Source organism: Speluncibacter jeojiensis (genome assembly GCF_029589495.1).
Lineage (GTDB): Bacteria > Actinomycetota > Actinomycetes > Mycobacteriales > Mycobacteriaceae > Speluncibacter > Speluncibacter jeojiensis.
The window spans coordinates 225964-283634 of the sequence record NZ_JAAIVF010000002.1 but is presented as its reverse complement, the minus strand read 5'-3'; the positions used below and the strand labels follow the sequence as shown (position 1 = coordinate 283634).

The window sequence follows — 57671 nt, the reverse complement described above, 5'->3', positions numbered from 1 at the left end:
ACCGGATCGAGGTGCAGTGGCCCGCCGGGGATCTGGACCGCACCACGATCATCGACACGCCCGGCACGTCGTCGCTGTCGAAGGACGTCTCCGACCGCACCCTCGGCTTCCTCACCCCCGACGAGGGCGGGTCCGGCGCGGACGCGGTCGTGTACCTGCTGCGCACGCTCGCCGCGACCGACATCGCGTTCCTGGAACGGATCGGCAACCGAGTCGGCGGCGAGTCCGGGCCGCTCGGCGTGGTCGGGGTGGTGTCGCGGGCCGACGAGATCGGCGCGGGCCGGCTCGACGCGATGCTCTCCGCCCGCGACGTCGCCGCGCGCTTCGCCGGAGAACTGGAGAACACAGGGCTGTGCCAGTCGGTGGTGCCGGTCGCCGGGCTGCTCGCCTTGGGCGCACGCACGTTGCGGCAGGACGAGTTCCACGCGCTGCGCGTGCTGGCTGCGGTCTCGGCCGAGGACTTCCAGCTGGCGATGCTCTCGGCGGACCGCTTCGCCGCCTCGGGCATCATCCCCGGCGCCGACCCCGAGGCGCACCGGCGGCTGGTGCGCCGCCTCGGGCTGTACGGCATCCGGATGGCGGTCACGTTGCTGCGAATGGGCACCACCGATGCGCCGAGCCTGTGCCGGGGGCTGCTCGAACGCAGCGGACTCGACGAACTGCGCGACGTGCTCGAGACACAGTTCGGGCAGCGCGCGGGCGACCTCAAGGCGCACTCGGCGCTGCTGGCGCTCAAGCGCGTGCTGATCGCGCACCCCGGCGCCGACTCCGCCGCGCTGATCCGGTCGGCGGACCGGTTGCTCTCGGACACTCACGGATTCGAGGAGATGCGGATGCTCGGCCGGCTGCGCTCGACGGCAACGGGTTTCGGTGCCGACGAGTCGGTGGACCTGCAGCGGCTGCTCGGCGGCGTCGGTGTCGATGCGCGGGTCCGGCTGGGTCTGGGCCCGCACGCCTCGGCCGCCGAGCAGCGGGCGGCGGCGGTGGCGCAGGTGCAGCGGTGGCGGGCGCGGTCCGCGCACCCGCTCAACGATGCGTTCACCACCCGGTGCGCGCGCACCGCCGCACGCAGCGCGGAGGGCATCGTGGCGCGGTTGCAGTGAGCGCGGTTGCAGTGAGCGCGGTTGCGGTGAGCCTTGGCCAGGGGCCCGGTAAAGTCGTATAACCGCATGTCAGGCGGTATTTGGCGATCGTTCGGCCGTGGCGCAGCGCCAGGAGCGAGTTGTCCCGTTCCTCGGCTTCGACCCCGAGATCAGGTGTGTAGCAACACAACGCGACAGCGTCGATCAACGTCAGGCACCGGCGGGGCAGTGCGGCCCGAGGCGCTCTCCACAGACCAGAACCAACCCGTCGACGCGACCGCACCCGACGTCCGGAGCAGGTAGCAGGGCGCCGCCTGGAAAGGGCAATTCCGTCGTTGCTGTTCGGTGGCGCAAGCAGCGTCTATATCCGGAGGTTAGTCCGAGCGTGCTCATGTGGATGACGCGGCCATTTGTCGCTGCAGTGCCACCTTGGGGGGAATAGGTCTATGGCGGTGCGGCGTACTGTTTCGGCCAGTAGTTGTGCGATGTGTTCGACTGATGCCCGGCGCGCCCCCGGGCGCGATTGCGGATGCAGCGTGATGGCCGCGACCGGGCCGTGCGGTCCGCGGATGGCGAGGGCGACGCAGGTGAAGCTCGTGCCCGCGCCTTTAGTACCGGTGGGGTCGATCGACAGGCCCCTGCGGTGCCGGATCCAGTGGAGTTCCTGGCGCAGCACGGGCGGCGTCCAGTTGCTTCCGCTGGCCTTTCCATGTCGCTCGTCCTGTATCAGCGCGTCAGCGCGTTCGGGTTCGAGCCATGCGAGCAGTGCGCGGCCACCGGCGGTGAGGTAGGCAGGGTAACGTGCGCCGACTGTCGACACTGGCGTGCCAGCGGACTGGCGGCCGAGTCTGTCGATAATGACCTCCTTGGAGCCATCGAGGACAGCCAGGTCCACCACCATGCCGGTACGCACGTGAAGTTCATGCATGTGCGGTGCGGCAGCTCGACGGATCTCTCCGTGAATTCCGTCGGTGCAGTGGCGGAGTGCACGTCGGCCCAGGCGGTAACCTTCCCTGCCGTGGTCGAGCCAGTGCAGCTGCGCGAGTTGGTCGAGGATCCTGTGCACCGTCGACCGCGGCAGTCCGGTGCGGCTGGTCACCTCCTCGAAGTTCAACAGGGTTGACGGTTGCTCGAACGCATCGAGAATCAACGTCACCCGCTCCAACATCGACGACGGCAAATCCCGGCGTGTACCCACATGTGCGCCGGCCATCCTTGGCTCCTCTCCGATCTCCATAGTCAGACCGCCACATTCAGACACGCACCGAACGAGTTCGACACTCGTCCACGTAAGGTCGTTCGGGCACAGACATCGGGGGAGATCATGTGATCGTGATCCCGCCGTCGACGGCGATGGTCTGCCCGGTGACATAGCCCGCCGCATCCGAGGCCAGCCAGACCACGGTCGCCGCGAGTTCGGCGGGATCCCCAATCCGGCCGAGTACCAACCGGGGCGCCATGCTGTCGAGGTACCCGTCGTGATACTGGTCGGTCATCTCGGACTCGAAGAACCCGGGCGCGATCGCGTTGACCCGGATGCCTTTGCGGGTGCCCCACTGCTGGGCGAGGTCTCGAGTCAGTCCGATCAGTCCGGCCTTGCTGGCGCTATAGGCGGCTTGGGGCAGTGCCGCTGTGGTCAGGCCGATGATGCTGGAAATGTTGACGATCGCGGACCCGGGGCGCATGACCCGCCCGCAGGCCTGTGCGGCCCAGTAGGCACCGTTGAGGTTGACGTCGATGACCTCGCGGAATTGTTCCGGGGTTTCCCGAGTGGCGGGGTGTGCGGTGCCGATGCCGGCGTTGTTGATCAGGACGTCGACGTGGCCGAACGTGTCCATGGCGGCGTCGACCAGCTGCTGGGCCTGCTCGGGGTCGGCTACGTCGGTCGGCACGCACAACGCTTGCCTTCCGGCGCGTCGGACCAGCTCTGCCGTCTGGTTCATCTTGTCCAGTCTTCGCGCGGCGAGGACGATGTGGGCTCCGGACTCGGCGAGTGCCTCGGCGAAGGCGACGCCGAGCCCCGAGGAGGCGCCGGTGACGACGGCAACCCGGTCGTCGAGCCGGAATCGGTCGAGGATGTTCATCGTGATACTCCTTCATGGAAACGGGTGACGACTTCGGCGACACACACAGGCTTGGGTACGCCCTCGCATTCGACGGTCACCACGGTTGTGGTCTGGATCCCTCCGGGGATCTCCGTGACCTGATCCAGCCGCCCGTGGCCGCGGATGCGGGATCCGGCGGGAACCGGGGCAGGGAAGCGGACCTTGTTGAGCCCGTAGTTGACAGCCACCGTGACTCCGTCGATGACCAGGAGGTCCCCAAGGAACGCCGAGAGCAGCGAGAGCGTGAGGTAGCCGTGCGCGATCGGTACGCCGAACGGTCCGGAAGCAGCCGCGATCGGATCTGTGTGGATCCACTGCCGGTCCTCGGTGACCTCGGCGAACGTGTCGATCCGGTTCTGGGGCAATTCGATCCAGGAACTGACGCCCAGCTCGGTGCCCGCAGAAACGCGCACGGCCTGCAGCCCCGCGAAGGTCGTCATATCGAGATCCCCCCGTCCACGGGGACCACCACGCCGGTGATGTAGCCGGCGTCGGCGGAGGCGAGGAACGCGACGGCGGCAGCCATCTCACGTGGATCGGCGAAGCGGCCCAAGGGTATCTGCGCGGTCAGCTCCGCGCGCTTGTCGTCGGGTATGGAGGCGATCATGCGTGTCTCTGCGTTCGGTGAGATCGCGTTCACGGTGACGCCGAAGCGTGCCAGTTCCTTGGCGGCAGTCTTCGTGAAGCCGATGACGCCGGCCTTGGCCATCGCGTAGTTCGCCTGGCCGGGGTTCCCGTGCAGCCCCGTGTACGAGGTGACATTGACGACGCGCCCGTACCCGCGCTCGCGGAAGTGCGGAACACACGCCCGGGTGAACCGGAAGGTGCCGCCCGCGTGTACGGCCATCACTTGCTCGTAGTCCTCGTCGGTGAGTTTCCACAGCATCCGGTCGCGCAGGATCCCGGCATTGTTGACCAGCACGTCGATCCGGTCGGTCTCTGCGATGGCCCTGTCGATGACGGCCCGCACCGATCTGGTGTCGCTGACGTCGGCGACAGCGCCGCGGCAGCCGACCTCAGCGGTCGCCGTGTCGAGGGCGTCGGCGTCGAAGTCGACCAGGTACACGGTCGCGCCGGACCGACAGAAGAACCGGCCAAGTTCGAGGCCGATGCCGCGGGCAGCGCCGGTGACGATCACCGTCTGGCCGTTGAAGTCGAAGGTGACATTTGACGTGGTTGTCGCCGCGTCGGTTTCGATGCTGGTCATATCAGGTGAGCCTTTCGAAGATGGCAGCCATGCCTTGGCCACCGCCGATGCACTCCCTTGCCGGCCCGGCCGATCGGCGAGCCGGTGGTGGAGACGATGACGGCTTCTGTCACGGAACGTCTGCTTTCAGTTCGTCGATGGTGGATCAGAGTGCGAGGTCGCGGCCGATGATTTCCTTCATGATTTCGTTGGAGCCGGCCCAGATCTTGGTCACGCGGGCGTCCATCCAGGCGCGGGCGGCACGGTATTCGCGCATATATCCGTAGCCGCCGTGCAGTTGCACGCAGTGGTCGAGCACCTCGTTCTGCACCTGCGCCGACCACCACTTGGCTTTCGCGGCGTCGACCGCGCTGAGCCCGGCCCCGGCGTGCTCGACCACGGCGGCGTCGACGTAGGCCTGGGCAACCTCGATTTTGGTGACCAGCTCGGCCAACAGGAACTTGTTGTGCTGGAAGGATCCGATCGAGTTCCCGAAAGCCTTGCGCTCCTTGGCATATTCGATCGTCTCGTGCAGGATCTGCTTCGCGTGCGCGATGTTCGCGACCGCCGCACCGACCCGCTCCTGCGGGAGGCGCTCCATCATCGCCACGAATCCCATGCCGGGCTCGCCGAGTAGCGCGTCGGCAGGAAGCCGCACATCGTCGAAGAACAGCTCGGCGGTGTCGGCCTCCGGCTGGCCGACCTTGTCGAGCTTGCGTCCTCGTTCGAAGCCGGGCAGCGAGGAGTCGACGAGGAAGAGACTGATGCCCTTCGACCGCTTCTCCGGGTCGGTGCGAGCGGCCACGACCACGATGTCGGCGGTGTAGCCGTTCGTGATGAATGTCTTGGCGCCGTTCAGGATCCAGTCCGACCCGTCTCGTACAGCGGTCGACTTGAGATTCGCCAGGTCCGAACCACCGGACGGTTCGGTCATGGCGATGGCGGCGACCGCCTCACCGGCCGCCATCCGGGGCAGCCACTGCTGCTTTTGGCTCTCGGCGGCGAGGTCGACGACATACGGTGTCGCGATGTCGAAGTGAATTCCGAATGCGGAGGCCAAAGCCGCGTTCACGGCGGCGAGTTCTTCGGTCGCGACCGCATTGAATCGGTAGTCGCCCGCCTCGCCGCCGCCGTACCCCTCCGGGATCTCGAGCCCGAGCACGCCCTGCTCACCCGCTGCACGCCACACGTCACGGGCGATGAGCTTGTGTTCGGCGAACTCCTCGACTCGCGGCGCCACCTGCCGCTCGAGGAAGTCGTGTACCGACTTGCGGAACTGCTCGTGATCGTCGGTGTACACGGACCTGTCCACTTGGTGCCCTCTCATTCGCCTCGATTAAGCGTTCGCTTAGTGTGTGGTCGTGATGTGAGAAAGTCAATATGTGCAACGAGATGAGCAGCCTCGAGGTGAGACGATGTCGGATCCGGTCGCGGCCGAGGCGCCGGCCGGTACGCGGGCGCCGAGGGGTGGCCACGGCAGCGGCGCGGAGCAGCGCTTACTCGATGCGGCACGTGACGCCTTTGCGGCAAAGGGCTACTTCGGCACCAGTACACGCGAGATTGCAGCGGGGGCCGGGATGAGTCCCGCGGCCATGTACATCCACTTCCGTTCCAAGCAAGACGTGTTGCTTCGGCTGAGCATCACGGGCCACACATCAGCACTCGCCTCGCTCGAAACGGGCGCAGCCACCACGGGGTCGGCGACAAAACGCCTGCGTGCAGCGGTGTATGCCTTTGCTGAATGGCATGGCGAGCACCACACCACCGGACGAATCGTGCAATACGAGTTGCAGGCGCTGACCAGCGAGAATCTCGCGCGGGTGGTTCCGCTGAGACGCCAGGTTGTGCGCGTGCTGCGCGGGATCATCGCCGACGGAGTCCGCGGCGGCGAGTTCGCCGTCGACAACGTCGACGCCACCGCACTCGCGATCCTCTCGCTCTGCATCGACACCGTTCGCTGGTTTCCCTCGCGCGAACTGCCCACGCCTCAGGCGGTGGGCGCGGCCTACGCAAGTCTCGCCGAGCGGATGGTCAAGTCAGTCGAACGGTGATCGAGCGAGAGTTCTGCGCACCGGTCGAACGCGCATAGCTAAGCGATCGCTCATGATCGGCGGCTGCTGGTCGGCGATGTCGACGTACGTTGGGTGATCTCCAGGCTTGTTCCTCGGGCCACACTGCTGACCGCTTGTGCATGTTCTGTCCGCCCCGGACGCAGCCCAGAAGAGTTGCTCTCTTGTGCCGAGGCGCCCGGCGCACGACTTCCGACCTCACAAGATGGGTTTGTGAGTCGACAAAGAGTGCACCCCTACTCCCGGGCCCGCAGTCCGTGAATCATTGCAACCGGTGGTCGGAAGTCACGCTTTTCGTTCGATCGACCTGACCTCAACGGCGTCACCGCCGGCCCTCGGAAAGGAAGAAAATGACTCAGTACGCCTGGACCGTGATTGGAGCGGGGCCTGCTGGCATTGCCGCAGTCGGCAGGTTGCTCGACCGCGGCATCGCCGCAGAAGAAATCGCCTGGATCGACCCCGAGTTCTCGGTGGGTGATTTCGGTACGAAATGGTGTGCTGTACCGAGCAACACCAAGGTTGAACTTTTTCTCGACTACTTGACAGCATCTCCGTCCTTTCGGTTCGGTGAAGCATCTCAATTCGATATAAACAACATCGACCCCCAGCAGACCTGCCCGCTCGGCGTGGTCGCGGAACCTCTTGAGTGGATCTCGAAACATCTCGGTGAGCGGGTACGAACGTTTCGAACGACGGCAACGGAGCTTTCGCTGCGAAACAGGCAGTGGGCTGTGCAGACAGAACACGATCCGGTCACCTCGAAGAACGTTGTCCTTGCCATCGGATCGGTTCCCAAGACGCTTCCGTACTCCAATCTGGAAGAGGTGTCGGTCGAGGCTGCACTTGACCCCTGCAAGCTGGCACAGTTGCCTCTGGAAGGCGCTACGGTTGCCGTATTCGGCTCTTCTCACTCGACTATGATCGCGTTGCCGAATCTCCTGGAAAGCCCGGCCAAGAAAGTGATCAACTTCTATCGCAGCCCACTCAAATATGCCGTCCACCTCGATGGTTGGACGTTACACGACGACACTGGCCTGAAAGGTCAAGCCGCTCGTTGGGCGCGAGAGAACATCGATGGAACCTACCCGGAACGCCTCGAGAGGTGCTGGGTAGGCGATCCGGAATTCGACGTCAGGCTTCAGGAGTGTGATCACGTTGTCTACACCGTCGGATTCGAACGCAGGCAACTCCGGGTGACCCCTGGGTGGGGGACGCTGGAACATAATGCCGCCAACGGGATTCTTGCAGCAGGGCTCTTCGGGATAGGGATCGCGTTTCCCGAGTATAAGATCGATCCGATGGGATGCGGCCAGTATCGTGTTGGAATGCAGAAGTTCATGCAGCGGCTGGATGATGTTCTTCCGCTGTGGCTGCAATACAGCGCATAGCCGGATCGGTCTTACGTGCGACGGTGTTGCCCGATGTGACTGAGCAGGTCACGTGCCGGGCCGGCGGGCGGCGTGCGCCCGCCTTGCCAGACAGCCCGCAGTTCGCGGCTGAGATTCAGCTCTGGCACCGCGACGACACAGAGCCTTCCGACCGCGAGATCGTCTGTCACCGCCAACTTACTCATCACCGCAGGCCCGGCGTCGGCGAGGACCGCGCCGCGTACGGCCGCCGCCGAGGACAATTCCAGCACCGGGTTTGCTTGTTCCATCGCCTCGCCGAGACGGCTGCGCAGAGCTGCGGTCAGTGAATCGCGGGTTCCGGATCCCCGCTCACGTGCGACAAGTGGGGTCTGGCTGAGTTCGGAAGCGCTCACGCCCTTCGACCGGCGAGCCCACTTGTGGTCGGGCGAGACGATCAGCACGAGTTCGTCATGGGCGACAACGCGGCTGTGCAGAGCCCTGGGTATGACAGGGCTTTCGATGAACCCGAGGTCCGCAACGCCGTTGCAGATGTCCAGTAATGCGTGTTCGCTGTTCTCGGCCGTGAGGATCACCTCAGGGGCATTGTGGCCGAGACGTGTTGCTGCAGCTTGCCAGGACACCAGCCATCGAGGCATGAGCTGTTCGGCTATGGTCAGGCTGGCCACCACCTTCACCCGTTTGCGGCTTTCGGTTCGAAGCGACGCAAGTCCGGCGTCCACGTGCTCGGCGACTTCCAGTAGTTGGGCTGCCCACTGCGCAACGACGGCCCCTGAGGGAGTGAGGGTCGAGCCGCGCACGGTGCGGACCACAAGCTGGACGCCGGTCTGGGCTTCGATCGAGTTCAGTCGCGCCGACACCGCCTGCTGTGTCAGTCCCAGTTCCCGGCCCGCGGCGCCGAGGCTGCCGGTTCTGGCGACCGCAAGAAGAACTTCGAACGCGGCAATCCCTGGCATGTGAGAACTCAGCGGCATGATTCATCCCATCCAAGAGCGCCGTGCCGGATTTTCCCAACTGTGTGATCTCACCGACGGCCGCGATGAGGGGCCGCCGCAAATCGGGGAAGGTCACGATGTCGCGTACCCGTGCAGCAGTCTCAGGGACCGCTCGATATCACCTGGGTCCGGTGCCGCTGCTGTCGCGCGTTTCGCCAAACTTGGGGGCTGCATCCGAATTGCGCGCGAAACCATCGCGAGAAGTTGCTGGGCGCCGAGAAGGACAACAGGTCGGCGATCTCGGTCAGTGAGTATCTTCGATTTTCCACCATCCGCCGGGCGAGGTCGACGCGGGTGTCGTTGAGGATCGAGGAGTAGGACTCGGCCGAGTCGGTCAGCCGTCGGTGGATGGTTCTGCGGTCGACGCCGAGGCTCCGGGCGACTTGTTCGATCGAGCACCGTCCGGTGGGCAGCAGCAGTTCGATCACTTCGCGGACCCGATCTGCCGTGGTCGCATCTTTCGGTGGCTCGAGGGAATCGAGTACCTGCTGGGTGTAGGGCCGCAGCAGCGGATCGGACATCTTGTTCGGGGCATCGAGATCGTTTGCCGGGAAGGTGATCCCGGTGAACTGATGATCGAAGATCAGTGCCGATCCGAAGGCCTTCCGATGGGTGGCCGGGTCTGCCGGCGGCCGGTGCGCAAAGCAGACGGCCATCGGCTTCCACCTTGGTCCGAGAAAGCCGCACAGGAGGCGGTGCACTACGGCCACGGCCAACTCCTCGGACTGTCGGACGTCCACTTGCTCCCCGAGTTCCAGGACTACCCGGATGGTCGCCGTTCCGTCAGCTTCGGACAGCCGTGTCCGCAGGGCCTCGTTGTATGTGTGTTCGTACCGGCCAAGCACTCGCAGTGCGCTGCGCACATCGGGCTCTTCCCGGATGACCAGGCTCAACGGCCCGAGGTTGGAGAGGCGACGAAATTCCGCCAGCCGCAGTCCGAAGTCCTCGTGCCCCGAAATTGCCGCCGACCTCTCGAGCAGTCGCGCGACCGCTGCGGCGGGAATCCAGCGATCCTGCACGCTCAGACCCGCGGGGTCCAATCCCATTTGCCTCATCAGCGGGCCCGGATCGAGCCCGAGCGACCGGCTCAGGTCGACGTAGCCGTTCAGCGCCGCATAGCGGGCCAGAGGTTTCATGGCGTCTCTCCTGTGTCCCGAAATGACATCTGAGGTGTCCCGTAAGGATAAGCATACGTGGTCCGCGTCACTTACTGTTGCCTGCATCACATCCCGAGAGTCCTACAGGGCGAGGGAGCGAAGAGCGTCCGGCCGATCGGCGCCGCCACCCGCACGGTGGCAAAGCAACACGACAGCAACGGAATTCACCCAGGTGCGTGCCACGCGGTGCCGCACCTGTTCAGAACACGAGGAGATCACAGTGGCACACGCCATCCGCTTCTATGAACCCGGCGGTCCGGAGGTCATGCGCTGGGAGTCCGTCGAGGTCGGCGCCCCCGGCCCGGGCGAGGTCAGGGTCCGTCACGAGGCGGTCGGCCTGAACTTTGCGGACACCTACTTCCGCACCGGAATGTATCCGGCCCCGTTGCCGGCCGGCATGGGCGTCGAGGGCGCCGGGATCGTCGAGGCGGTCGGACCGGGGGTCTCAGAGTTCGCGGAGGGCGACCGGGTCACCTACACCGGCAGCCCCCTGGGCGCCTACAGCACCGAGCGCGTGATGCCCATCGAGTCGTTGATCAAGCTGCCGGAGAACATCCCCTTCGACACCGCCGCGGCGATGACGATGCGCGGGCTGACCACCTCCTATCTGCTGCGACGCATCCATCCGCTGAGGGCCGGCGACACCGTGCTGCTGCACGCCGCGGCCGGTGGCGTGGGACTGATCTTCTGCCAGTGGGCAAAGCTGTTGGGTGTCAAGGTGATCGGCACGGTCTCGACCGAGCAGAAGGCCGAGACCGCTCGCGCATACGGTTGCGACGAGGTCATCCTGTACCGCCACGAGGATGTGGCCGCCCGCGTCCGTGAGCTGACGGACGGCGAGGGCGTCCCCGTCGTGTACGACAGCATCGGGGCGACGACCTATGAGACCTCACTGGACTGCCTCTCGCGACGCGGGCTGCTCGTGTGCTTCGGAACCGCGTCCGGACCGATCCCGCCGATCAACGCCATGCAGCTCGCCGTGAAGGGCTCGCTGTTCGTCACCCGACCGGCCCTGGCTGATTACATCGCCGACCCAGCCGAGCGTGCAGAACTGTCCGGCGAGCTGTTCGATCACGTGGGATCCGGGCGCATCCGCATCCAGATCAACCAGCGGTACGAGCTCGCGGACTCGGTGCAGGCCCATCGTGACCTGGAATCCGGCCGCAGTGTCGGCTCCTCGGTCTTCTCGGTTTGAAGTTCGGAAATCTTGTCACGATAGGGGAGCGCAATGAGTACGACCACTTACACCGCCTCGGATCGGCCCTCCACGTTTCGATCGCCGATGAGGGCGCAACCACTGACCTGCAACATCGGTGCGGAACTGTTCGGCGTTGACCTCGGTGAGGTTTCGCGTGACGATGCGCTGTTCGCGGAGCTGAAGTCGCTGTTGCTGAAGTACAAGGTCCTCTTCCTGCGGGATCAGGACATGAGCCAGGCCCAACACGTGGCCCTCGCCGAGCGGTTCGGGCCGCTGGAGGATCACCCGAGGCTCGGCAGTGATCCCGAGTATCCGGGGCTGGTGCGGATCTACAAAGATCTCGATAGTGCGCCGGAGCACTTCGAGAACGCCTTCCACTGCGACGGCACCTGGCGCGAGACCCCGCCGATGGGCGCGATACTGCGTTGCGTCGAGGCACCGCCGATCGGTGGCGACACGATCTGGGTGAACATGGCGGCTGCGTACGCGAATCTCCCTCAGAAGGTCAAGGACCAGATCGACGGTCTGCGGGCCCGGCACAGCATCGAGGCCACCTTCGGTGCCCGGCTGCCGATCCAAGATCGCCACGCGCTCAAGGAGACCTATCCCGACGCCGAGCACCCGGTGGTGCGCACTCACCCTGAGACCGGCGAGAAGGTTCTGTTCGTCAACTCCTTCACCACGCATTTCGTCAACTACCACACTGATGAGAACGTGCGCCATGGAATCGACTTCGCGCCCGGCGCCTCGAACCTGCTGAACCATCTGATCAGTCAGGCCTCGATTCCCGACTATCAGGTGCGCTGGCGCTGGTCGGAGAACAGTGTGGCGATCTGGGACAACCGCTCCACGCAGCACTACGCGGTCCAGGACTACTGGCCGGCGGTCCGAAAGATGGAACGGGCCGGCATCATCGGCGACCGCCCATTCTGAGCCCTTCCTTGTTCATCCAACACCTCACCTCAGAAGTGGAGTAAGACAATGCATTTCCATGACGACGCGCTCTTCCCCGAGACCCAGGACAAGCTGGTCATCACCTGTGCGCCCTACGGCCCCGAGTGGGAGCCGGACGACTTCCGCGAGGACCTGCCGCTGACGATGGAGCAGCACGTGCAGCAGGCGGTCGACTGCTACGAGGCTGGCGCGACCGTGCTGCACATCCACGTCCGCGAGCTCGACGGCAAGGGCAGCAAGCGCCTGTCGAAGTTCAACGAGCTCCTCGCCGGGTTGCGGGAAGCCGTCCCGGACATGATCTTGCAGGTCGGTGGTTCGATCTCGTTTGCACCGGAAGGTGAAGGCGCGGATGCCAAATGGCTCTCCGATGACACCCGGCACATGCTCGCCGAGCTCGACCCGAAGCCCGACCAGGTCACCATCGCGATCAACACCAGCCAGATGAACATCATGGAGCTGATGACCGCCGACGACATCGCCGGCACGTCGATGGAACGGCCGGAACTTGCGGCGGCATATCGGGAGATGACCGTGCCCGCGGGTCCGGAGTGGGTCGCCGAGCACCTGCGCAGGCTGCAGGCCGCGGGAATCCAGCCGCACTTCCAGCTTTCGTCGATCCCGCAGCTCGAGACCGTCGAGCGACTCATCCGCCGCGGCGTCTACACAGGCCCGCTGAATCTGACCTGGGTCGGCATCGGCGGCGGCTTCGACGGACCGAACCCGTACAACATCATGAACTTCATCCAGCGTGTTCCTGACGGCGCGTGCCTGACCCTCGAGACGCTCATGCGCAGCGTGCTCCCCGTCAACGCGATGGCCATCGCGATGGGTCTGCACACCCGCTGCGGCAACGAGGACACCATCTGGGGCCGTAAGGGCCAGAAGTTCACCTCGGTTCAGCAGATTCAGCAGCTCGTGCGGATCGCCGGCGAACTCGGCCGCGAGGTCGCGACCGGCAAGGAGGCCCGCGACATCTATCGGATCGGCACCACCTATGCCGACGCCGACGAGACGTTGGCCAAGCTCGGCTACGCGCCGAACCGTAAGCCCGGCCAGGTCGGCTTCACCCAGCACGCCTGATCGTCTCCCTACCCGGGCCGGGACGCGACCCCATCGCGCGTCCCGGCCCGCCCCATCCCGCCGGCCCATCGGGTCGATCGTCGTCAGTCCGCCACCTACGAGGAGACACCGTGGCAATGCACGTTACCGTGGACGCAAACCGCATGCCGTCCACCCGATCACGGAAGTCCAGGCTCTATCCCTGGCTCGTGTTCGCACTGACCTTCGCGTTGTTGCTGTCGGACTACATGTCTCGGCAGGTGCTCAGCGCCGTGTTCCCAATTCTCAAATCCGAATGGTCGTTGTCAGACTCGCATCTCGCGTCCCTGAACAGCATCGTGGCGTTGATGGTCGGCCTGCTCACCCTGCCGCTGTCGCTGGTCGCGGACCGGTGGGGTCGCGTGCGAAGCCTGACCCTGATGGCGGTGTTGTGGAGCCTGGCGACTCTGGCCTGCGCCGTGGCCGCAAGTTTCGACCAGATGTTGTGGGCGCGGTTCCTTGTCGGTGTCGGTGAGGCTGCATACGGTAGCGTCGGCATCGCGGTGGTCTTGAGTGTTTTCGCACCCCGCGTGCATGCCGCCATGGGCGCCTCCTTCATGGCCGGCGGATCATTCGGCTCGGTGGTCGGCGTCGCTCTCGGCGGGCTGCTCGCCGTGCACCTCGGCTGGCGGTGGTCGTTCGCGGCCATGGCGGTCTTCGGCCTGATCCTCGTCGCACTGTTCCGCGCAGTTGTCAACGAGCGCAGGCTGGCCCGGTATGCAGTCGACCAGAATCAGCCCTCCGCCGCTTGCGTCGACGCCCCCCGCAGGCTCCGAGCACCCCTGTCAAGTCTGTACACAAACCCCTCGGTCCTGTGTGCCTACATCGGCGGCGGTCTGCAGATGTTCACCGCGGCCGTGCTGCTCGCCTGGATGCCGAGCTACTTCAACCGCTACCACCACCTCGGTACGGCGAAGGCGGCCGGCGTCGCCGCAATCTTCGTCTTGCTCGTAGGCAGTGGCATGGTGGTCTGCGGCATCATCACCGACCGCATCGGTCGGGCCGACATGTCGCGAAAGTGGACCACGGCGGTGGTGTTCTGCGCGATCTCGCTGGTTTGCCTGCCCGTCGGCTTCTGGCTGGCATCCGGGGCGCTCTCGATGGTGCTCATCGGGTTGGGCGCGTTCTTCTCCGCCGGCTCATCCGGGCCCACCGCCGCGATGGTCGCCAATCTCACCCACACCACGGTGCGAGCTTCCGCGATGGGGACTCTCACGGTGGCCAACAATCTGCTCGGGCTGGCGCTCGGCCCCTTCGTCGTCGGAATCCTCGCCGACCACTTCGGGCTGCTGAGGGCATTGGAGCTCGCCCCGCTGACGTACGTGGCCGCGATCGTCGCGCTCGTCATCGGCAAGCGCCTCTATCCCGCCGGCGTGCGCCGATTCAACGCCCTCAACGAGTCCGCGGCGTACAGCCTTCGATGAACAACCTTCGATCAAAAGCAAGGAATTGAGAATGACCACCGCTTCGACTTCGCCGACCGTGGTGATCGTGCCCGGACTGCGCGATCACGTCGCCGAACACTGGCAGACCCTGCTCGCCGACCGCCTCGACAACGTGCGGACGGTACCTCCGCTCGAGCGTGACCGGCTCAGTCGCGCCGCACGAGTCGCTGCGCTCGACGAGGTCATCACCTCGATCGACGGACCGATCGTGTTGGTCGCGCACAGCGCCGGCGTGATCACCACCGTCCACTGGGCGCAGCGGCCGACCCGGCAGGTGCGCGGTGCGCTGCTGGCGACTCCGCCCGACATGGAACTTCCGCTGCCAGAGGGACACCCGAGCTTCGACGAGATCGAAGCGGGCGCGTGGAACCCCATTCCCCGGCGCCGCCTACCGTTCCCGAGCATCGTGGCGGCCAGCACCAACGATCCACTCGCCGGCTTCCGGCGCGTGACGGGAATGGCCGAGGCGTGGGGCAGCCGTCTGGTCGATCTCGGTGAGGTCGGGCATCTCAATCCGGCCTCCGGCTACGGGTACTGGCCACAGGCCGAAGAGCTCGTTGCGGAGCTGGTCGGTGCACGCGGGGAGATCGCGTCGTGACCAAGGTGTGTGGCTTCGCAGACGAGGCCGTGGCAGACATCGCATCGGGCGCCTCACTTGCGGTGGGCGGGTTCGGGCTGTGCGGAATCCCCGATGTGTTGATCGCGGCAATCGCCGATGGGGATGCCACCGACCTCGAGGTGTTCTCCAACAACTGCGGAACCGACGGGCACGGGCTCGGAATCCTGTTGGCCAAGAGAAGGATACGACGGGTGACGGCGTCGTACGTGGGGGAGAACGCAGAGTTCGCCCGTCAGTACCTGTCCGGAGAGCTCGAGGTGGAGTTGACGCCGCAGGGCACCCTCGCTGAGAAGCTGCGCGCCGGGGGCGCCGGCATCCCGGCGTTCTTCACGCCCACGGGGGTCGGCACCCTCATCTCCGAGGGCGGGCTCCCGTGGCGCTACGGCAGTGACGGAACGGTCGCTGTGGCGTCGCCGCGAAAGGAGGTCCGCGAGTTCGACGGAGTGTGGGCAGACCGTCGTTACGTGCTCGAACGCGCAATCACCGCCGACTTCGCGCTGGTCCACGCCCACGCCGGCGACACCGAGGGCAACCTGGTGTTCAACAAGGCCGCGATGAACTTCAACCCGTTGGCCGCGATGGCCGGCCGGATCTGCATCGCGCAGGTCGAGAACTTGGTGGAGCCGGGCGAACTGGATCCCGCCCAGGTCCACCTGCCCGGGATATTCGTCGATCGCATCGTGCACACCGGGAAGCAGAAAAAACAGATCGAAAGGCGTACGACCGCGACGGCGAAGGAGACGGCCGCATGACCACGACCATTGTCGAGACTGTCGGCTGGACACGGCAGCAGATGGCTGCGAGGGCCGCCGCCGAACTCTGTCCGGGACAGTACGTCAACCTGGGTATCGGGCTGCCGACGCTGATCCCCAACCATCTGGCCGACGATGTGGCGGTCACGCTGCACAGCGAGAACGGGATCCTCGGAACCGGTCCCTACCCGATCGAGGACCTCGTCGACGCGGATCTCATCAACGCCGGCAAGGAGACCGTCACCGTCAACCCGGGCGCCTCGTTCTTCGACTCGAGTACCAGCTTCGGAATGATCCGAGGCGGACACATCGACGTCGCTGTCCTCGGTGGCATGCAGGTCTCCGAGGCCGGAGACCTGGCCAACTGGATGGTTCCCGGGGCGATGGTCAAGGGTATGGGCGGGGCGATGGACCTCGTCCACGGCGCCCGCCGCGTCATCGTCCTCATGGAGCACACCGACCGGTCCGGCGGCTCGAAGATTCTTCGGGAATGCACGTTGCCGCTCACCGGGCAGCAGGTGGTGAACCGGATCATCACCAACCTCGGCGTCATCGACGTCACCGAGTCCGGACTGGTTCTGCGCGAATGCGCACCGGGCGTGGACGCCGCGCAGGTCCGGTCCGCAACCGACGCGTCGCTGGCATAGCCACTCGCGATCACACGACGAAAGACGAGTTCAACGTGCTCAACCTGTCAGTGCTGCTGGAAGATTCCGTCCGCAGGTATCCCGATCAGATCGCCGTGGTGCACGGTGAGCGACGGCTGACCTATGCGCAACTCGACGCGCGGTCGAACCAGGTCGCGAACCTCCTCGCCTCGCGGGGCGTCGAACCTGGCGACAAGGTCGCGCTCTCCTGCCCGAATCTTCCGGAATTCCCCATCATCTACTACGGAATCCTCAAGGCCGGCGCCGTCGTCGTGCCGCTCAACATCCTGCTCAAGGCGCGCGAAATCGCCTACCACCTGAAGGATTCGGAAGCCAAGGCCTACTTCTGCTTCGAGGGCACCGAGGACCTCCCGATCGGCGAGTACGGGCGAGATGCGTATGAACAAGCCACCGGGTGCCGTGAGTTCTTTCTCCTCCCGGCCGATTCCGCCGTCTCAACGGCCGCCCGGGCACAGGATCTCGCCGCAGCGCTCGAGGACCTTCCCGACCGCTTCGAGTCCGCGGTGCGCGGCCCCGACGAAGTCGCTGTCATCCTCTACACGAGCGGCACCACCGGATATCCCAAGGGTGCGGAACTCACCCACGCGAACATGGTGCTCAATGCGCTGACAGCCAATCGGCTCTTCGACAGCAACCCTGTCCGCCACGACACCTACCTGCTCACCCTGCCGCTGTTCCACTCCTTCGGCCAGACAGTGACCATGAACGCCGGGCTGTCCGTTGGAGCGACTCTGGTGATGATGGCTCGCTTCGATGCGAAGTCGGCGCTACGGCTGATGATCGACGAGAGCATTACGGTGTTCGCGGGTGTGCCGACGATGTACTGGGCGCTGCTGGGTGCCGTCGACGACGTCGTCGAGGCAGAGTGGATCGCCCGCACGCTGCGGCGAGCCATTTCCGGAGGGGCCGCACTTCCGGTGGAGATCCACACTCGGTTCGCAGAGAGGTTCGGCGTCCAGATCCTCGAAGGATACGGGCTCTCCGAAACCTCGCCGCTGGCCGTCTTCAGCGACCCAGAGCGGCCCTCACGCCCTGGCTCCATCGGTATCCCGGTCTGGGGCATCGATGCCAAACTCGTTGACAAGCAGGGCAATACAATCGACCTGGTGGGCCAGGTCGGGGAGCTCGTACTACGCGGCCACAACGTGATGAAGGGCTATCACAACCGTCCCGATGCCACCGCGGAGGTGCTGCGCGACGGGTGGCTTCGCACCGGAGACCTCGCCCGAGTCGACGAGGACGGCTTCTACTACATCGTGGACCGGGCCAAGGACATGATCGTCCGTGGCGGATTCAACGTCTATCCGCGCGAAGTCGAGGAAGTGTTGCTGACTCACGAAGCCGTCTCGCTCGTCGCTGTGGTCGGTGTGCCCGACGAAAGTCATGGCGAGGAGATCAAGGCTTTTGTCATTCTCCGGCAGAACGCACAGCTCACCGAGGACGAGCTGATCGACTGGTGCCGTAAGCAGATGGCGGGCTACAAGTACCCGCGCACGATCGAGTTCACCACGACCCTTCCGATGACCGCGACAGGGAAGATTCTGAAGCGCGAATTGGCAAGGGAGACAGCATAAGACTGGGTTTGTAAGGAGTGGGACGATGACTGGAACCGGTGACAACCACCGCGACACGCTGGTGGACACGATGCGTGCTGCAGGTTCATGGAACTCGCTGTGGGACGGGCTCGCGGAGATGGATCCGGAGTGGACCGAGCAGTACCTGGCGACGGCAACCCAATCGTGGCGCAGCGGTGTCCTCTCGCCGAAGACCATCGAATTGCTGTGCATCGCGGTCGACGCCTCCTGTACCCACATGTACGCACCGGGTGTGCGTCGGCACATCCGGGCGGCACTCGAGCTGGGCGTCACCGCGGAGGAAATCCTCGAGGTGCTCAAGCTGGCCACCGTCGTCGGAATCCATTCCTGCAACATCGGCGTTCCGATTCTCGTCGAGGAACTCGCCGCGCAGCGCCAGGGGTAGCCGCACATGTCGATCACAACCGGTCGGACCCGAGCGCCGCCAGCGCGTCTCGCGCCCGACACAACGCATGCAATCGCATGCACAACAACATCTATCAATCAGGAGTGAAACATGGGATCCACCGCCGCCGAGCTCGGTAGCTACCAGAAGTACATCGCCCTCGGCGCAGGCCTGCTCAGTGGAACGGCCGCCATCGTCGGTCTCGCGGCACTGTCTGCCTGACACATGCTCGACTCAGCTCCGGTCTGTACGGACCGGAGCTGAGTCGCGTTCCAGCATCTGCACTCGGCAGTCGACGACACGAGAAGGAGGCGTGAAGACGTGAAGAACACTTCGCCGCTGGGCGAGTACGGTGTCTGGCGCCACGCAGAGGGGCTTTTCCCAGATCTGGCAGCGGCGATCGAGAGACTCGGCTACGGCACACTCTGGGTCGGTGTATCGCCGCCGGCAGATCTAGAACTGGCGGAACGCCTGCTCGACGCGACGGAGCGCATAATCGTCGCGACCGGCGTCGTCAACATCTGGGCAGCCGACGCCGAGGCGATTGCGGCGTCCTACCGGAGACTCGAGGAGCGGTATCCCGGACGCTTCCTTCTGGGCGTGGGAGTCGGCCATCCCGAGATGGCCGGGGACAGGTACCGAAGGCCCTACAGCGCTCTGGTCGAGTATCTCGACGTGCTCGACCGCGAGGGCGTCCCGGTGAACCGACGCGTGCTGGCGGCGCTGGGACCGAAGGTGCTCACACTGTCAGCGGCTCGGGCCGCCGGCGCGCACCCGTACCTGACGACTCCGGAGCACACACGGTCGGCGCGGGAGACTCTCGGCTCGGACGCGTTGCTCGCCCCCCAACAGAAGGTCGTGCTCTCCACCGATGTCGATGCGGCGCGCGCGATCGCCCGCGCGACGGTCGCCAACCCGTACCTCAAGCGGCGCAACTACCGAGCGAACCTGGAGCGGACCGGTTTCGCCGCGGAAGAACTGGATAGTGACGGCACGGATCGGGTCGTCGACGCCCTCGTCGCCCACGGCGACGCCGACCACCTCGCGGGGCGACTCCGGGACCATCGTGCGGCTGGAGCCGATCACGTTGCAGTTCAAGCACTTCCGGTTCAGGATGACCCACTGCCGACTCTGGGGGCGCTGGCCGCCGCACTGGGTCTCTGCTGAGGCAGGGTCAGGGCGAGGCCAGGCTTCAGCTGACTCCGGCGTCGGGCTCACACCTACGCGAGGCCCGTCCACGATGTGGTCGGGCCTCGCAGGGCCAGGATGTCCGGGTGTGTTACAGCATCCCGGAGACGGCCTGGAGGCCGAGGGAGGTGAGCGTGACGATCACCCATAGGGCGGCGCCGAGGATGAGCGGGCGGTGTCCGGTGCGACGCAGCCCGGGCAGGTCGGTGGACAGACCGATGGCGGACAGGGCGACGGTGATCAGGAAGACCGACGCCTCGGCCAGGCCGCGGTGGGTCGAGGCAGGGACGAGTCCGACGGTGTTGGCGGCGGCAAGGATCAGAAACCCGATGAGGAACCAGGGCACCAGGCGGTGGATTTGAACCCGGGACTTCGCCGGCTGCTCTGTTGCGGTGGCGTCGGTGCGCGCTTTGCGCCCGGTGATCGCGGCGAGCCCCAGGCAGATCGGGATGATCAACAGGGTTCGGGTCAGTTTGACCACGACGGCGTAGTTGGCGGCGGCGGAGCCGTACGTCGTCGAGGCCGCGACGACCGACGACATGTCGTTGACCGCGGTGCCGGCGAACAGGCCGAAACTGTGCTGGCCCATCCCGAGTGCGTGTCCGATCATCGGGAACGCGAGCACCGCTGCAATGTTGAACAGGAAGATGGTCGAGATGGCATAGGTCACCGCCACCTCGGCGGCGCCGATCACCGGGGTCACGGCGGCGATCGCCGATGCGCCGCAGATGCCGGTACCCACCCCGATGAGCGTGCGCAGGTCACCGACGATCCCCAGCCATCTGCCGATGAGATAGGTGGCCACCAAGCATACGAGCAACGTGCCGAGCATCACCGGCAGCGAGCTGACGCCGACACGGATCACCTGGAGCAGTGAGAGTTGGGTTCCGAGAATCACTACCGACACCTGCAGGATGAACTTGCCGGCCGTCTTGATGCCTGGTTGGAACCGGGGTCCTGGCTTGACCAGCGCCGCGATCACAACACCGGCGACGATGCCTGTCACCGGCCCGCCAACCAGTGGAAATGCCTTTCCGACGAGGGTCGCGCCCACAGCGATCACGACTGCAACCGTCACACCCGGCAGGTGCGCGGTCAGCTTCGCGAGTGCGGACATCGGGGTTGGGGCTGTTGCGGGGGGCCGCCTTGCCGCTGCTGAATGTCGCGAAGGTGTGATGTTCGGGTGCATGATTTCCACCCTCGATCGGAATTACGGCTTGCGGTAGCCACATATCGATTGCAGGCCCATAACCAACTGTTATGACAATAGACAGGTATCAGGTGCCCATGATGAGGGAAGACTTCCGTCCGGAAATTGATCTCGGCGCGTTGCGACTGCTGGTGTTGGTAGCCGATCGCGGCAGCATTTCTGCTGCCGCGCGAGCGGAACGGATCAGCCAGCCCGCGGCAAGCAGACGGATCAAGGTCCTCGAAGGCCAACTGCGTTTGGAATTGCTGGACCGTCTCAGCCACGGGGCGAAATTGACAGTGCACGGCAGGATGGTGACCGACTGGTCCAGGGGCGTCGTCGATGCCGCCGACGCGTTGTTGGTCGGCGCCAGGGCGCTGACGGCGCACGCTGCTGACAACGTGACCATCGGGGCAAGTCAAACTGTGGCGGAGTACCTCGTTCCGGCGTGGATTTCCACGTTCAGGCGTTGCGGGGAAGGTCAGCCCCAGGTGCACCTGCGGGTGGCCAACTCGCGTGAGGTGGTTGCGGCACTCCGCGCGCGGGAGATCGACCTCGGCTTCATCGAATCACCCACCGTGCCCAGCGATTTACGCAGCCGGCAAGTGGCCCAGGATCGGCTCGTGCTTGTGGTTGCGCCATCGCACCGCCTGGCACGGCGTCGCAGACCTGTGTCACGTCAGGAACTGGCCACGCTGCCGCTGGCATCCAGAGAGGGTGGGTCCGGAACGCGCGAGACGCTGCAGCAGGCTGTCGGCGAATCTCTGGTCGAACCGGCGATCGAGCTGTATTCGAATACCGCAGTGAAGGTGACGGTGAGTGCGGGCGAGTGCGCAGCCGTGCTCAGCGAGCTGACCGTCCGCCAGGAGCTGCACGACGGCAGACTGGTCGAGGTGCCCCTGGCCGAGATCGATCTGACACGGGTTCTGCATGCGGTGTGGCGGCGGGGTACCCGCTGGCGGGGACCTGCGGGCGACATCCTGGCCATAGCGACACGCACCATCTGCCGAACGCCTCCGGGTCCGGGCGGCAACGAACCCTCGGGATCGGGATACTCCCTCGTGCGGTAGTTTGTCTGCCGCCGATCAGGCTCGACACGTCGCGCTTACCAATTCGGTCCGGGTGATCGCGGTGCACCGCGGGCGTAGGCTTGGCTTCGCCGGTGAATCGCAGGTGACCAGATGGTCGAGTGTGACCCTTTCAAGACACAATGTGATGTGGGGTCGGTGCTTGCTGCGGAATTGGACACCGCCGGGTTCGAGGACGCCGAGGAGATCGGTCAGGGTGGTTTCGGTACCGTCTACCGCTGCGCCCAGCCCGAGTTGGACCGCATCGTCGCGGTGAAGGTGCTCACCGCCGAACTCGACGAACCCAACCGGGCACGGTTTCTGCGCGAGCAACGCGCGATGGGCCGGCTGACCGGCCGGCCCGGCATCGTCACTGTTCTGCAGATCGGGGAAACCCGATCTGGCCGACCCTATCTGGTAATGCCGTACCACTCTCGCGGAAGCCTGGCGGCACGTATCCACCACGACGGGCCACTTCCCATCAGCCAGGTACTCGATCTCGGGGTCACGATGGCCGGAGCCCTCGAGGTGGTACACGGCCTCGGCATCGTGCATCGCGACCTCAAACCCGCCAACATCCTGTACACCGACTACGACGAACCCGCCCTGACGGACTTCGGCATCGCGCACATCGCCGGCGGCTACATGACGGCCACCGGCACCGTCACCGGATCCCCTGCCTTCACCGCCCCCGAGGTCCTCGGCGGCGACCCGCCGACCCCCGCCTCCGACATCTATGGACTCGGCGCCACCCTGTTCAGTGCCCTGACCGGGCATGCCGCCTACGAACGACGCAGCGGCGAGCAGGTCATCGCACAGTTCCTGCGCATCACCACCGCGCCGGTGCCCGACCTGCGCGAACGCGGTATTCCCGACCAGGTGTCGACAATCATCGAACACGCCATGGCCCGCGACCCACGCGAACGGCCCTCGGCTGCAGCATTGAGCGAGCAGCTCAAGAGAGTTCGAGGAGGATTCGCCGAGACCGTGGCAAGACCAGACCTACAGGAGGCTTTCGCCGGCCACGGAAAGCTCCCGGCGGAGCTGACCAGCTTCGTCGGCCGCCGCGCCGAACTCACCGAGATCTGCAACGCACTGTCCACCTCTCGCCTGGTGACCCTGGTGGGCCTCGGCGGGGTAGGCAAGACGCGACTCGCGCTGCGCGCGGCGGCCTCGGTGCAACGCACGTATGCGGACGGCGTCTGGCTGGTCGAACTCGGCGAAGTCCGCGATCCGGCGTTGGTGGTCGACCAGGTGGCCGCGGCTGTCGGGGTGCGTGACTACGCGGGCGGGCCCCTGCGCGACTTGCTGGTAGAGGTGATGTCCACGCGCTCGGCTCTGTTGGTGATCGACAACTGCGAGCAGGTGATCGATGCGGTCGCCGAACTGGTACAGGTGTTGCTGGAGCGGTGCCTGGATCTGCGGATTCTGGCCACCAGTCGGGAACCGTTCGGACTCGGCGGCGAGGTGCTCGTGCAGGTGGCACCGTTGACCACGCCACGGCTGGGCACCGCAGCCTCGCTGCGCGTACTCTCCCGAATCGACTCGATCGCGTTGTTCGTCCAGCGTGCCGCCACGGCGGTACAGGGCTTCGAACTGACCGAGCGCAACATGGTCACGGTCGCCGCGATCTGCCGGCGGCTCGACGGACTGCCGTTGGCGATCGAACTGGCCACGGCGAGGTTGCGTGCGCTCTCGCCCGAGCAGATCCTCGAGCGGCTCACCGACCGCTACGCACTGCTCACCCGAGGCGGCCGCGGCGTCCCGATCCGGCAGCAAACCCTGCGCTGGTCGATCGGGTGGAGCTACGACCTCTGCACACCCGAGGAGCAGCAGCTCTGGGGCCGATTGTCCTTGTTCGTCGGCAGTTTCGATATCGACGACGTCGAAAATGTGTGCGGAGCAGAAATTCCCGACGTGATCGACACTGTCTCGGCGCTGGTGGACAAGTCGATCCTGATCCGCGACGAGGTGGACGGATGGGTCCGCTTCCGGCTCCTCGACACGGTGCGGGACTATGGCCGCGAGAAGGTCGAGCACACCGATGAGTATGCGGATCTTCGTCGGCGACAACGTGACTGGTACCAACGGTTGGCCCTGGAGGCCGAGGCCGGGTGGATCGGTCCCCTCCAGCTCGACTGGATCGCCCGGCTGAGGAGGGAGCTGCCGAACCTGCGCGATGCGCTCGAGTTCAGCCTTGCTGAACCCGGAGACAATGCAACGAGAATCGCCGTCGCCCTGTACCCATTTTGGGTATCCCGCGGATTGTTCGGCGAGGGCCTTCGGTGGCTCAACCGCGCACTCGACCGACCCGGTGACCAATCGGCACGGCAACTCGCCAAGGCGCTGTACGCCGCCTGCGTACTGGGCGGACTCCAGGGGGACCTGGAGGCGGCAACCGCTCGCCTCGACCGGGCGCGCGCTCTCGACACGGGCTCGACCGACCCGACGACGTATGCCTTCGTCGCGGCTGCGGACGGGTTTGTCGCGTTGTGCAGCGGAGATCCGGTCAGGGCGCGGGCACGTTTGACGGATGCGGTTGATGCGCCGTGCGCATCGACCGAGCGCGCGTTGCAGCTCACCGCACTACGGTTCCTCGGATGGGCACATATGAGTGACGACCCGACGCGCGCGCTCGCGTATCACGAGAAGGCTCTTGCTCTCTCGGAATCCTACGGCGAATTCCTCCATCGCGGATATGCGCTGTGGGCCATCGGGATCGATGCATTTCGTGCCGGAGATCACGACCGGGTCGTGCAGCGTCTGGAGGCCGGCCTACGGCTGACTCGGCGCACCGATGACCAGTTCCTGATCTTTCAATGTCTGTTGGCGTTGTCCTGGATCGCCGCGGAACGACACGAGCCCCGTCGTGCCGCCGTATTGATGGGTGCGGCCGAGGCGCGTCGACGACTGATCGGCAGCAATTCGGTCCTCTATCCCGCCTTGCTTGTCCATCAACAGCGATCCGAGGAGATCGTGCGCCAGGAGCTGGGACCTTCGAAGTTCGAGGCATCGCAACGCGAGGGGGGAGCGTTGAGCGACGACGCGGCGATCGCCTTTGCGCTCGGCGAACAGGCGCCGGGACACGCTGCGGTGGAATCCAAATCGGCTCACCTGACCAAGCGTGAACGTCAGATCGCAAGTCTCGTCGCCGAAGGCCTGACCAACAAGGCCATCGCCTCCCGACTCGTCATTTCCAGGCGCACCGCAGAAGGGCATGTCGAACACATACTGACGAAGCTGGGATTCACTTCCCGAGCGCAGATCGCAGCCTGGGCCACCGAGCAGGGTGCACGGTGACGACAACATGCAGAGTGAGTTCTAAGTTCGAGCCATGGACCTACGACAGATGGAGTACTTTCTCGCCGTAGTTGATTGCGGCGGGGTGACCCGGGCCGCCGCGCAGTTGCACGTTGCGCAGCCGTCCCTTTCACAGACGATCCGCAAGCTCGAGAACGACCTTGGAACCGAGCTTTTTCATCGCGTCGGGAGGGGACTGGTCCTCGCTCCGGCCGGCGAGGCATTGGTCGGTCCTGCGCGAATGATCTTGCGGGAGGTCGAGTCCGCACGGAGCGCGGTGCATGATGTCGGAGCGGTGCGCAGCGGGCGGATCGATATCGCATCGCTCTCGGACTTGTCTTCCGATCCGCTGTCAGTTTGGGTGGCAAAGTTCCGTGTGTCGCATCCGCAGGTCCGGTTCCGCGTCGAGGAACGTGACGAAGCCGCCGACGTGGTAGGTCTCGTCGTCTCGGGGGCCTGTGAGCTCGGCATCCTCTCACTGCCGATGCCTACGGAGAACCTGGTCGGTGAGGAACTCATCGACCAACATCTGGTGCTCGTGTGTCCACCCGGCACCGAAGCGCAATGGCCGGATCCGGTCCCGATCAGCCAGTTGTCCGCTGTGTCATTCGTGATGAGTGAAAGAGGCACGGCGACAAGGGAGTTCATCGAGAACGCGCTGCGCAGTCACGGCGTCGAACCTGATGTCGCGGTCGAGGTCCGCCATCGCGGTGCGGTGCTGCCGATAGTCCTCGCCGGGGGCGGAGTCGCCATCATGCCGCTGCGCAGCGGGCTCGACGCCCTGGTGCGTGGCGGTGTCGTACGACAACTCACGCCACCCTTGACGCGAAAGATGGGGGTGGTCCACCGACCCGGGCGGATCACGGATGCGGCGAGTCAGTTCGTAGCGTCGTCTCGCGAGTCGCTCACCAAATTTGCCAAAGAGGTCAACGGCCTTATGGCAGAAGGAAACTCACTTGTCGATGCTGCCGCCCGGGCCCGCCAGGCGGGAGACAGGCGGATGCGCGAGACCAACCGCGCCGCTCGAAGCGGCAATTCATAGGCAATCGCAATATTTTTGCTACCTTTTGCGTCTTTGACGCAATCGGTGAGTTCGCCTTCAATTGTGTGTATCAGCTCACACGGGCTGGCGCAGGCCACAAGCAACTTGCCAGCGGTCGTTCGGAACGGTCGGGATGGTCGCGCCGTCACGCGTGTGACCACCCTCAGTGGCGCCTTCCGAAGGGGACCCCCATGACTCAAACGCTGTCCACGCCTACGCCGGCCAGGTTGCCGAGGCCCAAGATCATGAGACGAGCCTGGCTGGTCACCGGACTGCTTGTTGTGTTCATGCTCGTCAACAATGCAGACAAGACCGTCATCGCCTTCGGTGGCGTCCAGATCCAAAAGGATCTCGGCCTCTCGCCGCAGGAGTTCGGCGTGATCCAGAGCGGCTTCTTCTGGCTGTTCGCTGCCGGTGCGCTGATCTTCGGCGCCCTTTCCTCACGCGTGAGCAGCCGGTGGCTACTGGGCGGACTGATGCTGACCTGGGTGGCCACCATGGTGCCTCTGCTGGGCACTGTCGGATTCGGCGCCTTGTTGACGTGCCGGGTGATTCTCGGATTCGCTGAGGGGCCGGCATTTGCGCTGGCCAACCACGCAGTGCATTCCTGGTTTCCGGCTGAGAAGCGGGCGTTGGCCGGCGGAGTCGTCTCCGCGGGCGCTTCGATAGGAACCCTGATCGCTGCGCCCGTCATCACCTGGATCATCGTGACCTGGACCTGGCACGCTGCCTTCTACGCGTTGATCGCATTGGGTCTCGCGTGGACCGTCGCCTGGTTCGTTCTGGGCAAGGGCGCACCGGACGAGACTGCACAGGCAGCGCCGGTCGAAGCTCTGCAGACGATCGATGCGCCGTACCGGACGATCCTGAAAACCGGAACCGTCATCGGGATCGGGCTGCTGCTGTTCTGTTCGTACTGGTCGACAGCGTTGAAGGTGGCATGGCTGCCGGTCTATCTGACGGATGGCCTCCACTACAGCACCATCACGACCGGCCGGCTGGTCATGCTCCCTTACGGGCTCGCCGCGGTGGGTGCCATCGCTGCCGGTTGGGCGTCGAACCGGATGCTTGCGCGGGGAATCTCGCGCCGGATCGCCCGCGGTTACCTGTCAACGGCGCTCGTTGCCGCCGCCGGGGTCTGCATGGCGGCGTTCACCGCACTGCACGGAGGTGCGCTGCAGATCATCTTGATCTCGCTGGCCTTCTCACTGAACACGGCCGCCTATGGCGTCGCTCTGTCTGCCGTCGCCGATGTCGTCCAGTCACGTAAGCGAGGAATGATCCTCAGCGGTCTCGGCGCCGTGGCAAGCGTGGCCGGGATGGTCGCCCCGCTGCTGCTCGGGTTCTGCGTGGGTGACGCCGCGCACGGTGCCACGGGTTACGGCACCGGCTTCGTCATCAGCGGCGTCCTGATGGTGGTCGGCAGTGCGATCGCGTTGTTACTGATCAACCCCGAGCGTGACATCACACTCATCCGCCGTCGAGTCGAGGAGACAGCATGATCGACAAGCCCCTGGACGGCGTCCGCGTCGTCGACTTCGGACAGTTCATCGCGGCCCCCGCCGCCACCCAGGTCCTCGTGGATCTCGGCGCCGACGTGATCAAGATCGAACCGGTGCACGGAGAGTCGGCCCGCGGGATCGGCCCGCACGGCGAGGCCATGGTCCAGAACTACAACCGCGGCAAGCGCGCCATCGCGCTGGACCTCAAGGATCCGCGCGGACAGGAGATCGCCCGCCAGCTGATCGCCGACGCCGACATCGTCGTGCAGAACCTGCGCCCCGGCGTGATGGACTCGCTCGGCCTCGGCGCCGCGGCCATGCGGACCGCACACCCGCGTCTGGTCTACGCCACCGTCAGCGGATTCGGCCTGCACGGGCCGTCCCGCAACCGGGCCGGCCTCGACATCGCCGCACAGGCGGAGAGCGGCCTGATGTGGGTGACCGGAGAGCGGGACGGGGAGCCGCAGAAGGTCGGCGCCCAGATCGTGGACGCCGCAACCGGTTACGTCTGCGCCCAGGCCATTCTCGCTGCCTACATCCGGCGCCTGCGCACCGGGGAGGGCGACACCGTCGAGGTCTCGCTGCTCGAGGTTGCGCTGCACCTGCAGACGCCCAACTGGGGTGCGTACCTCGTCACCGGGGTCGAGCCGAAGCGGATGGGCAACGGGCAGCCGACGGTGGCGCCTGCGGCCGACATCATGCCGACCCGCGACGGCAACGTGGTGGTCTCCGCCTACTCCGAGGTTCACTTCAGCCGGCTGTGCCGGTTGCTGGGCAGGCCCGAGCTCGCCGAGGACCCGCGCTTCGCCGACAACGCGTCCCGGGTTCGCAACAAGCCCGCCCTGCTCGTCGAGTTGCACTCCGCATTCGCGACTATGACCAGCGACGAGGCGATGAGCATGCTGACCGGCAACGGCGTCGTCGCCGGTCGCATCAACACCTATCCCGAGGTGCTGCGCAGCCCCGACGTCGAGGCCGCCGGACTCTTCATCGAGGTCAGCCGCCCCGACGGCATGCCCGCGACCGCCCTGGGCGCGCCGTGGCACCTCGAGAGCATCCCGAAGCTGCCCACGGTGGGTGCGCCCGACCTGGGTCAGCACACCGCCGAACTGCTCAACGAGCTCGGCTACCCCGGCGAGGCGATCGACGCCCTCGCCGCCGACGGTGTCGTCGTTCAGCGCTAGGGCACGCCCCGTCACCTCACCACCCGCACCACCATCTTTGAAGGAATCATCATGCAGCGCACCATTTTCACCGAGGACCACGAAGCCTTCCGCGACTCCGTCCGGCAGTTCGTCGCCAAGGAGATCACCCCGAACATGCCCGAGTGGGAGGACGCCGGCTGCATCCCCCGCGACTTCTACTACAAGACCGCGGAGATCGGCATCAACGGCCTGCAGGTGCCCGAGCAGTATGGCGGCGGCGGCATCGACAGCTTCCTGTTCAATACCGTGGTCTACGAGGAGATCGGTTACGCGGCAGCGTCTCTCGGCGGATTCCAGGTGCACCTGAACACGGTGCTGCCGTACTTCCTGGAGTACGCCAACGAGGAGCAGCGCGAGCGCTGGTTCCCCGGCTTCGCCGACGGCTCCCTGGTGAGCTCGATCGCGATGACCGAACCCGGCATCGGCTCCGACCTCGCGGGCGTCGCCACCACCGCGGTCCGTGACGGCGACGACTACATCCTCAACGGCAACAAGACGTTCATCACCGGCGGCATCAACGCCGACCTGGTGATCGTGGTCGCGCGCACCTCCAAGGACGCCGAGAACCGCCGCAACGGCCTGTCGCTGCTGGTCGTCGAGGGCGACATGCCCGGCTTCATCCGCGGCCGGAACCTGCACAAGATCGGGATCAAGTCGTCCGACACCGCGGAGCTGACGTTCGACAACGTCCGCGTGCCGGCGCAGAACCTGCTCGGCGAGGAGGGCAAGGCGTTCGGCATGCTCGGCCACAACCTGCCGCAGGAACGGCTGTCGATCGCGATCACCGGCCTGGCCACGGCGACCGCCGCCGTGAACCTGGCCGTCGAGTACACGCAGGAACGTCTGGTGTTCGGAAAGCCACTGGCCAGCTTCCAGAACACCAAGTTCGTGCTCGCCGAGTGTGCGACGGAGCTACAGGCCGCGCAGTCTATGGTCGACCAGGCGCTGATCGCTCTCGACAACGGCACCCTCACCGCGGCCGACGCCGCGAAGGTGAAGCTGTTCTGCACCGAGATGCAGGCCCGGGTCATCGACAAGTGCCTGCAGCTGCACGGCGGCTACGGCTACATGACCGAGTACCCGATCGCCCGCCTCTACGCCGACGCCCGCGTCACCCGAATCTACGGCGGCACCAGCGAGGTCATGAAGAGCGTCATCTCGAAGTCGCTCGGAATCTAGACCCGTACTCGAAAAACACCGAAGGACGAATCACCATGCAGATCAAGGACTTGGGCGCCGTCGTCACCGGAGGCGCCTCCGGCCTCGGCCTGGCCACCGCCACCCGACTGGTCGAGTCCGGCGCCACCGTCACCCTGCTCGACCTGCCCGGCTCCCCCGGCGCCGAGCAGGCCGAGGCGCTGGGCCCGGCCGCCACCTTCGTACCCACCGACGTGACCGACTCCGAGGCGGTCGCCGCCGCGTTCGCCGCCGCCGCCGAGCGCGGCCCGGTGCGTGCAGTCGTGCACTGCGCCGGACGCGGCAAGCCGATGCGCATCCTCGACAAGGCCGGCAAGGCCACCGACCTCGAACCGTTCGAGTCGGTGATCCGGCTCAACGTGATCGGCACGTTCAACGTGCTGCGCTACGCGGCCCAGACGATGGCCGTCAACGAGATTCTCGACGGCGACCGCGGCGCGATCGTGCTCACCGCCTCCGTGGCCGCCTACGAGGGGCAGATCGGGCAGATCAACTACGCCACCTCCAAGGCCGGCGTCGTCGGCATGACGCTTCCCGCCGCGCGCGACCTCGCCAGCGTCGGGATCCGGGTCAACACGATCGCGCCGGGCGTGTTCGCCACGCCGCTGCTGCTCAATGCCCGCGACGACATCCGCGACGCGCTGGCCGCGGCGGTCCCGCACCCGCAGCGACTCGGCGAGCCGTCCGAGTTCGCCGCGCTGGCCGAGCACATCGTCTCCAACGGCATGCTCAACGGCGAGACCATCCGTCTCGACGGCGCGATCCGGATGGCGCCCCGATGACCGACGAGGCCACGACTCCGGTCGTCCTGACGGAGCGGCGCGGCCGCGTGCTGGTGGTGACGCTGAACCGTCCGCAGGCCCGCAACGCGGTCAACGGCGCGGTCGCCGCCGCGATCGCCGCGGCGATGGACCTGCTCGACGGCGATCCCGAGCTCAGCGTGGGTGTGCTCGCCGGTTCCGGTGGGTTCTTCTGCGCCGGAATGGATCTCAAGGCCTTTCTGCGGGGTGAGAGCCCTCGCGTCGAGGGTCGCGGGTTCGCCGGGTTGGTCGAGACGACACCGGCCAAGCCTCTGATCGCCGCCGTCGACGGCCCCGCCCTCGCCGGCGGGTTCGAGATCGTCCTGGCGGCCGACCTCGTCGTCGCCGCCAGGACGGCCACATTCGGGCTGCCGGAGGTGCGGCGTGGCCTGGTCGCCGCCGCGGGCGGGTTGTTCCGGCTGCCGGCGCGACTACCGCGCGCGATCGCGCTGGAGATGATCCTCACCGGCGCATCGAAGACGGCCGAGCAGTTGCACCCACACGGCCTGGTGAACCGGCTTGCACCCGAAGGCGAGGTACTCGCCGCCGCCCTCGACCTCGCCGAGGAGATCGCCGCCAACGGCCCGCTCGCGGTGCGGGCCAGCAAGAAGGTCGTCGACGAATCCCCCGGCTGGGCGGCCGACGAGACCTTCGACCGGACCCGGGAGATCGTGATGCCGGTGTTCGGCTCGAACGATGCCCGTGAGGGTGCGGCCGCGTTCACCGAGCGCCGCACCCCGGTCTGGACCGCGACGTGAGCACCGAGAACGACAGAACAGGAACACACCATGCGTGATGCAGTCATCGTCGACGCCGTCCGGAGCCCGGTCGGGCGCCGCAAGGGCGGTCTGGCGGAGGTTCACCCCGTCGACCTGTCCGCCACCGTCCTGATGGCACTGCTCGACCGGACGGGCATCGACGCAGGCCTGGTCGACGACGTTGTATGGGGTTGCGTCGGCCAGGTCGGCGAGCAGGCCGGCAACATCGCCCGCAATGCCGTCCTCGCCGCGGGTTGGCCGGAGTCTGTGCCCGGCACGACGGTCGAGCGTCAGTGCGGATCAAGCCAGCAGGCATTGCACTTCGCAGCCGCGGGCGTGATCTCCGGCCAGTACGAGATCGCGGTCGCCGGCGGCGTCGAGTCGATGACCCGGATCCCGATGGGATCGGCGCGGCGTGTCGGCCTCGGCGACGCGTACAGCGATGCGATCAAGCAGCGTTACGACGGCATCGAGTTCAACCAGATTCGCGGTGCCGAATCCCTCGCCACCAAGTACGAGCTGAACCGCACCTGGCTCGACGAGTACGCCCTGCGCTCGCACCAGCGAGCCGCCCAGGCGGTCGACGAGGGCCGATTCACCGGCGAGGTCGTCCCCGTCACGCTGCCCGACGGGACGAAGTTGGAGGCAGACGAGGGCGTTCGCCGCTCCTCGACCTTCGAGAAGCTCGGCCAGTTGGACCCGGTTTTCCCGGGCGGCCGCATCACCGCGGGCAACGCGTCGCAGATCTCCGACGGTGCTGCTGCGCTGCTGGTGATGTCGGGGGAGCGGGCCCGGCAGCTGGGGCTGACACCGCTCGCGCGGGTGCACACCGCGACAGTGGTCGGATCCGATCCTGTTGAAATGCTCGGCGGCCCCATTCCCGCGACCGAGCGGGTGCTCGAGCGTGCCGGCCTGACTCTCGAGGACATCGGCGCGTTCGAGGTCAACGAGGCGTTCGCGAGCGTGGTGGGGGCCTGGCTGAGGACGACCGGCGTCGACGAGCAACGGGTGAACCCCCTCGGTGGCGCGATCGCGCTCGGCCATCCGCTCGGTGGATCGGGCGCACGACTGGCCGCCACACTTGTCCACCACCTGCGTGCGGAAGGCATCCGATACGGGCTGCAAACCATGTGTGAGGGCGGGGGCATGGCCAATGCCACGGTGTTCGAAAATCTTGCTCCGAATGCATAAGCGCAATCACCAGCGCGTTCCAATGCACAGGAACCCTCAGGTATGGAGAGCACAGTGATATCCAGAATCCTTGTCAAGCCGATTGGTTGGGCGATGGCCGTGGTGGTCACGGTGATTGAGACCTTCACCGCCCGAGGCCCACTGGAACTCGAGGGAGAAGCCGTGCCGCTGTCGAGCGATGCTGGAGATCTCTGCAGACGAGATGACAGATAGCTGACGCCGCGGTGTCGCAGCTGAGCCGAAGCCCGCCACCCCAGGGACTCTCCCCGGCCTGCCTCGACGCGGGTACGCTGCGCAAGCGTCTATTTGGCATGCGGAGGGTGACAGTGCAGGACTGGCGAGACTTCTCGTGCGACGATCTCGCGGCACCGCTGCGCGCCGCCCGGGAACTTTTCGCCATTCACGGCTACCACGGCACATCCATTCGGGCCATCGCGGACAGTGCCGGCCTGTCGGTACCGGGGCTCTATCACCACTATCCCTCCAAACAGGTCATCCTCGACGCGCTGGTTACCCACGCGATGAATCAGATGCTCACGCACACCCGCGCCGCCGATGCCGCCTCCGATGGCAGCCCCGACGGCCGATTCGGCAACGTCGTCGAAGCTCTGCTGCGCTTTCACATGGAGCGGCGCGACGACGCGTTCGTCGCGTCGACCGAAATGCGAAGCATGGACGAGCCGGTCCTGAAAGCTCATGTAGCACAGCGTGATATGCAGCAGAGGCTGGTTCGAGAGATCATCGAACAGGGTGCGGCGACAGGGGCTTTCGCTTGCCGACACCCCACCGAGGCGGCGCGCGCGGTGGCGTCCCTCTGCGTTTCGGTGGCCGACTGGTATCGGCCCGACGGTCCGCTCTCCGCAGAACAGATCGTCGATCGCTACGGAGAGTTCGCGCGCCGGATCATCGGCGCCGATGTCGACGGCATCGCTCCACGGCCCGAGTAGCACCGCAACACGGCTGGACTACACAGCCCGCAACCAGACGAGTCCCGGCGGTTGACACCACGGCGACCTTCTGACATCTTCAGACCGACCGAGCGATCGCTCGGTCGGTCTGGAGATGGAGCCTATGCCGATCGATTTCACGCCCACCCCCGGTGCCGCGCGGCTGGCCGAGCGCACGCGAGAGTTCATCCGAGGCGCGATCCTGCAATTGGAGGACGCCCACGGAGGCGACATCAACGCTGCCGGCGGCGATGTGTTCCGTGAACGCATCCAGCAGCAGGCACGCGAAGCCGGTGTGTTCGCTCCCCATGCGCCGACCGAGTTCGGCGGCCACGGGCTCGACATGCGCGACCGCGCCGCTGTTTTCGAGGAAGCCGGGTATTCGGTGTTCGGGCCCACGGCGCTGAACATCGCCGCACCCGACGAGGGCAACATGCACATGCTCGCGCACATCGCGTCGCCGGAGCAGAAGGAGCGCTACCTCGCACCGCTGTGCCGCGGCGAGATCCGATCGGCCTTCGCGATGACGGAACCCGCCCCCGGCGCCGGCGCCGACCCCGCGGCACTGTCGACCACCGCGACCCGCTCCGGCGGGAACTGGCGTATCGACGGCCGAAAGGTCTTCATCACCGGCGCCGACGGCGCGGGTTTCTTCATCATCATGACGCGGACCTCCGGTTCGCCTGGCGATCGAGGTGGGGCCACGATGTTCCTCGCCCCGGCCGGTACGCCGGGCATCGAGGTGCGGCGCCACATCCGCACCAGCGATCGGTCGATGGTCGGTGGACACTGCGAGGTCGTCTTCGACGGGGTGACGCTGCCGGACGCCGCGGTCCTCGGCGAGGTCGACGGGGGCTACCGGTACGCGCAGGTACGGCTCGGACCGGCGCGGATGACCCACGTCATGCGCTGGCTCGGGTCGGCGCGTCGAGCTCAGGACATCACCCTTGCGCGGGCCGCAGAGCGCCACCTGTTCGGTGAGCGCCTGGGCGACCTCGGCATGGCACAGCAGATGATCGCCGACAACGAGATCGACCTGGCGGCCACCCGCGCCCTGCTGCTCAAGGCCTGCGCCGACCTCGACGCGGGCGACCTCGGCACCGACGCCACCTCGATCGCCAAGGCGTTCGGCGCGGAGGCCATCTTCCGGGTCATCGACCGGAGCATCCAGTTGTGTGGCGGCCTGGGCGTGTCTGAGGATCTGCCGTTGAGCCGTCTGCTCGCCGAGGTGCGCCCGTTCCGGATCTACGACGGGCCCACCGAGGTGCATCGGTGGTCCATCGCCAAACGCGCGGTTCGCCGCGCGGTCACCGAGGCACGGGAGCAGCAGCGATGACCGGCGCTGACTCCGTTCCCGGCGTCGACGCCGCTGTTGATCTGGAGGCTCTGGGCGGATACCTGCGCGAGCAGGGAGTGGTGTTCGACGGAAACCTGCATGCCACTCGATTGTCGGGCGGAAAGTCCAACCTGACCTTCCGCCTCACCGACGACGGCGACGGCGCCTGGGTCCTCCGGCGGCCGCCGCTGGCCGGTCTGACGCCTTCTGCCCATGACATGGCGCGCGAGTACCGCGTGACCCACGCGCTGCAGGGCACCGAGGTGCCGGTCGCACCCACCGTCGCGCTGTGCGACGACGACTCCGTCCTCGGTGCACCGTTCACCGTGATGGGGTTCGTCGACGGCACCGTGATCCGCGCGGTCGACGACGTGGCCGCGTTGTCCGACACGGATGTCGCCGCGTGCACCGAGGAGATGATCGGGGTACTGGCGGCGCTTCACCGCGTGGACTACCGCGCCGTCGGGCTGGGCGAGTTCGGCCGTCCGGAAGGCTATCTCGAACGGCAGGCCACGCGCTGGCTGCGCCAGTGGGATCACGTGGCAACCGAAGAGCTCCCCGATGTCGAACGACTCGGCACCAAACTGCTTGCAGCAGTGCCGCACTCGTCTGGCGCATCGCTCGTGCACGGCGACTACCGCATCGACAACGTCATGCTCGACCCTGTCGATCCCGGTCGCATCCTGGCCGTCGTGGACTGGGAGCTGTCCACCTTGGGAGATCCGCTCGCGGATGTGGCGATGATGTGCGCGTACCGGGCACCCGAGCTCAGTCGCGTGCTGGGATTCCCGGCAGCCTGGACAGACCCCGCCATCCCCGACACCGACGACCTCGCACACCGGTACAGTCTCGCATCCGGATCGACACTCGCGCACTGGGATTTCCACCTCGCGCTGGCCTACTTCAAGATCGGGGTCGTCGCCGCCGGTATCGCCCACCGCACCCGCTCGGGGGCAGCCGCGGGCGCGGACGACGCGGCTGGAGCGGTGCCCGAGTACATGCGCCTGGGGCTGAGGGCGTTGGAAGGGAAGGAGAAGTGAGCTTCAAGCCGGTGCGCGCGCACCGCCGCACGCAGCGCGGAAGGCATCGTGGCGCGGTTGCGGTGAGCGGGCCGGCTCAGCGCAGCTGAACGGTCCACCCCCGGTGGTCGCGGCGCAGATACAGGGCGGACAGCGGCCGCGCCTCGATCCGCCAGAACCGGTCGGCCGGAAGGTCGAGCGCACGCACGGCGACCGCGCGGGTCACCGCGGGGTGGGTCACCGCGACCGTGCGGCCCTCGCCGACGTCGCCGAGCCACCGGCCGACCCGCCCGAGCAACGCGTCGACCGACTCGCCGCCCGGCGGCGCGAAACCGGGGTCGCCCAGCCAGGTGCCGAGCTCGGTCGGGTCCAGGTCGGCGGGGACCTTACCGGCCCATGCTCCCGGATCCTGCTCCCGCAGAGCCTGTTCGACGTGTGAATCGACGCCGAACAGCGCGGCGGTCTCGCGGGCGCGGGCCTCCGGTGCGGTGAGGACGCAGTCGGCTCGGGCGAACGCCGTGCCGAGCGGCGCGGGCAGTGCCCGCCCCGCCCGGAACGGTTCGAGGGATTCGTCCCCGGGAAACCGCGCCGCGCGGAGCGCCTCGGTCATCGCATGGACGACGACGACGAGTTCGCTCACGCCGCGAGGACCGGCTCCCGGGTGCCCCGGCGGGCCGTGAGCCGCTGCAGCAGTTCCCCGCCGAGCAGCCCGATCACCAGCCACAGGATCAGCTGTGCGCCGATCGAGAACAGCCGGAACTGGTACAGGTCGTCCGCGTTGAATCCGGGGAACACGATGTTGCCGGCGGCGTCCAGCAGGGGCCGCGGGGTTTCCGTGGCAGATCCCGGCGGGTTGCCCGCCAGGTGCCCGGACGGGGGCAGCACGGCCATCGCGAGGGCCGAGCCGGCCAGCACGACCGCCGCGCCGCTCAGCATCGCGTACCAGCTGCCCAGCTTCGGCGTGACTGCATGCGCGACAAGCCAACCCGCGAGTACCAGCGCGACGGAGATCGCGACCATCAGCAGGTACAGCCCGCTGCGGTCCCCGATCGTGTCGCCGTTGCCGACCGCCGGCGGATTCGCCGGGTACTTCAGCGCCGGGAGCAGGTAGATGCCGAGGAACATCGACATCGCGACCGCCAGCGACAGCCCGCGCGGGGTCATGGTCTGCAACCGCGGCGCGGCGAAGCAGTACACGACCGCGAACAGTGCACCCAGCGCGCACCCGAGGGCGATGATGCCCACGCCGATGCCGACATTCGCCTGGACCGCGCGGCTGAAGAGCTCCGGGCCCTCGTGCATTCCGCCGTGGCCGATCGTCTCCTTGGCGGCGTCGCGCGCGGCCTCGTAGTCGATCGCCCGCCCGATGATGGGCTCGGCGAAGATCCGGGCGAACAGGAATGCGAACAGGCCTCCGACGGCCCCGGCGAGGACGCCGCGGCCGATCACTAGTTTCTCCATGTCAGTGGCAGGGGAAGCCGAGGAAGTGACGCGCGTCGTGCACGAACTCGTGCACGTGCGTGTCCTCGCCGAACACCGAGACCGCACCCTGGTCGATGCCGACAAAGTAGTAGACGGCGAGGGCGAGCAGCAGGGTGGAGGCCAGCCAGACGGCGCGGCTGGAGATCGAGAGCGAGAGGTCGCCGGCAAGCGGGCCCCGCGCAGAGTTCTGCATGGCCATGAAACGTGGCTCCTTCTCCGAGGTTTCGCGCCTCGGGCGAACGACAGTTGCGTGCAGTTCCGCCGGCGGGTCTGGCTTGACAGTGGCGCGACCGCTCCCCGAAGGGATTCCGCAGACGGAGCTGTGCGGCGATCGTAGCCTGTCGATCGATCGCTCGCGCAACCCGGCGGTCAGCTCCGCACAGCCGCCGGGTACTCCGGCAGGTCGATGTCGTACGCGTGGGAGAAGAACGCGCGCTTGGCCAGCGGACGCCCGACCCGGCTCACCATCGCCCGCGTGATCAGCCGGCCCAGCCGGATCCACAGCCCGCTTTTCGGCGCGTACATCCGCATTCCCCCGCCCGGAAGCTCCTGTCCGCGTTCGACATAGGGGCGCAGCACCTCCTCGTAGCGGACGAATGCCCGGTGAAGGTCGCCGTCGGCCCGGTCCAGCTCGCCTGCCAGGACGTAGGCGCCGACCAGCGCCAGGCTGGTACCCATGCCGGTCAACGGGCACGGGCAGTACCCGGCGTCGCCCACGAGCACGATCCGTCCGCGCGACCACCGGTCCATCTGCACCTGCACGATCGCGTCGAAGTAGAAGTCCTCGGCGAGTTGCGCCGCGTCGATCAGCGCGGGCGCCTGCCAGCCCACCCCGGCGAAGCGGTCGGCGATCAGCCTGCGCTGTTCGTCGACGTCGCGGCGGTCGTAGTCCAGCGGCTCCGATGCGAACGAGAACGAGGCCTTGGCGCCGCCGGGGGTGCTGTCGGGCCGCATCGAGACGGCCAGTCCGCCGGGCGCGTTGTGCATCTCGTACCAGCCGTCCAACCCGACGTGGTCGGGTGCGGTGAACCATGCGGTGTACCCGCCGACCGGACGCACGAACTGCTCCTCGGGTCCGAAGGCCATGCGCCGCACCGTCGAATGCGGGCCGTCGGCGCCGACCACCAGGTCGACGGTGCGGACACTGCCGTCCGAGAGCGTCACCGTCACCGCGTCGGGCGTCTCGTCGAGCGCGGTGATGCGGGTGCCGAACAGGTACTCGACGCGGTCGCGCGTCGCGTCGTGCAGCAGGCCGGCGAGGTCGCCGCGCAGGATCTCGATCTCGCTGACGATGCCGTCGCCGTCGAACACGTCGACCGGCATCTCGGCGCGGTGCCGACCGCTCTCGTCCACCCAGGCGATGCCGCGCTGCTCCATGCTCAGCTCGCGCGCGGTCGGCATCAGGCCCATCCTCTCGACGACCTCGCGGCCGGCGCCGCGCAGGTCGACGGTCTGCCCGCCCGGCCGCACGCCCGGCGCGGTCTCGACGACGGTCACGGACCAGCCGCGGGCTTCGAGCCAGTAGGCGAGCGCGGGACCCGCGATGCCGGCTCCACTGATCAGGATGGTGCGCTGGTCGGTCATGTCGACTCCTCTTGCCGTTACCGGCTTCTCGTTGGTTCCCGTGTTCGGGTGACCATCAGAACGTACGATGTACGCAGGTGCATCACCAACACATTTCAGCGAAAGTTCTGCCCGTCGCCGGATTGGTGCACTAGTACGGTCGACGACGACGCAGACGGCGTACGTTCCGCACTAGTACGGTGCGGGGGAGGAGACCAGATGAGCGCGCCCTACCTGCAGATCGCCGAGGCGCTGCGCGAGCGCATCGTGTCCGGATCGCTGCGTCCGGGGCAGCGGGTGCCCTCGACACGGAAGATCGTCGCCGAATGGGGCGTGGCGATGGCCACCGCGACCAAGGCGCTCGCCGAACTGCGCAGTCAGGGCCTGGTCGAGGTCGTTCCCGGAGTCGGCAGCGTGGTGTCCGGGCCGGTCGGCGGGAGCTACGAAAAGGCCGCGGACGGCCCGGACGGTGTCCACCCGTCCGGGCTCGGGCGTGCCTCGATCGTGCGGTGCGCCATGCGGATTGCCGACGCAGAGGGCCTCGATGCGGTCTCGATGCGGCGCATCGCCGGCGAACTCGACGCCGCCCCGATGTCGCTGTACCGCCATGTGCCGGGCAAGGAGGAACTGCTGCTGCTCATGCGCGAGGCCGCGTTCGGTGACGTGGCCCTGCCCGCAGCGGTGCCGACGTCGTGGCGGGAGGAACTCGAGGTGTCGGCGGCCGCGTTGTGGTCCGTGTACCGACTGCATCCGTGGCTGGCGCGGACGTCCTCGCTGACCCGGCCGTATCCGGGGCCGAACCAGCTGCGGTATTCGGAGTGGAACCTGCGGGCGCTGTCGGGGCTCGGCCTGGGCAACAAGACGGTGCTGCTGCTGCATCTCACGCTGTTCAACCTGGTGCACGGGTTCGGCGCGAGCCTCGAGACCGAGTCGACGGAGCTGGCGGACAGCGGCATCGGCCCGGATCGCTGGATGGCGCGCCACGACGAGCGCGCCACGACGCTGATCGGGTCCGGCTCCTACCCGTACTCGGCGCGGGTCTTCATGGACCCGGCGACGGTGCCCGATCAGGACGGGGCACTCGACCTGGACGAGTTGTTCGGCGCGGCGCTCGCGACCGTGCTCGACGGCATCGCGGCGCGGCTGCAGGGTCTGTAGGGCGCCTTGGTACCGTCACCGGCGAGGTCAGACGGGGAGACCTCGTGAATTCGTGAGGGGAGTGCACGATTTCACCACGCCGCAGGTGGTGCGCTCGGTCGATACGGCGATGGATCAATGGCAGGGCAATGGTGCGCAGGCCGCGCAGGGACGTGCCGAGATGGAACATCAGTCCGCATGCGTCAGCTGTCGAGGACAGGACCCTCGAGTGGTGCGAGCGGGGTCCACAGTGTCGGCAACAGCACCGTCACTCCGTCACGCTTGCCCTGCTCAAGGGCGAAGTCGATCGACGGGACGACGTCCTCCATGAGATAGGGCTGCGGCAAAAGGGGACCATCGAGCAGCGGCGTCATGAAATCGTCCCAGTGGACGGGGATGACGCTGCGTGCCTTCGTATTCCGGACGAGGTGCTGCCAGTACAGCTCACGGAACGTTTGGTCCTGCTTTCCGAGCATGCCGATGCCGAGGTAGACCACGTCGGCGGTGATCCCGTCGAGCTTGCCCGGAACGAAGTTCGCGCTGGCCTGGATCAGCACGCAGCCCGTGTCGTGGCGGACGAGCAGCGTATAGCACTCCGCTGAATGCCACTTCTCGAAAGTGGCGGGCGGAACGAGCGGCTCGTCGATGGTCCCGGGTGAGACGTCACCGGGGCAGTGCAGCGTCTCGATGAAGGTCACCTCGAAATCGCCGAACGAGAGGGCCTCCCCGTCGGCGACCGTTCGCAGCAAGTCCTCCGAAACCCCGTACCCTCGACCGATGTTCGCGGTCGACGCCGAACCGATCAGCGGTACGCCGAACTTCCGCGCAATCAGCGGCGAGTCGAAGGCGTGATCGTAGTGCGAGTGCACCACCACAACACCGTCGAGTCGATCGATGCCTGCCCTGTCGAGGCAGGCATCGATGACCGTGGGTTCGGGTGCAATGGGGCCGTCGAGGAGCTTGTTCGCCGCGGGTCGAGAGAAGAACCCGTCGACAAGCAACGAAGACTTGCCGGCCTTGATGAGCATGCTCGAAGTGCCGTAGAAGGAAACCGTAAGTGAGTCGTCTTTGGCGGGATTCCACCGGCCCTCGACAGAGGCGTAGTGGGTGATATCGGGGCGGTCCGGCGCCGTCGTCACGCAGACACCTCCGGCTTGCGTGCGAGGATCTGCGAGAGCACGCGCTCGACCTCGTCCCCCGGATCGGCGGGCAGTTCAGGGCATCGCCAGGCGACGTAGCCGTCCGGTCGTACGAGAACGGCTCCCGTGTCGCCGATCTCGTACATGTCGAGGAACTCACGTCGGTCGTCCTCGAGGCCCGGGTCGCCGACGTTGTAGCAGGCCACCGGCAGACCGAAGACCGACGCCGCGCGCCCGGCGGCCGCACGCCATGCGCCACCCCGAGAACCGGTGAGCACGGTGAATCCGGAGCCGAACAGGTCCACCGTCGACACCGTTCCCGAGCGCCCAAGCCAGACGTGAGGAGCGCGGCAACCCGGGGTCGCGCTCTGCTGGTAGTCGGAGTAGTCGTCGTCGACCGCCGGCCGTGTAGTGCCATCAGGGATCACCGCCGGCGAGTCGTAGAAGGTGCCGAACTCGACGCCGAGATGGTTTCCGTAGCGGCGAGTTTCACGTAGGACGGTCTCCACGTCGAGATCCGACCGGCCGCTGTACTGCGCGGCGCCCATCTGCTGGACTTTTTTGTGGTTGTCGTTCGACTGTGCCGTAGTGCGCTGCGCGGGAAGACGACGCTCTGTGTCGTAGGTGTCCAGCAGGGACCAGTCGGCTGCACCCGTGACGCACAGAGCGAGCTTCCAGACGGCGTTGTGCATGCCCTGCAATCCGGTGTTGACACCGAGCCCACCCGTGGGCGGGAACTGGTGTGCGGCATCGCCGCAGAGGATTATCCGACCCTGCACAAAGCGCTCGGCGACGGTCGCGTTCATCTGCCAGCGGCCGATGCTCTTGATCGAGACCTCAAGATCGGGTTTGCCCACCGCCGCGCGGACCCAGCGTTCGCAGTCTTCTTGCTGGTAGACGTCGTCAGACCATTGATCAGCAGGGACAGGGATCTGGCACAGCCACCGGCCGCGGGCATCGAGCGGCTGGAGGACGCCGGCCGTATCTTGGTTGGCGACGAACAGCAGCACGCCGCGCCGGTCGGGGATGTTCTCCTCGATGTCGGCGTGAAAGTAGCAGTTCACGAAGTGGTTGATCGCCTTCTCGCCGACAAGCTCGATTCCCAGGTGCTGGCGCACCAGACTCGAGGCGCCGTCGGCGGCGATGAGAGCGACACCGCCGATCGTGTATGTCTCGCCCGTTTCTCGGTTCAGCACCTCCAGTCCGGCTGACTCGTCGTCGGGATTCCAGCCCGAGAGAACCGAGGTCGCCTGGTGTCCGAAGCGCAAGTCGACGAGGCCGGTGGCGGTCGCCGCGTCGACGAGGATCTTCTCGAGCAGATCCTGGGAGGACATCACCGGCTGAGCTGGACTGATTGTGGGGCCGGGTCCTTCGAAGCCGGTCGCCACGATCGTGCCGAACTGGGTGCCGAGGAGATTGTCGAAGAACCGGATCGGACTCTTCCACCCAGGTGGGGTGTCGATGTCGCGCAGTCGCAGGTACACCTCATGGCCCCACTTGCGTGCGATTTCCATTGTGCGCGTATTGAAGTTGCGAGTCTTGGGGTGCCAGGCGACTCCGGTGTGCTGTTCGATGAGCACGGACCGGACGCCGAATCGGGCGAGTTCGAGTGACGCGGCGAGACCGACCGGTCCGCCGCCGAGAATCAGGACGGGCAGGGTGGCGTTCATGGGCACAAAGCGTAATGCGATTACCGTTACAGTCAAGGCTGCGTGGTGGCTTACCTCACGGCCGTACGGGAACTCGATGTCGAATCGGCAAGCGCGTCAGCGTCCAGATGGTGGCCGTGATTGCCATGGCAGCCAAGGGATACGGACTGATCGCACGGGCTGGTTGGTCACGTACCCTACGACGGTGTCACCCGAGCCGTCCGATAGCTTGCCCAGCATCACCCCGCCGCGTCAGTCCCGCAGCCGCGCGACAATGGAGCGGGTCTTGGCGGCGGTGGAGGACCTGCTCGCGGACAAACCGTTCGACCAGATCACGGTCGCAGAGATCGCATCGAGGTCGAGCAGTTCGCCGACTTCCATCTATGCGCGTTTCGCGGACAAGAACGGACTGCTGCTCGCCGCACACGAACGGTACAAGCATAAAGCGGAGGCACGACTGGCCGAGCAGCTCGCCTCGGAGGACACTGCCTCGCTGCCTCCAGACCGCCTGCTCGACTTCTTCGCCCGGGAACTCGTCACGGCATTCCGTGACAATCAGCACTTGCTCCGCAGTGTGGTCCTGGCCGACGCCGCCGTCATGTACGAGCGTGCGGCGGACCTGATCGCCTCGGTATCGCTCGCGGTCGCCGATCGCCTTCGCCCTGCGATGACGGTCGACGACGCTGTCGGCGAGAGGTGTGTCGACTTCGCGATCCGCGCCGCCGTCGCGGTGCTTCAACAGCACATCATCTTCCAGGATCGGATACCCGGCCGATTTCAGACAACCGATGATGAGCTCGCTGAGCGACTGACCGACCTTCTCGTCGCGATGACGGCACCTGTTCTCCGGCATCCTTAGTTTCCCTCGCCTCGCCCACGAATCCGCTGCGGGCGAGGGTTGCCTGTGCGCGGCGCGCATGTATTGTTATACATGTGTCAAATAGTCCTCGGCCGCGGATGCAACCCGACGAACGTCGCGAACAGATCCTCGACGTCGCGGCCGCGCACTTCTCGCAGATCGGTTACGACGGCACGTCGATGAGTCGAATTGCCCGGGACGCCGACATCACGCGAGCGCTGGTGTACCACTACTTTCCGAACAAGGACGTCCTGCTCGACGCCGTGCTCCGCAGGGAAAGTGCGGCACTGCTCGCCGCCACCTCACCGCAGCCGGGCCTGTCCGTTCGATCGAGTCTGGAACGCGCGCTTGCGGCCTACTTCTCCCACTTCGCAGCCAGCGCGGGCGGCCTTCGTAACCTGTACGCGCCGACGGCGCAGTCGCCGGCGCTGGTCTGGGAAATCGCGGCCCTCAACCACGAGATACAGGTGGATCGCCTGATTGCGGCGACGAGGCAGCCGGACACTCCGTCCCTGCGCCTGATTTTCGCGGCGTGGCTCGCCTTCGTCGAAACAGCCGCACAACGAGCCGCGACCGACACCGGAGTCATCTCGCCTGAAGGTTTTGTCCGGCTCTGTCTCGATGTGTTCGCGACATCGACAGGACTCGACCTCGATGCGCCCGAATGAAACAACACCACTACCGACCGAAAGTGACATGAAATGAAGATCGCGCTACTCGGAGCGACCGGCAACGTCGGCTCGCGCACTTTGACTGAGGCAGTGGCCGCCGGCCACGAGGTTGTCGCTTACGCACGCCGCCCCGAGGCAGTCAAGGTACTGCCCGGTGTCACCGTCGTCGAAGGGGCACTCGAGGACCAGGCAGCACTCGCCGACGCGATAAGGGGCTGCGACGCGTTGATCGTCGCCGTCACCGGGCCGATGAAGGACACGTCATTCGCGCAACGCACCGTCCCGACGGTGGTCAAGGCCAGCCAGGAGGCAGGTGTCGGCCGACTGGTCCTGGTCTCGGCATTCGGGGCGGGGGACACCGCGAACAAGGCCTCGGTCTTCGCCAAGTTGGCCTACCGAACCATCCTCAGAGGATTCTTCGACGACAAGGCGAAGTCCGAGGCGGCGGTCACCGGATCGGACCTCGACTGGACGATCGTGTACCCAGTCAACCTGAAAGACGCTGCGACAGCTGCCGACTGGACCGCAATCCCCCTCGAGCAGGTAGACAAGGTTCCTGGCCTGCCGACTCTGCCGTTCGGCAACGTGGCAAAGACACTCGTCGAGTTGGCTGCCGATCGGAAGAGTTCCGGTGGTCGCATTGTCGTCACCACAGCCAAGGGCAGGCGGTAGGTCTTCCTGGCCCGGGTCATCTGCGCCGACGTCACAGCGCTAGTGCAGCGACGCGCTCGATCTGGTCGGGGTCATCGGCGTAGCAGTAGAGCATGAGCTCGTCGGCGCCCAACTCTCGATAGCTGTCGACCAGGTCACGCAGATGCTGGGGATCGGATACCGGTGCGCCCCAGCCCTGTCGGCCGGTGAACGCGTAATAGTCGGCGATGGCGGCGCGAGCGGTCTCGACCGTGTTCTCAGGGCCCACGGCGACGTTGACCTGGCACACCAGTCGCGGGGATCCGGCGCGTCCGGCGGCCGTCCATTGTTCGCGCACGGTGGCGACCTGCGCCGCGACGCGCTCGAGGGGCGTGGCGCACAGGAAGCCGTCGCCATGTTGCGCGACGCGCCGCAATGCCTTTGGCGCGAAGGCGCCGATCAGGATCTCGGGGCCGCGAGCAGAGGTGGGTGCGGGCCCGACGACCCCACCCGCCGACGCGGCTCCGTCGGCGCGGTACGGCTCGCCGGACCAGATCCGGCGGAGGTCGCGGAGTTGATCGTCCATCATCGCGCCGCGCCGGTGCACCGGCGTGCCCGCGGCGGCGTGGTCGTCATCGCGTCCGCCTACGCCGATGCCCAGCCGGAACCGGCCGCCCGACATCGAATCGAGCGTGGAGACCTGCTTGGCGAGCAGAGCGGTCGAGCGCAGCGGGCCGAGTAGAACCTCGGTCTGCAACCGGATCCGCTCGGTGGTGCCGGCCAACACCGACAGGGCGACAAGCGGTTCCGGATTGTCGAACACGAGGCGGTCCAGCAGTCCGAGGGTGCTGAACCCGCATGCCTCGGCGCGGTGGGACCACTCGATCAGTGAGCGGGGGTTGCTGATGGGTAGACCGAGACCGATATCCATGCCCTCGGGCCTCAGTTCCGGCCCGACAGCCATCGGCCGACCGGCGGCGTGAACGCCATCGCGAGTCCGGCGACGATGAGCGCTCCCTGCGCGACCGGACCCCACCGCAGCGCCCCGCCTGCCACGGATCCGGCGTCGGAGAGCAGTTCCCACACGACGACTAGGCCGACAACATTCAGAATCCCCAACGCGGCCAACAGGGTTCGGGCGCCGGACGACCCGGCGTGCAACCGCACCATGCAGAGTCCCTCGCCGAGCGCAAGCAGTACCGCGACGGTTGCGCAACCGATCAGGGTCAACAGCACGGTGTCGGAAATGCTCTGGGCCGAGGTGCCGGGATTCTGCGCGGCCAGACCGGATTCGAGCGCAGAGCGCAGTGCGGACCGGGCCACTCCCGCATTGATGAGCGTGATCGCCAGCGCCGCGAACGAGGCGAACCAACACCGACTCGCCCAGGACAACACCCGGGGAGGCGCGGTGGGCTCGCGGTGGAAGGTGCGCGGGACCGACGTGTACGCCGGGGGCGGAGGCGGGCTCGGGGGCCCGTCACCTGTGCTATCCATCGCGTCATCGTAGCCAGCGGGACCTCGGCCGGAGGTGGGTCTGCGATGGCAGATAGCTGATCGTCTGTCGCGTCGGAAAAAAAATTTCCTCCCTGATCGGGAATGGATCCGGGCGACGGCTGGTTGGACCCATCGACAAACCTGAGTGGGATCGACTCAACTACGACTTGACCGCCCCGGCGGTGACGTGCAGACTTGAGCCGGTTGTACTCAAGAGAACACAGGCTCAGTAGAGCGAAACCCCATCCATAGGAGGAACACCATGGCTCGTGCGGTCGGTATCGACCTCGGGACCACCAACTCGGTCGTCGCAGTGCTCGAGGGCGGCGAACCGGTCGTCGTCGCCAACTCCGAGGGCTCTCGCACCACCCCGTCCGTCGTCGCATTCGCGAAGAACGGCGAGGTGCTGGTCGGGCAGCCCGCCAAGAACCAGGCGGTCACCAACGTCGACCGCACCATCCGCTCGGTCAAGCGCCACATCGGCACCGACTGGAACGTCGCGATCGACGACAAGAAGTACACCTCGCAGGAGATCAGCGCCCGCACGCTGATGAAGCTCAAGCGCGACGCCGAGTCCTACCTCGGTGAGGAGATCACCGACGCGGTCATCACCGTCCCCGCGTACTTCGAGGACAGCCAGCGTCAGGCCACCAAGGAAGCCGGCCAGATCGCCGGCCTGAACGTGCTGCGCATCGTCAACGAGCCCACCGCCGCGGCCCTGGCCTACGGCCTGGACAAGGGCGAGAAGGAGCAGACCATCCTGGTCTTCGACCTCGGTGGCGGCACCTTCGACGTCTCGCTGCTCGAGATCGGCGACGGCGTGGTCGAGGTCCGCGCGACCTCCGGCGACAACCACCTCGGTGGCGACGACTGGGATCAGCGCATCGTCGACTGGCTGGTCGAGAAGTTCAAGAGCCAGTCGGGCATCGACCTGACCAAGGACAAGATGGCCCTGCAGCGTCTGCGTGAGGCCGCGGAGAAGGCCAAGATCGAGCTGTCGAGCTCGCAGTCGACCTCGATCAACCTGCCGTACATCACGGTCGACGCGGACAAGAACCCGCTCTTCCTCGACGAGCAGCTCTCCCGCAGCGAGTTCCAGAAGATCACCTCGGATCTGCTCGATCGCACCCGCACGCCGTTCCAGGCCGTGATCAAGGACGCCGGCATCGCCGTCGGCGACATCGACCACGTGGTGCTCGTCGGCGGCTCGACCCGCATGCCCGCGGTCACCGAGCTGGTCAAGGAGCTCACCGGCGGCCAGGAGCCCAACAAGGGCGTGAACCCGGACGAGGTCGTCGCCGTCGGCGCCGCCCTGCAGGCCGGCGTCCTCAAGGGCGAGGTCAAGGACGTCCTGCTGCTCGACGTCACCCCGCTGTCCCTCGGCATCGAGACCAAGGGTGGCGTGATGACCAAGCTCATCGAGCGCAACACCACGATCCCGACCAAGCGGTCCGAGACCTTCACCACGGCCGACGACAACCAGCCGTCCGTGCAGATCCAGGTCTTCCAGGGTGAGCGCGAGATCGCCTCGCACAACAAGCTGCTCGGCTCCTTCGAGCTGACCGGCATCCCGCCGGCCCCGCGCGGCGTCCCGCAGATCGAGGTCACCTTCGACATCGACGCCAACGGCATCGTGCACGTGACCGCGAAGGACAAGGGCACCGGCAAGGAGAACACGATCAAGATCCAGGAGGGCTCCGGCCTCTCCAAGGAGGAGATCGAGCGGATGGTCAAGGACGCCGAGGCGCACGCAGAGGAGGACAAGAAGCGCCGCGAGGAGGCGGACGTCCGCAACCAGGCCGAGTCGCTGGTCTACCAGACCGAGAAGTTCGTCAAGGACAACGAGGACAAGGTCCCGGCGGACGTCAAGGAGAAGGTCGAGGCCTCGATCAAGAACGCCCAGGAGTCACTCAAGGGCACCGACATCGCCGCCATCAAGGAGGCGATGGAGAAGCTCGCGACCGATTCGCAGGCCCTCGGCCAGGCGATCTACGAGGCGCAGGGTGCCGAGGCCGGTGCGGCCGACGGCGGCTCGGCGCATGCCGATGACGTCGTCGACGCCGAGGTCGTCGACGAGCCCAACGATTCGGAGAAGAAGTGACCGCCGAGAACTCGGGGATCGAGCAGGAGCCGGTGACGGTGACCGACAAGCGTCGCATCGATCCGGAGACCGGCGAGGTCCGCACGGATCAGGCGGAATCCGCGGCTGCCGCAGCGCAGCCGGCGGGTTCCGCCCCGGATCCGGCGCTCGCCGCCGAACCGGAGGCGTCCGCCGCCGCCGAGGCCGTGTCCGACAAGGTCGGTGAGCTGACCGCCGATCTGCAGCGTCTGCAGGCGGAGTTCGTCAACTTCCGCAAGCGCACCGAGCGCGACAAGCTCGCCGCGCGTGAGGAGGGCCGGGCGAAGGTCATCACCGAGCTGCTCGGCGTCCTCGACGATCTGGACCGGGCGCGTGCGCACGGCGACCTCGAGGCGGGGCCGCTCAAGGCGATCGGCGACAAGCTGACCGTCGCGCTGAACTCGCAGGGCGTGGAGGCATTCGGAGCCGAGGGCGACGAGTTCGACCCGGCGCTGCACGAGGCCGTCCAGCACGAGGGCGACGGCAGCGCGCCGGTCCTCGGCACCGTGATGCGCCGCGGCTACCGGCTCGGCGATCGGGTGCTGCGCACCGCGATGGTCGCGGTCGTCGATGCGGTTCCCGAGGCCGCGGTCGACGCCGAAGCCGACCAGTCGGGGTCGAACGACCCCGGCGCACCCGAGTGATCGGGTAGTCATAACAAACCGAGTGGAAGGAGGAGACGCCCAGTGACGCAAAGGGAATGGGTGGAGAAAGATTTCTATGCCGACCTGGGCGTCTCGTCCGACGCGTCGGACGACGAGATCAGGACGGCGTACCGGAAGCTGTCCAAGAAGTACCACCCGGATCTCAACCCCGGCGACAAGGCGGCCGAGGAGCGGTTCAAGGCGGTCAGCGAGGCCAACTCGGTGCTCTCGGACGAGAAGAAGAAAGCCGAGTACGACGAGGCGCGCAGGCTGTTCGCCTCGGGCGGCTTCGGGCAGGGTGGATTCCATCCGGGTGCCGGCCGCGGCGGCGGGTACACCACCGACTTCGACCTCGGCGACCTGTTCGGTCAGGCGGGGGCTGGCGGGGCGGGCGGCGCCGGCGGGTTCGGCGACCTGTTCGGCGGGCTGTTCAACCGCGGCGGCGCCCGGCAGACGACGACGAAACCGCGGCGCGGCAACGACGTCGAGACCGAGACCCGGCTGGACTTCCGCGAGGCCGCGCTCGGCGTGACCGTGCCGCTGCGGCTGACCAGCCCGTCCTCGTGCACCACCTGCCACGGCAGCGGCGCGAAGCCGGGCACCAGCCCCAAGGTGTGCCCGAAGTGCAACGGCAACGGCGTGGTCACCCGCAATCAGGGGCACTTCGGATTCAGCGAGCCCTGCGCGGAGTGCCGCGGCACCGGTTCGGTCGTCGAGGACCCGTGCGGCGACTGCGCCGGCACCGGCGTGACCACGCGGACCCGCACGATCACCGTGCGCGTGCCCGCCGGCGTCAACGACGGTCAGCGGATCCGGCTGGCCGGCCAGGGCGAGGCCGGGCTGCGCGGTGCGCCGTCGGGCGACCTGTACGTGACCGTGCACGTCACCCCGGATCCGGTGTTCGGGCGCACCGGTGACGACATCACGCTCATGGTCCCGCTCGGCTTCAGCGAGCTGGCGCTCGGCACCACGGTGTCGGTGCCCACGTTGGACGGGCGGGTCGGGGTCAAGGTGCCCGCGGGCACCGCCGACGGCCGCACCCTGCGGGTGCGCGGACGTGGGGTCCCCAAGCGCGGCGGCGGCGCCGGCGATCTGCTGGTGACCGTCAAGGCCGCGGTGCCGCCGAAGCTCGACGACGCGGCGACGGAGGCGCTGGAGCTGTACGCAAAGGCCGAGCGGGAGAGCGGATTCGACCCGCGGGCCGGATGGGCAGGCAACCGATGAGCACCACCCGTAGGGACCCGCACGAGACCGAGGTCCGACTGTTCGGCATCTCCGTGGCTGCGTCCATGGCGGGGATGCACGCGCAGACCCTGCGCACCTACGACCGCCTCGGCCTGGTCACGCCAGCCCGCACCTCCGGCGGTGGCCGGCGCTACTCGAACCGGGACGTGGACCTGCTGCGCGAGGTGCAGCGGCTGTCCCAGGACGAGGGCGTCAACCTGGCCGGCATCAAGCGGATCATCGAGCTGACCAACGAGGTCGAGGCGCTGCAGCACCGGGTGGGCGAGCTGGTCGACGAGGTCGCTCGGCTGCAGTCCGAGCGGACCCGTCCGCGCGCCGACCTCGTCCCGTTCACCCCGGGCAACGCGATCGTTGTGTGGAAGCCGCGCCCGCGCCGCTGAGCTGCGCTATCGGATGGCGAAGCCCTTGTAGCCGGATTCGGCTATGCCGGTGATGATTTCGCGATAGGTCGAGAACCCGCCCGCGAACGGCATGAACACCCGTGGCCTGCCCGGGATGTTCGCGCCGAGGTACCAGGAGTTCGCGGTGTTCAGCAGCGATTTCTCGGCGAGGGTGCGGCACTTGTCGACCCATTCGGCGACTGCTTCGGGTTCGGCCTCGATGCCGTCGCCGCCATGGTCGTCGAGGTAGGCGATGGCATCCGCGATCCAGTCGACGTGCAGTTCGGAGTGCAGCACCATGTTCGCGAGCACACCGGTGGCGCCGGGGCCGTTGACGTTGAAGAAGTTCGGGAACCCGTCGACGCCCAGGCCCAGGTAGGTCTCGGGACCGGCGGTCCACTTGTCCTTGAGCGTCTGCCCACCGCGTCCGACGATCTCGAGCTTGTCGAGAGAGCCGGTCATCGCGTCGAAGCCGGTGGCGAGGACGATCGCGTCGAGCTCGTAATGGGCGCCGGTGGTGTTGACCCCGGTGGCGTCCATACCGACGATCGGGTCGGCCTTCAGGTTCACCAACTCGACGTTGCCGCGGTTGTAGGTCTCGTAGTAGCCGCTGTCGGTGACGATGCGCTTGGCGCCCATCGCGTGGTCGTTCGGGACCAGCAACTCGGCGATCGCCGGGTCGTCGATGACCGCGCGGACCTTCCGCTCCCAGAATTCGCGGGCCGTGTCGTTGGCGGCGAGGTCGGTCAACTGGTCGGGGAAGGTCTTCGAGAACAGCACACCGCCGAGCTTCCACCGCTCCTCGTACGCGGTGTCGCGTTCCCGCGCCGTCACGTCGAGGGTCTTCTTCGGGTGGGTGCGATGCGGGGACCCGCCGCCGGACTCCCAGGAAAGCCGGCGACGTTCGGGATAGTCGGCCTTGTGTGCTGCACGGGTCGCGTCGTCGAGCCGGGTGTTGCCCGCGGGGATGGAGTAGTTGGCGGTCCGCTGGAAGACGAACAGCCGCTCCGCCTGTTCGGCGATGAGCGGTATGGACTGGATCCCCGACGATCCCGTTCCGATCACTCCGACGCGCTTACCGGTGAAGTCGACGCCCTCGTGCGGCCAGGTCGCGGTGTGGTGGACCTCGCCGCCGAAGGTGTCCAGGCCGTCGAAGGCGGGGGTGTTCGCATTCGACAGCGGACCCACCGCGGTGAGCAGGAAGCGCGCCGACACCTGCTCGCCGCGGTCGGTGCGGACCGTCCAGCGCAGAGCCTGCTCGTCGAGCGTCGCGGAGGTCACCCGGGTGTCGAACTGGAAGCTGCGGCGCAGGTCGAAGCGGTCGGCGACGTGCTCGAGATAGCGCAGGATCTCCGGTTGCGTCGCGTATTTCTCGCTCCAGTCCCAGTCCTGCTGCAACTCGTCGGAGAACGAGTATGAGTAGTCGACGGACTCGACATCGCACCGCGCGCCGGGGTAGCGGTTCCAGTACCAGACCCCGCCCGGCCCCGAGCCCGCCTCGAACGCGCGCACGGTCAGGCCCCGCTCGCGCAGCCGATGGACCGCGTACAGCCCGGCGATTCCCGCGCCGACCACCACCGCATCGCACGAGCCGGCGGGGGGCGTCGAATCCTGTTCGCTCACAATGCGGTCCTTCCGTGGGTTCGGAAGGTCACGGTAGGACGGGCTGCGGTGGCTGGGCAGCGGCGTCTCCCGCCCATCGGTCACCGATTCTCCGACGCGACCGAACAGGCTCGGCCGCTCGTGTGAACACGAGCGCCCGGGCCCGGTGAACGGTTCCGGGAGGGTGTTTCGACGCTCGGACAAAGTTGCAACTGTTCGCAGAGTTGGAACATTTCGCAGAGTTGGAGGTTTTGGCGACGCGCGAGAACCACTGCCGGAGGCTGATCGGCGCCGGCGGCTGGTCAGTCAGGAGCCAGGTCGGGCATCAGCCGGTGCAGGGTCGGCGACCACTGCTCGGCGCGTGCGGGGAAGCAGGTCGTCAACAGTTCGACCATCGCAGCCGGTGCGACGGACGCGCCGGGCGAGGCGCCCAGCAGCCCCGCGATGGTGCCCTCGGCGCCGGTGACGACCTCGGTCCCGAAGGCGAGCACCCCGATGCGGCGGCGGTCCGGCTTGATCAACTGGGCGCGTTGACCGGCCTGTATCCACTCCCAGTCCGCGGGGTCGGCCTCGGGAAAGTACCGGCGCAACTGGGCGAACTTGCGCCGCCGAGGGGTGATCAGCTGGCCGATCAGGTAGCGCACCAGCGGCAGATTCTGGATGCCGGCACCAACCAGCACGGCGAGGTTGTGCCATCGGATCGTGGTGAACAGATCGGTCAGTGCGCCGTGTTTGAGCAGTCGTGTACTGAACGTCGCGTAAGGGCCGAACATCAGCGACGGTGTGCCGGCGACGACCCGGCGGTCGAGGTGCGGCACCGACATCGGCGGCGCACCGATGTCGGCCCGGCCGTAGACCTTCGCGTCGTGCCGGGAAACGACCTCGGGATTGTTGGTGCGCAGGAACTGCGCGCCGAGGGGGAAGACCGCGTAGCCGCGGACTTCGGGAAGCTTCGCCTGCTGCAGAAGCCGCAGTGCGTAGCCGCCTGCGCCGACGAACACGAACCGTGACCGCAGTTGAAAGCGACCGCCTGACATCAGGTTTCGACCGCCTATCGTCCACGAGCCGTCCGCCTCGCGGGCGAGCGACGCGACCTCGTGGTGCAGGTGGATATGGGCGCCACGTCGAGACATCACCTCGGCCAGCGCCTGTGTGGCGGCGCCGAAGTCGACGTCGGTGCCGGCCAGGTGACGGGTGGCGGCGACCGGTTCGGCAGTGTTGCGGCCCTGCATCACCAGCGGTGCCCAGGATCGGATCGTCTCGGGATCCTCGCTGTATTGCATGGCGGAGAAGCCCGGCAGCCGGTGCAGTGTGTCGAATCGTCGACGCAGGTAGTCGACGTCCCGCCGGCCGAAGACGACGTCCATGTGCGGGGTCTCGTGCGTGAACGAGGTGTCCGGCAGCGTCCCGTCCTCGACGAGGGACTTCCAGAACTGCTGGGTCATCCCGAATTGGCTCCGGATCTGTTCGGCCTGCGCGGGATCGCCCGGATCGGGCATGTAGTTCAGCTCGCAGAGCCCCGAGTGCCCGGTTCCGGCGTTGTTCCACGGCCCCGAACTCTCGGTCGCGAGGGCGCCGTGCCGCTCGACGAGGGCGATCGTCCAGTCGGGCTGCAGTGCGACCAGCAGCGCGCCGAGCGTGGCGGACATGATGCCGCCGCCGATGAGGACGACGTCGAGAACCTCGTCCGGGACCTCTCCGGTGCCTGCCGCGGATTTTGAGGCCTTCGTGCTGCGGGACGGCATGCCGCAGGCCTTCACGCCGTGGAACTTCATGTTGCGCACTCCCTCTCGAGAACCGGTGACGCCGTCCTCCCATCGTGATCCGCCGCAAACTCATCCGTCCAATGAGAAACTCGGGTCGATATCATCAAGAAATGGATGAATCATCGTCGGCCGAGGTCGAGGCGATCGCACCGCTGCTCGCCGCCTTCGACGCCGCCGCCCAGGAGGGGCACATCACCCGTGCTGCGGAGTTGCTCGGCGTGCCCCAGTCCTCGCTGAGCCGGCGGCTCAAGGCACTGGAGAAGACGCTCGGGGTGCCGCTGTTCCAGCCGGTCGGCCGTCGGGTCGCACTCACCCCGCAGGGCCGCGAACTCCACGCGCGCACACACGATCTGGTGCGGGCGATCGACGACGCGGTCACCGTGGTCCGCGCCGCCGCAGACCCCGAGGCCGGCCTGGTGCGCTTCGGCTTCCCGCTCACGCTGGGGCCGGTGAGTGTGCCGTCGCTGCTGGCCGAGTTCCACGCACGCGCACCGCGTATCCGGTTGCACCTCGTGCAGGCGCACGGTGAGGCGCTCGCGCAGATGGTGCGCGACGGCAGGCTGGACCTGGCGGTGATGATCCCGCCGCCTGACGACCTGCCCTCGACCGCACTCGGCCGCCAGCGGATCCTGCTGCACGTGGCCCGCTCGCATCGGCTCGCGCAGCGCAAGCGGGTCGACCTCGCCGAGCTAGCCGGCGAGTCCTTCATCTCCTGCCCGCCCACCTATCATCTCCGAACGCTCACCGATTCCTGGTGCGCTGCAGAGGGGTTCGTGCCGAGGATTCCGTTCGAGACGACCGAGTTCGACACCATCCGGTCGTTCGTGGCCTATGGTCTCGGGGTCGCGTTGCTGCCGGCCGCGGAGACCGCGCAGCCGGATGTCGTGGCGATTCCGCTGTCGGGCCGCCGCGACCGGGCCATCGGTCTGTCCGCCGGCAACCATCGTCCGACGCCGGCGGTGGCGCGGCTGCGCGCGCACCTCGAGGCGCGGGTCCCGACCGTCCTCGCCGAACTGGCGGAACAGCCCGTGTCGGGAGAGTAGCGCGCCCCGCCGGTCAGATCGGGTCGTGCTGGATGTTCTCGCGGGGGGTGCCGTTGGCGACCATCTGCTCGACCGTCGCCTCGACCATCGCCGCCGAGCCGCAGACCAGGATCTGCCGATCCGACCACCGTCCATACGAGCAGACGACGTCGGCGAGGGTGCCGGTCTGCCGCAGGTACAGACCGAACGGCGACGAGTCGGCGGTCTTGCCGAGCGACCACGGGTCCTCGTCGAACTCGCTCACCGGCGTCACCGACAGCCACGGATTGGTCCGCATCAGCTCCCAGAGCGTGTCGAGGTCGTAGAGCTCGCCGGGGTAGCGCGTGCCGTAGAACAGGTGCACCCGCGGGTTCTCGCCGAACCGGCACATGTCCATGATCAGCGCGCGCAGCGGCGCGAGGCCCGTGCCGCCGGCGACCATCACCACGTCGCGGCCGCCGGTGCGGTCGACCTCCATCGCCCCGTGTGGCGCCCCGATGCGCCACCGGTCGCCATACCGCGCCGAACTGACCATCGCCTGGCTCACGCTGCCGCCCGGCACCGCGCGGATGTGAAACTCCATCTGTCCCAGGTTGTTCGGCGGGATCGCGGCGGAGTAGAAGCGCCAGATGCGCGGATACTGCGGCACCTCGACCGAGAAGTACTGACCCGGTTGGTAGGGGATGGGCACATCGGACTCGACACGCACGACCGCCAGGTCGCGGGTCTTGCGGTGGTGCTCGACGACGGTCGCGCTCCACCAGGCCGGCAGCCGCTGCGCCTCGGTCTCTGCGGCGCTGCGCATCACGACCGTCGTCAACTCCACCACCTGAGCGGCTGCGGCCTCCATCGCCGGCGTCCACTGGGGGCCCAGCTGGGTGCGCATCGCCCACAGCAACGCGGTGCCGAAGCTCTCGTAGTGCGAGGGCAGCACCCCGTACTTGCGGTGGTCGCGACCGAGCTGAGCGAGGAAGGTCACCAGCTCCTCGAGTTCGAGTTCGTGGTCGATGGTCTCGATCACGTGCGCGAGCACCCGGAACAGCATGGTCCGCTGCCTGGCCATGGCCACGGGGAACAGCTCACGGGTGGGCGGGTCGATCGCGAACAGCCGGTTGTAGAACAGCGCGGTGAATTGGTCGCTGTGCGCCTCGAGCCGGGACAGGAGCTGCAGGAGCGGCGACGACGAGTGCTGCGCCACGTGTGCTGGACCCTCCTGTGCCGAGTCGGACCGACGATGGAGAAAGGCTAACCCGCCGGTCAAGTGGGGTGGTGGACCCGACCAGGGGTGTTCGCCACACCCCGCGCTAGAACGTGTGTCAGTTTTAGTTCTAATGTGAGGGAAGCCACTAATCAGCGCACCACTCGAGCGGAGACGTGATGACGACCGAAGACTTCCCGGACCTGCACCGCCCCCAGTATCTGCCGGACCTGTTGATCACCGCGCTGGACAGGGGTGCCGACAAGCCCGCGCTGTACCTGGGTGACGTCGTGCTGACCGGCGCGCAGATGCGCGACGAGATCAGCTGCTTCTCGCAGGCGCTCGAGTCGCTCGGCATCGGCAAGGGCTCGCCGGTGGCGATGCTGTCCAAGAACCGCCCCGAGGTGCTGATCAGCGTCGGCTCGCAGATGATCCTCGGCTGCCGCAACACCGCCCTGGCGCCGATGGGCTCCTTCGACGACCACGCCTACATCCTCGGGGACGCGGAGATCGACACGCTGATCTTCGACCCGACCGCGTTCGAGGCTCGCGCCGCCGAGCTCAAGGCGTCCGTGCCGACCCTGAAGAACTTCTTCTCGCTCGGCCCGTCGGAGGTCGGCACCGACATCCTCGCGCTCGCGCGCACCTTCACCCC

Annotated in this window: 54 protein-coding genes (2 of these 54 only partly in view); 35 read left to right on the top strand and 19 right to left on the bottom strand. The window is 66.9% G+C overall.

Annotated features, from left to right (window positions below; genetic code table 11):
- Positions 1-1103 carry the 3' portion of a dynamin family protein gene (locus G4X40_RS08550; RefSeq protein ID WP_277831697.1) on the top strand. The gene continues 367 nt to the left of window position 1, outside the view, so only the last 1103 of its 1470 coding nucleotides appear in the window; its start codon lies off the left edge, out of view; it ends in the stop codon at positions 1101-1103.
- Positions 1104-1443: 340 nt separating this feature from the next.
- Here G4X40_RS08550 and G4X40_RS08545 read toward each other — a convergent pair whose 3' ends face one another.
- The 5 genes from G4X40_RS08545 to G4X40_RS08525 form a co-directional block, all read right to left on the bottom strand.
- Positions 1444-2295, bottom strand: a complete 852-nt coding sequence (locus G4X40_RS08545; RefSeq protein ID WP_277831695.1) for an IclR family transcriptional regulator — start codon at positions 2293-2295, stop codon at positions 1444-1446.
- Positions 2296-2404: 109 nt separating this feature from the next.
- Entirely contained in the window at positions 2405-3166 is a 762-nt protein-coding gene (locus G4X40_RS08540; RefSeq protein WP_277831694.1) for an SDR family NAD(P)-dependent oxidoreductase, read from the bottom strand.
- Positions 3163-3627 carry a MaoC family dehydratase gene (locus G4X40_RS08535; protein WP_277831693.1) on the bottom strand — a complete coding sequence of 155 codons (465 nt, stop codon included), beginning with the start codon at positions 3625-3627 and terminating at the stop codon, positions 3163-3165. Before G4X40_RS08535 ends, G4X40_RS08540 begins: the two co-directional genes overlap by 4 nt.
- Entirely contained in the window at positions 3624-4394 is a 771-nt protein-coding gene (locus tag G4X40_RS08530; protein ID WP_277831692.1) for an SDR family NAD(P)-dependent oxidoreductase, read from the bottom strand. The genes G4X40_RS08535 and G4X40_RS08530 overlap by 4 nt, the downstream gene beginning before the upstream one ends.
- Positions 4395-4539: 145 nt before the next feature.
- Positions 4540-5685: an acyl-CoA dehydrogenase family protein gene (locus G4X40_RS08525; protein WP_277831691.1), complete on the bottom strand. Its 1146-nt coding sequence runs from the start codon at positions 5683-5685 to the stop codon at positions 4540-4542.
- Between the two features lie 103 nt (positions 5686-5788).
- On the opposite strand from G4X40_RS08525, the gene G4X40_RS08520 reads away from it, so the two are divergent.
- Positions 5789-6424: a TetR/AcrR family transcriptional regulator gene (locus G4X40_RS08520; protein ID WP_277831690.1), complete on the top strand. Its 636-nt coding sequence runs from the start codon at positions 5789-5791 to the stop codon at positions 6422-6424.
- A gap of 368 nt (positions 6425-6792) precedes the next feature.
- The gene (locus G4X40_RS08515; RefSeq protein WP_277831689.1) at positions 6793-7830 is read left to right on the top strand and encodes an FAD/NAD(P)-binding protein; all 1038 of its coding nucleotides are present in this window, start codon (positions 6793-6795) and stop codon (positions 7828-7830) included.
- An 11-nt stretch (positions 7831-7841) separates the two neighbouring features.
- On the opposite strand, the gene G4X40_RS08510 is transcribed toward G4X40_RS08515, so the two are convergent.
- Entirely contained in the window at positions 7842-8783 is a 942-nt protein-coding gene (locus G4X40_RS08510; RefSeq protein WP_277831687.1) for a LysR family transcriptional regulator, read from the bottom strand.
- 122 nt (positions 8784-8905) lie between these two features.
- Complete coding sequence (locus tag G4X40_RS08505; protein ID WP_277832373.1) at positions 8906-9940, bottom strand: AraC family transcriptional regulator; 1035 nt, start codon at positions 9938-9940, stop codon at positions 8906-8908.
- A gap of 241 nt (positions 9941-10181) precedes the next feature.
- On the opposite strand from G4X40_RS08505, the gene G4X40_RS08500 reads away from it, so the two are divergent.
- The 10 genes from G4X40_RS08500 (at position 10182) to G4X40_RS08455 (ending at position 19842) form a co-directional block, all read left to right on the top strand.
- Positions 10182-11156, top strand: a complete 975-nt coding sequence (locus G4X40_RS08500) for a quinone oxidoreductase family protein (protein WP_277831686.1) — start codon at positions 10182-10184, stop codon at positions 11154-11156.
- Between the two features lie 33 nt (positions 11157-11189).
- On the top strand, positions 11190-12092 hold the full coding sequence (locus G4X40_RS08495; protein ID WP_408642154.1) for a TauD/TfdA dioxygenase family protein: 903 nt from the start codon (positions 11190-11192) through the stop codon (positions 12090-12092).
- Between the two features lie 48 nt (positions 12093-12140).
- Complete coding sequence (locus G4X40_RS08490) at positions 12141-13193, top strand: BKACE family enzyme (protein ID WP_277831685.1); 1053 nt, start codon at positions 12141-12143, stop codon at positions 13191-13193.
- A 116-nt stretch (positions 13194-13309) separates the two neighbouring features.
- Positions 13310-14635: an MFS transporter gene (locus G4X40_RS08485; protein ID WP_277832370.1), complete on the top strand. Its 1326-nt coding sequence runs from the start codon at positions 13310-13312 to the stop codon at positions 14633-14635.
- Positions 14636-14666: 31 nt separating this feature from the next.
- Complete coding sequence (locus G4X40_RS08480) at positions 14667-15254, top strand: RBBP9/YdeN family alpha/beta hydrolase (RefSeq protein ID WP_277831683.1); 588 nt, start codon at positions 14667-14669, stop codon at positions 15252-15254.
- Positions 15251-16027, top strand: a complete 777-nt coding sequence (locus G4X40_RS08475) for a CoA transferase subunit A (RefSeq protein WP_277831682.1) — start codon at positions 15251-15253, stop codon at positions 16025-16027. The genes G4X40_RS08480 and G4X40_RS08475 overlap by 4 nt, the downstream gene beginning before the upstream one ends.
- On the top strand, positions 16024-16674 hold the full coding sequence (locus tag G4X40_RS08470) for a 3-oxoacid CoA-transferase subunit B (protein ID WP_277831681.1): 651 nt from the start codon (positions 16024-16026) through the stop codon (positions 16672-16674). The genes G4X40_RS08475 and G4X40_RS08470 overlap by 4 nt, the downstream gene beginning before the upstream one ends.
- 35 nt (positions 16675-16709) lie before the next feature.
- On the top strand, positions 16710-18269 hold the full coding sequence (locus G4X40_RS08465; RefSeq protein ID WP_277831680.1) for a long-chain-fatty-acid--CoA ligase: 1560 nt from the start codon (positions 16710-16712) through the stop codon (positions 18267-18269).
- A 25-nt stretch (positions 18270-18294) separates the two neighbouring features.
- A complete protein-coding gene (locus tag G4X40_RS08460; RefSeq protein WP_277831679.1) occupies positions 18295-18675 on the top strand; it encodes a carboxymuconolactone decarboxylase family protein in 381 nt (126 codons plus the stop codon).
- Between the two features lie 321 nt (positions 18676-18996).
- Positions 18997-19842 (top strand): LLM class F420-dependent oxidoreductase, encoded by an 846-nt coding sequence (locus G4X40_RS08455; RefSeq protein ID WP_277831678.1) that lies wholly within the window; start codon positions 18997-18999, stop codon positions 19840-19842.
- 112 nt (positions 19843-19954) lie between these two features.
- Here G4X40_RS08455 and G4X40_RS08450 read toward each other — a convergent pair whose 3' ends face one another.
- The gene (locus G4X40_RS08450; protein ID WP_277831677.1) at positions 19955-20980 is read right to left on the bottom strand and encodes a YeiH family protein; all 1026 of its coding nucleotides are present in this window, start codon (positions 20978-20980) and stop codon (positions 19955-19957) included.
- 170 nt (positions 20981-21150) lie between these two features.
- On the opposite strand from G4X40_RS08450, the gene G4X40_RS08445 reads away from it, so the two are divergent.
- The 12 genes from G4X40_RS08445 (at position 21151) to G4X40_RS08390 (ending at position 36437) form a co-directional block, all read left to right on the top strand.
- Positions 21151-22122, top strand: a complete 972-nt coding sequence (locus G4X40_RS08445; RefSeq protein ID WP_277831676.1) for a LysR substrate-binding domain-containing protein — start codon at positions 21151-21153, stop codon at positions 22120-22122.
- A 111-nt stretch (positions 22123-22233) separates the two neighbouring features.
- A complete protein-coding gene (locus G4X40_RS08440) occupies positions 22234-25419 on the top strand; it encodes a protein kinase domain-containing protein (protein WP_277831674.1) in 3186 nt (1061 codons plus the stop codon).
- A gap of 49 nt (positions 25420-25468) precedes the next feature.
- Positions 25469-26461, top strand: a complete 993-nt coding sequence (locus tag G4X40_RS08435) for a LysR family transcriptional regulator (protein WP_277831673.1) — start codon at positions 25469-25471, stop codon at positions 26459-26461.
- Positions 26462-26652: 191 nt separating this feature from the next.
- Positions 26653-27963 carry an MFS transporter gene (locus tag G4X40_RS08430; protein ID WP_277831671.1) on the top strand — a complete coding sequence of 437 codons (1311 nt, stop codon included), beginning with the start codon at positions 26653-26655 and terminating at the stop codon, positions 27961-27963.
- Complete coding sequence (locus G4X40_RS08425) at positions 27960-29147, top strand: CaiB/BaiF CoA transferase family protein (RefSeq protein ID WP_277831669.1); 1188 nt, start codon at positions 27960-27962, stop codon at positions 29145-29147. Before G4X40_RS08430 ends, G4X40_RS08425 begins: the two co-directional genes overlap by 4 nt.
- 51 nt (positions 29148-29198) lie before the next feature.
- Positions 29199-30347, top strand: coding sequence for an acyl-CoA dehydrogenase family protein (locus G4X40_RS08420; RefSeq protein ID WP_277831668.1), 1149 nt, complete (start codon positions 29199-29201; stop codon positions 30345-30347).
- A 35-nt stretch (positions 30348-30382) separates the two neighbouring features.
- Positions 30383-31147 (top strand): SDR family NAD(P)-dependent oxidoreductase, encoded by a 765-nt coding sequence (locus tag G4X40_RS08415; RefSeq protein ID WP_277831667.1) that lies wholly within the window; start codon positions 30383-30385, stop codon positions 31145-31147.
- On the top strand, positions 31144-31923 hold the full coding sequence (locus G4X40_RS08410) for a crotonase/enoyl-CoA hydratase family protein (protein WP_277831665.1): 780 nt from the start codon (positions 31144-31146) through the stop codon (positions 31921-31923). Before G4X40_RS08415 ends, G4X40_RS08410 begins: the two co-directional genes overlap by 4 nt.
- Positions 31924-31953: 30 nt before the next feature.
- Entirely contained in the window at positions 31954-33114 is a 1161-nt protein-coding gene (locus G4X40_RS08405) for a thiolase family protein (RefSeq protein ID WP_277831663.1), read from the top strand.
- Between the two features lie 320 nt (positions 33115-33434).
- Positions 33435-34061: a TetR/AcrR family transcriptional regulator gene (locus tag G4X40_RS08400; RefSeq protein WP_332844330.1), complete on the top strand. Its 627-nt coding sequence runs from the start codon at positions 33435-33437 to the stop codon at positions 34059-34061.
- Positions 34062-34185: 124 nt separating this feature from the next.
- Complete coding sequence (locus tag G4X40_RS08395; protein ID WP_277831661.1) at positions 34186-35397, top strand: acyl-CoA dehydrogenase family protein; 1212 nt, start codon at positions 34186-34188, stop codon at positions 35395-35397.
- Positions 35394-36437 carry a phosphotransferase family protein gene (locus G4X40_RS08390; RefSeq protein WP_277831660.1) on the top strand — a complete coding sequence of 348 codons (1044 nt, stop codon included), beginning with the start codon at positions 35394-35396 and terminating at the stop codon, positions 36435-36437. Before G4X40_RS08395 ends, G4X40_RS08390 begins: the two co-directional genes overlap by 4 nt.
- A 76-nt stretch (positions 36438-36513) precedes the next feature.
- On the opposite strand, the gene G4X40_RS08385 is transcribed toward G4X40_RS08390, so the two are convergent.
- From G4X40_RS08385 to G4X40_RS08370, 4 genes are all read right to left on the bottom strand, one after another.
- The gene (locus G4X40_RS08385) at positions 36514-37056 is read right to left on the bottom strand and encodes a histidine phosphatase family protein (protein ID WP_277831659.1); all 543 of its coding nucleotides are present in this window, start codon (positions 37054-37056) and stop codon (positions 36514-36516) included.
- Entirely contained in the window at positions 37053-37865 is an 813-nt protein-coding gene (locus G4X40_RS08380) for a CbtA family protein (RefSeq protein ID WP_277831658.1), read from the bottom strand. Before G4X40_RS08380 ends, G4X40_RS08385 begins: the two co-directional genes overlap by 4 nt.
- A 13-nt stretch (positions 37866-37878) precedes the next feature.
- Entirely contained in the window at positions 37879-38097 is a 219-nt protein-coding gene (locus G4X40_RS08375) for a CbtB domain-containing protein (RefSeq protein ID WP_277831657.1), read from the bottom strand.
- A 170-nt stretch (positions 38098-38267) separates the two neighbouring features.
- Complete coding sequence (locus G4X40_RS08370; RefSeq protein WP_277831655.1) at positions 38268-39482, bottom strand: FAD-dependent oxidoreductase; 1215 nt, start codon at positions 39480-39482, stop codon at positions 38268-38270.
- A gap of 198 nt (positions 39483-39680) precedes the next feature.
- On the opposite strand from G4X40_RS08370, the gene G4X40_RS08365 reads away from it, so the two are divergent.
- Entirely contained in the window at positions 39681-40619 is a 939-nt protein-coding gene (locus G4X40_RS08365; RefSeq protein ID WP_277831653.1) for a GntR family transcriptional regulator, read from the top strand.
- Between the two features lie 182 nt (positions 40620-40801).
- Here G4X40_RS08365 and G4X40_RS08360 read toward each other — a convergent pair whose 3' ends face one another.
- Complete coding sequence (locus G4X40_RS08360) at positions 40802-41737, bottom strand: MBL fold metallo-hydrolase (RefSeq protein ID WP_277831651.1); 936 nt, start codon at positions 41735-41737, stop codon at positions 40802-40804.
- Entirely contained in the window at positions 41734-43407 is a 1674-nt protein-coding gene (locus G4X40_RS08355) for an FAD-dependent monooxygenase (protein ID WP_277831650.1), read from the bottom strand. Before G4X40_RS08355 ends, G4X40_RS08360 begins: the two co-directional genes overlap by 4 nt.
- Positions 43408-43591: 184 nt before the next feature.
- On the opposite strand from G4X40_RS08355, the gene G4X40_RS08350 reads away from it, so the two are divergent.
- From G4X40_RS08350 to G4X40_RS08340, 3 genes are all read left to right on the top strand, one after another.
- Entirely contained in the window at positions 43592-44245 is a 654-nt protein-coding gene (locus tag G4X40_RS08350; protein WP_277831649.1) for a TetR/AcrR family transcriptional regulator, read from the top strand.
- Positions 44246-44343: 98 nt separating this feature from the next.
- Complete coding sequence (locus G4X40_RS08345) at positions 44344-44913, top strand: TetR/AcrR family transcriptional regulator (RefSeq protein WP_277831648.1); 570 nt, start codon at positions 44344-44346, stop codon at positions 44911-44913.
- Positions 44914-44946: 33 nt separating this feature from the next.
- The gene (locus tag G4X40_RS08340; protein WP_277831647.1) at positions 44947-45588 is read left to right on the top strand and encodes an NAD(P)-dependent oxidoreductase; all 642 of its coding nucleotides are present in this window, start codon (positions 44947-44949) and stop codon (positions 45586-45588) included.
- Positions 45589-45619: 31 nt separating this feature from the next.
- On the opposite strand, the gene G4X40_RS08335 is transcribed toward G4X40_RS08340, so the two are convergent.
- Complete coding sequence (locus G4X40_RS08335) at positions 45620-46477, bottom strand: LLM class flavin-dependent oxidoreductase (protein ID WP_277831646.1); 858 nt, start codon at positions 46475-46477, stop codon at positions 45620-45622.
- An 11-nt stretch (positions 46478-46488) separates the two neighbouring features.
- Positions 46489-47040 carry a hypothetical protein gene (locus G4X40_RS08330; RefSeq protein ID WP_277831645.1) on the bottom strand — a complete coding sequence of 184 codons (552 nt, stop codon included), beginning with the start codon at positions 47038-47040 and terminating at the stop codon, positions 46489-46491.
- 262 nt (positions 47041-47302) lie between these two features.
- Here G4X40_RS08330 and dnaK point away from each other — a divergent pair, with 262 nt between their 5' ends.
- Genes dnaK through G4X40_RS08310 form a run of 4 tightly spaced genes read left to right on the top strand, consistent with a single transcriptional unit; the run spans position 47303 to position 51428 of the window.
- A complete protein-coding gene (gene dnaK / locus G4X40_RS08325; RefSeq protein ID WP_277831644.1) occupies positions 47303-49141 on the top strand; it encodes a molecular chaperone DnaK in 1839 nt (612 codons plus the stop codon).
- The gene (gene grpE / locus G4X40_RS08320; RefSeq protein WP_277831643.1) at positions 49138-49803 is read left to right on the top strand and encodes a nucleotide exchange factor GrpE; all 666 of its coding nucleotides are present in this window, start codon (positions 49138-49140) and stop codon (positions 49801-49803) included. The genes dnaK and grpE overlap by 4 nt, the downstream gene beginning before the upstream one ends.
- 42 nt (positions 49804-49845) lie before the next feature.
- A complete protein-coding gene (gene dnaJ / locus G4X40_RS08315; protein WP_277831642.1) occupies positions 49846-51027 on the top strand; it encodes a molecular chaperone DnaJ in 1182 nt (393 codons plus the stop codon).
- Positions 51024-51428, top strand: a complete 405-nt coding sequence (locus tag G4X40_RS08310) for a heat shock protein transcriptional repressor HspR (RefSeq protein WP_277831640.1) — start codon at positions 51024-51026, stop codon at positions 51426-51428. The genes dnaJ and G4X40_RS08310 overlap by 4 nt, the downstream gene beginning before the upstream one ends.
- 6 nt (positions 51429-51434) lie before the next feature.
- Here G4X40_RS08310 and G4X40_RS08305 read toward each other — a convergent pair whose 3' ends face one another.
- Together G4X40_RS08305 and mqo are read right to left on the bottom strand one after the other, a co-directional pair.
- On the bottom strand, positions 51435-53051 hold the full coding sequence (locus tag G4X40_RS08305; RefSeq protein WP_277831638.1) for a flavin-containing monooxygenase: 1617 nt from the start codon (positions 53049-53051) through the stop codon (positions 51435-51437).
- A 281-nt stretch (positions 53052-53332) separates the two neighbouring features.
- Complete coding sequence (gene mqo, locus G4X40_RS08300) at positions 53333-54805, bottom strand: malate dehydrogenase (quinone) (RefSeq protein ID WP_408642153.1); 1473 nt, start codon at positions 54803-54805, stop codon at positions 53333-53335.
- Positions 54806-54906: 101 nt separating this feature from the next.
- Here mqo and G4X40_RS08295 point away from each other — a divergent pair, with 101 nt between their 5' ends.
- Positions 54907-55839, top strand: a complete 933-nt coding sequence (locus tag G4X40_RS08295) for a LysR family transcriptional regulator (protein ID WP_277831637.1) — start codon at positions 54907-54909, stop codon at positions 55837-55839.
- 13 nt (positions 55840-55852) lie between these two features.
- On the opposite strand, the gene G4X40_RS08290 is transcribed toward G4X40_RS08295, so the two are convergent.
- Complete coding sequence (locus tag G4X40_RS08290) at positions 55853-57016, bottom strand: FAD-binding oxidoreductase (RefSeq protein WP_277831636.1); 1164 nt, start codon at positions 57014-57016, stop codon at positions 55853-55855.
- Positions 57017-57195: 179 nt separating this feature from the next.
- On the opposite strand from G4X40_RS08290, the gene G4X40_RS08285 reads away from it, so the two are divergent.
- A protein-coding gene (locus G4X40_RS08285) for an AMP-binding protein (protein WP_277831635.1) crosses the window boundary here: on the top strand, positions 57196-57671 show its 5' end (the start). It continues 1102 nt past the right edge of the window; only the first 476 of its 1578 coding nucleotides appear in the window; it begins with the start codon at positions 57196-57198; its stop codon lies off the right edge, out of view.

Excerpts from the sequence above, each read along its gene's own strand:
- G4X40_RS08545 (WP_277831695.1), bottom strand. The coding sequence starts at position 2,295 with ATGGCCGGCGCACATGTGGGTACACGCCGGGATTTGCCGTCGTCGATG.
- G4X40_RS08540 (WP_277831694.1), bottom strand. The coding sequence starts at position 3,166 with ATGAACATCCTCGACCGATTCCGGCTCGACGACCGGGTTGCCGTCGTC.
- G4X40_RS08535 (WP_277831693.1), bottom strand. The coding sequence starts at position 3,627 with ATGACGACCTTCGCGGGGCTGCAGGCCGTGCGCGTTTCTGCGGGCACC.
- G4X40_RS08530 (WP_277831692.1), bottom strand. The coding sequence starts at position 4,394 with ATGACCAGCATCGAAACCGACGCGGCGACAACCACGTCAAATGTCACC.
- G4X40_RS08520 (WP_277831690.1), top strand. The coding sequence starts at position 5,789 with ATGTCGGATCCGGTCGCGGCCGAGGCGCCGGCCGGTACGCGGGCGCCG.
- G4X40_RS08515 (WP_277831689.1), top strand. The coding sequence starts at position 6,793 with ATGACTCAGTACGCCTGGACCGTGATTGGAGCGGGGCCTGCTGGCATT.
- G4X40_RS08510 (WP_277831687.1), bottom strand. The coding sequence starts at position 8,783 with ATGCCGCTGAGTTCTCACATGCCAGGGATTGCCGCGTTCGAAGTTCTT.
- G4X40_RS08505 (WP_277832373.1), bottom strand. The coding sequence starts at position 9,940 with ATGAAACCTCTGGCCCGCTATGCGGCGCTGAACGGCTACGTCGACCTG.
- G4X40_RS08495 (WP_408642154.1), top strand. The coding sequence starts at position 11,190 with ATGAGTACGACCACTTACACCGCCTCGGATCGGCCCTCCACGTTTCGA.
- G4X40_RS08490 (WP_277831685.1), top strand. The coding sequence starts at position 12,141 with ATGCATTTCCATGACGACGCGCTCTTCCCCGAGACCCAGGACAAGCTG.
- G4X40_RS08485 (WP_277832370.1), top strand. The coding sequence starts at position 13,310 with ATGCACGTTACCGTGGACGCAAACCGCATGCCGTCCACCCGATCACGG.
- G4X40_RS08480 (WP_277831683.1), top strand. The coding sequence starts at position 14,667 with ATGACCACCGCTTCGACTTCGCCGACCGTGGTGATCGTGCCCGGACTG.
- G4X40_RS08470 (WP_277831681.1), top strand. The coding sequence starts at position 16,024 with ATGACCACGACCATTGTCGAGACTGTCGGCTGGACACGGCAGCAGATG.
- G4X40_RS08460 (WP_277831679.1), top strand. The coding sequence starts at position 18,295 with ATGACTGGAACCGGTGACAACCACCGCGACACGCTGGTGGACACGATG.
- G4X40_RS08450 (WP_277831677.1), bottom strand. The coding sequence starts at position 20,980 with ATGTCCGCACTCGCGAAGCTGACCGCGCACCTGCCGGGTGTGACGGTT.
- G4X40_RS08445 (WP_277831676.1), top strand. The coding sequence starts at position 21,151 with ATGATGAGGGAAGACTTCCGTCCGGAAATTGATCTCGGCGCGTTGCGA.
- G4X40_RS08440 (WP_277831674.1), top strand. The coding sequence starts at position 22,234 with ATGGTCGAGTGTGACCCTTTCAAGACACAATGTGATGTGGGGTCGGTG.
- G4X40_RS08435 (WP_277831673.1), top strand. The coding sequence starts at position 25,469 with ATGGAGTACTTTCTCGCCGTAGTTGATTGCGGCGGGGTGACCCGGGCC.
- G4X40_RS08430 (WP_277831671.1), top strand. The coding sequence starts at position 26,653 with ATGACTCAAACGCTGTCCACGCCTACGCCGGCCAGGTTGCCGAGGCCC.
- G4X40_RS08425 (WP_277831669.1), top strand. The coding sequence starts at position 27,960 with ATGATCGACAAGCCCCTGGACGGCGTCCGCGTCGTCGACTTCGGACAG.
- G4X40_RS08420 (WP_277831668.1), top strand. The coding sequence starts at position 29,199 with ATGCAGCGCACCATTTTCACCGAGGACCACGAAGCCTTCCGCGACTCC.
- G4X40_RS08415 (WP_277831667.1), top strand. The coding sequence starts at position 30,383 with ATGCAGATCAAGGACTTGGGCGCCGTCGTCACCGGAGGCGCCTCCGGC.
- G4X40_RS08410 (WP_277831665.1), top strand. The coding sequence starts at position 31,144 with ATGACCGACGAGGCCACGACTCCGGTCGTCCTGACGGAGCGGCGCGGC.
- G4X40_RS08405 (WP_277831663.1), top strand. The coding sequence starts at position 31,954 with ATGCGTGATGCAGTCATCGTCGACGCCGTCCGGAGCCCGGTCGGGCGC.
- G4X40_RS08395 (WP_277831661.1), top strand. The coding sequence starts at position 34,186 with ATGCCGATCGATTTCACGCCCACCCCCGGTGCCGCGCGGCTGGCCGAG.
- G4X40_RS08390 (WP_277831660.1), top strand. The coding sequence starts at position 35,394 with ATGACCGGCGCTGACTCCGTTCCCGGCGTCGACGCCGCTGTTGATCTG.
- G4X40_RS08375 (WP_277831657.1), bottom strand. The coding sequence starts at position 38,097 with ATGGCCATGCAGAACTCTGCGCGGGGCCCGCTTGCCGGCGACCTCTCG.
- G4X40_RS08370 (WP_277831655.1), bottom strand. The coding sequence starts at position 39,482 with ATGACCGACCAGCGCACCATCCTGATCAGTGGAGCCGGCATCGCGGGT.
- G4X40_RS08365 (WP_277831653.1), top strand. The coding sequence starts at position 39,681 with ATGAGCGCGCCCTACCTGCAGATCGCCGAGGCGCTGCGCGAGCGCATC.
- G4X40_RS08355 (WP_277831650.1), bottom strand. The coding sequence starts at position 43,407 with ATGAACGCCACCCTGCCCGTCCTGATTCTCGGCGGCGGACCGGTCGGT.
- G4X40_RS08345 (WP_277831648.1), top strand. The coding sequence starts at position 44,344 with ATGCAACCCGACGAACGTCGCGAACAGATCCTCGACGTCGCGGCCGCG.
- G4X40_RS08340 (WP_277831647.1), top strand. The coding sequence starts at position 44,947 with ATGAAGATCGCGCTACTCGGAGCGACCGGCAACGTCGGCTCGCGCACT.
- G4X40_RS08335 (WP_277831646.1), bottom strand. The coding sequence starts at position 46,477 with ATGGATATCGGTCTCGGTCTACCCATCAGCAACCCCCGCTCACTGATC.
- G4X40_RS08330 (WP_277831645.1), bottom strand. The coding sequence starts at position 47,040 with ATGGATAGCACAGGTGACGGGCCCCCGAGCCCGCCTCCGCCCCCGGCG.
- dnaK (WP_277831644.1), top strand. The coding sequence starts at position 47,303 with ATGGCTCGTGCGGTCGGTATCGACCTCGGGACCACCAACTCGGTCGTC.
- G4X40_RS08310 (WP_277831640.1), top strand. The coding sequence starts at position 51,024 with ATGAGCACCACCCGTAGGGACCCGCACGAGACCGAGGTCCGACTGTTC.
- mqo (WP_408642153.1), bottom strand. The coding sequence starts at position 54,805 with ATGAAGTTCCACGGCGTGAAGGCCTGCGGCATGCCGTCCCGCAGCACG.
- G4X40_RS08295 (WP_277831637.1), top strand. The coding sequence starts at position 54,907 with ATGGATGAATCATCGTCGGCCGAGGTCGAGGCGATCGCACCGCTGCTC.